The following is a 57,671-nucleotide window of genomic DNA, read 5'->3' as shown; positions in this document are numbered from 1 at the left end:
ATCAATTCGTTGAAGGCTTGTTTTATTGTAATACACCTGAGTTTTATCGTTTATCAGAGTCCACAGGCGTTTCAGACCTTAATGAATCTTGTGTTAGTGCCTTTAGGAAAAGTAGAGGTGATGATAGTTGTAGCTTATTTATTGACGGTAGAGAATTGTCGTCTATTGAAAGTATGACGTTACAGCGTGGTGATCATAAAGATAGTTGGATGCATTGCTGGTTTGCTTTGACTGTACCAGATACTGACGCAGATCTGAAAGAGTTGTTTGATGATATTAATCGCATACGTATTGAATTTGGTTGTAACTATGTATTTATGGAATCAAATAATATTACAGAATTTGTAAGTCGTATATCTACGGTTACAAAAACCAAATTAAAATATGAATTGGTAAGTTACTCTAAAGATTCAAATGATTGGAACGCTATTTGTAAATCGAGTAAATACTCATATCAGCGAGAATATCGTTTTCTTGTTGGAGAGTGTAAACACAATGATATACAGCCAATTAAATTAAAATATGAGCAGGGTTTTGCAGATTTAGTTTATGTAAATAAAAAGCTTGAGTTAACAGAAAATAATAATAAACAGAGTTTATTTTACATGGATCAACATAGTTGTTGCTTAACCTCATAAAAAGAATGGGGTAAGGTCTTTCATTTTGCATTATTTAATTATGTAGATTAGGAATTTTGGATTCTCCAAAAGATAAATAGGAGTGTGCATGAGTCGTCCTTTACGTTTAGGGTTTTCAGGTGCACTTTACTATGTCAGATCACTTGGTAATGCCAGAAAAGTGAAAGTAATAGGGGCAGATCTTGTCTTTCTCTTTTTTGATAATAATACTATTACGATAAAATCTTACACAATCTGGCTACATCCAATTCTCACCGTTGAGTTTTCCCAAATCATTCAGTGCTTTTAGCAAAGCCAAACAGGACGTTTGGCTTAGGCTCGTTCTAGACATGGATGGACAGCAAGAGTCGGTGCGTTATAAAGCGCAGTATGATTTGGATGAGAAAATGATTCGGTGGCCAGTTTCTTTGAGTTCTTTGTAGGTATAGGTCTTTTCTGATAAAAGAAAGTTTGGTCGCTGACAGGGCGAAAGTACTGTTGATAAGGATAAAACTGACTGGGTGAGCGTAGACGAACTATCTCTCGAAATACGAAAAATGAGTAAAATCGGACATCCAAACCTTTTCCCAAAATGAATAACGAACCAAAAACCAGTGCACTGAACAATGTTTCCTTATGCCGTACTTTGTATATCCAAACTATAATTTACAACGTTTTTTAATTTATATTTCGTAGATACTTTATTTTGCAGCCGATCTTTGGCTTTAAAAAAATGTATGACTTTTAATCGTAGATTATACAGCCATCTAAGATAGTTTTTGTAATAAACTTATGTCGAATAAATTTACATATTATTCACTTTTTATTTTTAAATAAAATTAAGTTGTTGATATTTAATTGTTTATATTTTGGCGCGATATTTGCTTTGTTTGTCCTCTCTTAGGTTTTATTAGCCTTAAAAATAAAAAGGATGTCTTATGAAATTAATAAATGTACTTGCATCAGGATTAATGTTTTCTGCTAGTGTTGCTTATGCTGGTGCTATAGACCTCAATACTTGGAATCAAGCAGGTAGTTCAAATGGAAATTGGAATGTTGCTGCTGACGGTACGTCTGTATTACAAACTATTAACGGTAATCCTACTTTCTTTATTAGTGATGACTCTTTTATCAATAATCAATTTACAGGGACATTTGGCGTTGAAACGGAAGATGATGATGACTTTATAGGGTTTGTTTTTGGTTATAATGGTCTCGATGACTTTTACCTTTTTGACTGGAAACAAAGCACACAAGATTATTCCAATAACATTGGTTCAGCAGGATTCACGTTATCAAAAATATCAGCGGGTGCTGATGTGACTAATTTGGATTCTTTATGGGGTCATACTGGTAATGGTATCGATGTTCTTGCTACTGATTATGGTGATGATCGTGGTTGGACTGATAATACAACGTATGATTTTACTTTAAACTATACTGATACCTCGATAGATATTTTTATTAATGGCGGCACATTTAGTGATGAAAATATATTCAGTGTTGCAGGTTTAAACAATGATGCTGGTAACTTTGGTTTCTTTAACTCATCTCAATCCCAAGTTAGATATACAGGATTTGAAGAAGAAGCAACATCGGTTCCTGAATCATCTACTCTAGCTATCTTTTCATTAGGTATCGCAGGGTTATTTTGGCGTCGTAAATAACGAATAAATAACGAATAAATAACTATTAACGTTAGCGGTAGCTTCTAGACTAGTAGCTCTTCTAAAAATGAGCAGTTGGCAGTCGTCAACCGCTCTTGATTCACTCACGATCTCACTGTTCTAGCAACAAAGATAGTGCCTCTCTAAGTTCTTTCTCTCTACTTTTACTTTAAATATATCTTTGCACAGTACTCATGTGGCTTCATATTTTTGATGTTAATCGACATTTTCTATTTATAGATATGATTCAGGTTTTATTCTGCTTGTTAACTTCTTGATTAGTTAATTAAAATTGTTATTGTGATATCAAATTAAAACAGATTAGGTGCTTTATTTATCCATTATAAACAGGGATATTTTCTGTCTAACAATCTGTTTTTTGTTCGCGTCAATATGGAGTGTTGCTAGTGAAGGTCTTTACAATTTCATTTGTTTTTTCAGTGATAACGTTATTTTTGTTGATGGTATTAGATGGCGAACTATCAAACTTATATTGTGTGTGGCCGCTTCATCTCATTGATGCGACAGGTGTATTAGGCAACAATGCTTCAGCGTTTTATTATGATTGGTATGAGGTATCAATGGCATTTTCTTTGCTTGTACAAAGTACTGTCATTTATATGATTACATCAAAACTCATAAACAAAAAGACTATGTAAACGGTACAAGGTGTAAACGGCACAATATGCAAACGATACGTAATGTTAACCTTTTTCTTCAGATAATTTAGTAGAGGGTTTCACTTCGTTACACGTTTTTACTCTCTATTTTCGCCTGTTTAAATGCGCTGTTTTATTGCTTATCCAGAGCAGAGCTTATTTATCATAACATTGCATTACTTCAATAAAGATTCAAACGATTAGATGCTATTTATTACCATACTAGTCACTTATCATTGAGATTACATACTCAGATATTCAATGTTTAAATTCAAACCAGACCAGCTAAAGTTTATATTCTATTGATCTAGCTTCATAAATTCCTATTCTTTGGGAGTAATATTGTTATTAAACATTAATACAATATCATTGGATTTAAGCTCGTGAATAAAAAGCCCGATAGAATAACTGCAATGCAAACTATTATTGATGCTGTAAAAGCTGATTTTCCTCTCTACCAAGAAGATACATTTAAATGCAGTCCCAATAACAGCTGTACGACTTGCACCAAAAAATTAATGGAATTAGTTGATACAGAGGTAGTTTATTGGGAGCATGAAATCAACAGAGGTAATAGTCCAACTTTTGATGAACTTAACCGTTTTGGTAAACTGTGTAAAAATATACGACGCGCTTTAGTGAAAGACAATCGAATTATTTAATCTATTTTTATGGAAATAAGCCCCTGTAAATATTTATCCTACCAAAGCTAACAGTAACTAAAAGCATCTAATAAGTAACCAAAGTCGCTTAATCACTGAATACATGATTATTAATTTCTTTTACCTGCCATGTTAAAACCATCAGAAATTCGCTGAATAAAACTCATTTTTTTAAATAAGTTTGTTGGAGGTATTCTAGCCTTTCTTTATGTACTCCAAACATATAAATTATATGAGTATCGAATTTAATGGTTTTGCTTTTTTTGGTGACACCACTGAGATTAACTTACTTATTATTGTGGATGGTAAACACCTGATTGGTATTGTTACTTTTGAAGCTCTGAGGATTTATATCCTGAAGGTTATGCCCAGAAGCAGAGTCTGATGAAGTACTGCAACAATATTTAAATATTGTTAGTGAGGCAAATACGAAGCGGTAAAATAACGACTAATAAGTGATTGTGTATAGCGGAGACATTCGCTCGTTTTTTACTTAACGTCACGCTTAGATTGGCATAAGAAATACGTTTTTAGTGAATAATCAATGAAGTAACTATTGTTATTTTTAACTTAATGAGGTTTAAATGGAATTAATCGTCGGTAAAGAGTCAACATGGTCACTTAGAGTTTGGATATGTGGCCAATTAGCGAATATAGACTTTAATATTAAGGTCATTGATTTAACAGATTCAGATGATAAAGCACACGTGTTCACCTTTTCGCCATCCGGTTTAGTGCCTGCACTTGTTGATGGTTCATTGGTTGTTCATGACTCTTTAGCGATTGTTGAATATTTGAATGAACAGGCAAACGGTGCACTTTTTCCTGACAGTGTAAATGAAAGGGCGATTGCTAGAAGTTTGTGTAGTGAGTTGCACTCAGGCTTTATGAATTTAAGAGAGCAGTGTTCTTTTACTTTAGAAAATGTAATGCCGTTATCAACCTTGAATGATGGCATTACAAATGAAGTCTCAAGAATAGAAACTATCTTTGAGCAAGCTCAATTGCCCTATATGTTTGACAAAGCTGGCGCAGTTGACGCATTCTATTCAATTTTAGCGTATAGATTAAACGCATACGGAATCGTATTGAACGGTAGAGCAGGTGACTACCAACAAAGTTTGCTTGATTGGCACTTTTTGCAAGATGCTATCAAAGAAGCAAAAGCATGGGAAAGTAAGTAAAAATTTCAATGATACTTAGATTTCAATGAGACTTAGCCTGTCGCTGATTGGTTATTGAGGTGTTATTTTATTGTTGTTGTTGCATTGTCATTAATGGTAAATGGCACTTTATTGTAAAAAGGATAAGCATTATTTATACATTATATTGGGATCGTGGTGGTGCGAATATGGCCACTCATGCGGTATTAGAAGCGTTGGGTGTTCCTTATAAGTTGGTTGAGATTGACTTAACGAAACAAATGCAAAAAACGCCTGAGTATTTAGCCATTAACCCTAATGGTAAGGTGCCGACGTTACAGCATAATGAACAGGTGATTTATGAATCCTCTGCCATCTTGATGTATATATTGGATCAACATCCTGAGTCTGGTTTAGCTCCTGCACTTAATTCACCTAAACGAGGCTACTATTACCAATACTTAATTTGGATGTCTAATACGTTACAGGAAGCCGTTGATCGTTGGGCTCATCCTGGAAATTATATTAGTGACGATGCAGGCTTGGAACAAATTAAAGATAAAGGGAATCAAATATTAGCGCGTTGTTGGGATATTCTTAATACAGACCTCGGTAAAAAAGGCCCATGGCTTTTAGGTGATGAGTTAAGTGGTGCTGATTTTCATCTGTTTATGATCGCTTATTGGAGTCATGAATATGATAGTCGCGCAGAAGATTGGCCACATCTACGATCACATATTCAAGCGATGCTTAAATTAGATTCTATTCAAAACATGATGGCCCAAGAAGGATTAAGTTTCGATTGTTAAATTGAGTTGAAATAATACGGCTATTGCTAATTAATATTGCGATTCTGGAATAGACAATAAAAAGGCCAAACATTAAATGTTTGGCCTTTTTATAGGTAAAGTTTACGTTACCTTTGTTCTGGATAAGTACTGCGATACAAGGTCGCTTTCATTAACCTGCATTGAGGTTAAATATCATTATTAACAGAGACGAAATATCATTATTAACAGAGGCGAAATACGATTTTCGTCGCGCAGTACTCTGGTCATTACACGGTTTTACAATGTTGATGACAGCCCTTATTTTACGTAATACTTGTTATTAATCATTTCTTCTAATATACCTGATTTTTCTTCATAAACAGTGTTAGATAACGATCTTGTGTTTGTGCTGGTAGCATATTCATTACCGTTACAGTAACTATCGCTTTCCCATGTACCGTTAGTCTCAATCGTTACTTCTCCTTGATCATCAACAACAAAATCAAAGACGCCCCAACATAGAGATGCTTCACCAGTAGGTGGTGAAAATATTTGTATATCACCTAAGTAATCAAGTTCAACACGAGCAGGAGAGGCCGCAATATCACTTGAACCACTGAAATGTTTGACTGCGTAACTGTATCGACCTGCATAAGGAAAAGAGCTGATCGTTGTCACTTCTGGGCCGTAACTACTAACATCATCAACATCTAACCATGCATTCCCATCAATTTTGTTACCATAATAAACCAAGAATGAGTCATCTCCTTCAGCTGAGTCTGGTCCAAAAAATTGAGTATCCAAATCATTTGGATTTTCTCCCCAAGTGAGTGTCACCACTGCCGCACCTGGTTCTAATGTAATACATGCATCTTGCACTATATCTTGTTGGTCTGTACTGATAGTTGTTGTTCTACTTAAACCATTCGCTCCGAATGCTGATAAGAAAACAGTCGCATCTGATTTCGCAGAAATGCTAAACGTTCCATCTGTATTAGAATAAGTGATTGCTTGTCCTGAGTAATCAACACCCTGTGTTTGGATTCTGGCATTACTAACAGCACTTCCTAATTGATCTTGTAAGCAGCCACTTATTTGTACTGATTCATAAAGACTATCGGCATTCCATGTCGAGAAGTGCGAAACAGTGCCTTCATAATATGCTTGATCCGCTGATAGGGTGGCTGTTCCTTCTTGATCCCAATAACCTGTTTCTTCATTAAAATGGTATAGAGGAATAGTCGCTGGTGGATTAGTTGAACCTGTCGCTAAAGGGATTCTTATTGTTGCCGTCTGGTTATCTGCTAAATTGTAGCTATTACCTTCGGCATCATTAAAGGTTGCATTGATAGCGCCGAAGCTTTCAATGAGACCAATATCACCTGTTGTTGCATCAATGGTTTCGAAGTTACCTGGCATAAGTTCTGGGTCAGTACTTGGGTCGATAATGGTTAACTCAGCATTGATATTACCAGTAGGGCTATCGCCATTTTCATCTACAAAGGCATTGGCAGGTAAAGAGACAATGCTAAGCCCTGATAGTTCTAAATTAAATGCAGTGCTTGGATCAAACGAACTTTCTAGATTCGAAGGCTGTAAAAATAAATCTATATTTTGATCATCTGATGTAACAATAACGCTGTATTCACCATACCCATCAGCATCACCATTAACAATAATGCGTTGTGCATCTTCTGGTAATGCAATATTCAATTCGCCATTTTCATCTGTTGTGCCAGTATTAGTGAAAGTACTGCCATTAATTGTTGAAGAAATGCTGATTGATGCTCCTTCAATGAGGTCACCAGTAAAGTAATTTTTTGATTGGATATTTAACGTGGCACTTGATTCTGCAGGCTCTACAGTATCATTACTGCTATCACCACAGGCCGAAAGCACTAATGAACATGAAATTAATGCAACTACTTTAGGGTTAAACATAAAAAGTCCTTTTTAATTAGAATTTATAAATATCAATATAATAAACAGGTGTAGGCTGTTATCACGATCACCTTAACTTTCTGTTTATGAATAGATGATTTTTTAAAGAGAAATATTGTATAGTATAATTTTAATAAATACATTAAATTGTCTTTTATTTTCTACATTTAACTTTATGTGGTTGTATTTATTGTATTTTATTGAGGTGTTTCTTTTTTGTTTCTACTTTTGGTTGTTTATTTGATAAATATTTGCTTTTTATGGTGGGTGAATGATTATTTAGTATATTCATCTACGTTGTTAAGTTAATTCACATAGGTAGCCGTTCTACTTTTTAACTTATTTTCTTAACTTTTTTCATTAAGTTATTTATTTTGTTATGGTTAGTTGAACTAGCATTAAACGTTTTATTGTATTCATTACTATAAATAATAAATTTGCGTAAATTATCGTTAGCAATAAACTCGAATTTTTAACTCGCCGATTAGGCGTTATAAAACTAAATTAAATAGGCGATTTTATGCATTACGTGAATAACCCCAATATCATCGATATAGAAGCATCTGGATTTGGTGGAGATAGTTATCCTATCGAAGTTGGTTTAGTGTTAAGTAATGGTGAAAGGTTTTGTCTTTTGATCTTACCCGCTGAAGGTTGGGAGTATTGGAATGAAGAGGCTGAAAAAGTTCATCATATTTCACGAGACATGCTGGAAAATTATGGGAAATCTGTTTCAGAAGTAGCCTGTTTGCTGAATGAAAAGTTAGCGGGTATGACTTTGTATTCCGATGGTTGGGTGGTTGATAAACCCTGGCTGACAAGATTATTTTATGCCTCTGGAGTCGACATGCAATTCACTGTTAGTTCTTTAGAAATGATTCTCTCTGACAAACAAATGAACATTTGGCATAAAACCAAAGATAAAATAATTATGCAATCAAACATACAACGTCATCGCGCTAGCAATGACGCCTGGGTAATACAAGAAACCTACCGACAAACTCATCAGTTATCGAAGGGGCTTTAAAAGAATCTTTAGTGTTTTTAGCGGCTCATTTCTATTTCTGTCTTTTTGATGATTTATAAGTAACTGAATAGATAATCTAATAAGTTAAAAGAATGTGCTTAACTACTTATGATTTCAGTTATTAATGCTTTAATGTATAGAAACTCAGCTTTTAGAAGCTAAGCTTTCAATACTTACACTATCAATACTTAAGCCATTAAGGCTAAAGCTAATATGCAACATCTATCGAGACTCCTTAACCTATCGACAGCTACACTGGTTGCTAGCAAGCTATCGATTCGATTATGGTCTTTTCATCTGTTTTACTTAAAAGGCATTAATTGAAAATAGATTCACCCATCTGATCGATCGCTATTTTAGCTTTTCTGATGGTCATTTCTATACAATCATCTCGGCTTGCAATCACATCTGAACGGATAAAAGCGTGTGATAAAACAACCTCGTTTACTTCCTTTTCTATGATTGCAGAGAGTCGATATTGGCCTCCTTCATTCATTGGATTAGGCGTAATAGCAAATCCTTTATATTCAATACTTTCTTCTGCCGCTTGTTCTGTTGAATGACCTGTATTGCTTGAAAATAACGATGCTAAACCAGAGAAAAAGCCCATTACATTTATTCCTTATGTATATTGATGGTGGATAATTAATTGTATAAGGCATTGTAAATCAAACTGGTTTTTATGTTTGTATTTTTGTTTAATTATTTAACTGACGTGATGAGTGAATGAGTAGATAGCTCCTATTTTATTTAGGAGCAGCCCAAGATCAGTCTTGTGCTTTATCAGTATCCGTAAAGTCAGAAAATGCCTTAATTAATTTTGAAATAGATCAATAGAGTTACCAAGGCCCACGAATAAAGAGTTCTCTGTTCATAAGCTTTAGTAAACCCTAGTGAAATCTTTCATTTATTAAGGTTTCAATACAGTTCCGGGGAATAAGGGATTATTGAGAGGTTGTCCTAATACAGGTAATAAACGTTCGCTAGTATCTTGGTAACCCATATTAAAACGCACTCTATTTATGCAAATTTTTTCAACTTTTTCAGCTAATAAATCAAATTGTTTAAAGCGAATTGCTAATGCTGGAAACTGTGCCTGATAGTGTAATATTCTTTGCGAAAGTAATTGATAGAAATCATGCTCACTGTAACCGAGTTGATCTTCAAGTAAAGGTGATACAAAGCGTAATACAGTAACAAAATGACCAGTATATAAGTCGTGTAATAAATATTGAGCGGGCAGTTTAGTCAGTTGTTGCGCAATATGCGCTGGTAAGTCAGCATGTTCTGGAAAGTCCTCATCTACAATACGTAAATCGCCGTGGAAATCTTTGATCGCTAAACCAACAGGAATATGATATTCCATTAATAACGTTAGGTTTTGGCCATGAGAGACTAATGCAATTCCATATTGGCACATCAGGTGATAAAGCGGGATCACTGTGCTATCAAACAGTTTGGTTAACCAAGCGTTAATATCGAGACCACTTGCTTCAATATATTGTGCTATTAAACTATGACCATTTGCATCATTCTGCATTAAAGCCGCTGCTAATTTGTCTTGTTGATTTTCTGCTAAAATCGCCGCAGGACTTTGCCTTAAAATCACCCCTAACATTTCATTGTAACGATAAGGTGTTTGTTTAATATCGATTTGATTTGGGTTGGTGACATGGATACCCGCCCACTCTTTTAGTACTTTAAAGTTTGATTTTTTAAGAAAACTATCTTGATCACAACGCTGTTGAATAAATTCAGATAATTCTGCACCAGAGGTAATATATTTACCTGGAATACCTCGGTAACAAGAAGTGTTTAAAATAGTGATAGGCAGTTTTACGTCATTTCTTTTAGGTCGCGTTATATTGGATAATGTACGAATTGACTGCTGTGCTTGGTAGTAATCACCTGTTATCCCTAAATCAATAATACTTTTTTCAGCGAATAAAGCTGTAAATTGAGAGGCAATATAATGCTGGAATTGCCAAGGATGAGTTGGAATTATCCAGTATTGTTCTAGTGAAATATGATGTTCTTCTAGTATTTTAAAAAGGTTATCCATCTGCAGTGGCGACATCATTTCTGTCAACATACGAACGAGAGTTTGATAGTGCGTTTCTTTTAGGCTTCTTTCAATACCAATGGTGGTTAATGTTTTTTTAATCGCGATAAAATGCAATTGAAAGTGTTGCCCATACTCAGGTGCATATTGTGCTAATTCAGGTGTTCCCCAGCCTAAACGACCTTTGTTAGCGAGTGCTTTTGGATGACCTTTTAAAACGGCTTGTAATGCAACACCAGATAAATTGAGCAGGGTTGATCCTGTATGTTTTTTAAGAGAGTTCATCGATTGCAAATCGGCATATAACGTTTGTTGAATCTCTTCGACTAAATTACCTAACATTATATTGTCTAATTTAATGTCATTACCAATATCTTTAAGTAGCTCAGCGGTATTGATGTTTTTTTCACCGTTACGAGAGAGCGAGTGATCATCGATAATGATATTGCCCCAAATATGTTCTTTAGCCTGAAATTCCCATGTAATTTTCTCTGTTCTCCATTGATAACAAACCGTCTTTTTTTGTGCCATTGTCACTTGGTTTCTACTATCTGGTGTAGTGCTAACCGTGTCTTTTACATTCAGTTTAAGCAATTCTTCATAATGTAATTCACTGATGATTTTAGCATTTAGTTGGTTATTAACTTCCTGCCATTGTTGCTGATTAATTTCTATCATTCGACACCTTCTTTAGTAAATAAAACACAGGCTTTAAACGGTTAAAGTGTTACAGAGTTAATGTTTAATTAATAAATAATTTACATTTAAACTAATGACAATCATTATCGTTTACAATACCATCTAATCTTAATGATAATTATTATTATTTAAAATGTTTTTTATTTCAATGATTTATTAAATAAATATACATGAATGATGTATGAGCATTTTGTAAATAAGTGGATTTAAACGATTAAGTATTAGTAATATTTTAGATATAACGAAAAAGGATCTTAATGATGCTGTATAGCTATACAGAACGATTAGCATTGACTGGTTTTCTCAATGCATTATTAAATGAGTGGAAGGAGTATGAAAAAAACAAACAAGAAATTACCATCACAAGCTCTGAAGGTACGTTAGTTTTATCTTTATTAAATGACTCTTTAGTGCAGCGATTTAGCTTTAAGTGGCCAGCTAAAATCCGCGATCAAGGCAAAGAAAAAGACATCGATTTTCAACAAGTGGTGGGGTTTATTTGTAACCATCCCAGTATTCAGAATAGTTATAGCCAACATCAAATTAATGCATTTAAAGAACACGTCTTTGCTAGCGAACAACACATGGCAGATGTTATGACTCATCGTCAAAGTGAAACAAGTATCGATGGTTTTATTGCCGCAGAACAAAGTTTAATTGGTGGGCATAATTTACACCCAGCCAGTAAAACACATCAAGGTTGGTCTCAACAACAAGCCCAACAATTTAGTCCTGATTATGCAGGTGAGTTTGCTTTACATTGGTACTTTGTAAAAAAAGAACTCATTGCTGGTGAGAGTGCTTATACACAAAATATCAATACTGAAGACTCCATCAGTGAATTATTACTGCAAAGTTATCAAGACGCTGGTATTAAACTGCCTGTTCCTGTTGGTTTTGTTCCTTACCCTGTTCACCCTCATCAAGCAGAAGTATTGGCTAACAATGACACGATTCAGCAGTATTTTGATCAAGGTTCAATTGTTGATTTGAAGTCACAAGGCAGAAACTGGCGGGCTACTTCATCAACACGTGCATTATGGCAATCACAAAGCCGTTGGATGTTAAAGTTTTCTTTAGCGGTCAAATTAACTAACTCTATTCGCCACTTATCCCCTATTGAACTGTCTCGCGGCGTACTCTTTCAACAAGTCAGTAATGAATTAGCTGGCGCTGAATTTAAACAACGTTTCCCCCAATTCAATGTTCTACAAGAACCAGCATGGTGTGGGTTAAAAGATGTGAGCGGTGAATTGTTATTGGACAGTTTATTTTGTTGGCGTGAAAATCCTTATTTAACCGGTAAAGAAGCCACCGTGACACTGGCAACAATGACCCAAGAAAATCAAGACGGTAAAAGCTCTATTGTTAAATTAGTGTCTAAACTAGCCCAAGATCGTAATATATCGACCTCAATAGCCAGTAAAATGTGGTTTGAACATTTTTTAGAGAATGTCATTAAACCCGTTGCCGTTGCTCGAAGTGATTACGGTTTAGTATTGTTAGCACACCAGCAAAACTTGTTAGTGACATTAGCGGGTCATTTACCCGTAGGTGGCGCTTTTAGAGATTGCCAAGGGACAGGTTATACCGATACTGCATTAAAACGCTTTCCACTACTTGCCGCTAATCCACCTGCTTATTTTGTTGAAAGTGAGGCGGTTAATGAATATTTCAGTTATTACTTAATTCTTAATTCATTAAATAGTGTGGTGGCCGCATTATCAACACAGTTATCTGATAATGACAGCCAAGGATTATTGCGTATTAGCCAACATTTTTTTAGTCAACTTTCGCAACATAGTTTTTGTGACCGATCATTCTATTCCTATTTATTAACCTCAGAACAATTGAAAATTAAAGGTAACTTTTTTTGTTTCTTAGGCATCGATAATGAAACAGAGTTGAAAGATCCCAGTAAGATTTATCAAAGAATAAATAATCCTTATCGTTTATTAAAAGAGGAAGATACGCGATTAACTTACAAACCTGTTCTGTTTAATGCGGAAGATCCTGCAGAGCAAAAAACTGGGTTAAATTTAATATTTAAGCAATCATACAACCAGTTAATCATTGAATCGAATTGGCAACAATGGCGATTAGAATGGCATGTCAGTGGAGAAGGTTGCCATCAATTATGCAAGCCGAATCAAGCACAATCTCAAATGTCATCTTATACAGAAGGCGTTTCTACTGGGTTAGTAACAGACTCTAAAATGTCACCAAAACAATGGTTTAATGTACTTGAGTATTATTTTTCAGGCTTAATTTCACCAACGATTGAAGAGAAGCAAAGCCTTAATCAATGCCTCTTCATTGATCAACAAGTCTGGGAAGATTTGACTGATGTTGAGGTACCAAGTTGGGCGAAAGTATTGTCTGGTCAAGTTATTCTAAAACGTAATCACTTTTTCCAGTTTGCAGGTATTTGGACGAAGAGCCCACCTTCAATACGCTCTGTATTAACAGATAAACAGTTCATTGAAGCTGATAATGGAAGTTATCATCCGATACGACCAGCACAGCCTGAAGGTGTTTGGTACCAACGTTACATTTATCCATTAGAGCGTGTTATTAGCTTCAAATGTATTGATGTTAACCGAGATTTAACCATTTTTAATGATTGGCATAACACTCCGAATATTTCACGTATGTGGGAATTAGCAGGTGATTTAGACACGCACCGCAATTATATCAATAAGCAAACTAATGACGACCATACGATGGCGGTTGTTGGTTATTTTGATGGTGTACCTTTTGGTTATTTTGAAGTGTATTGGGCAGCAGAAGATCGCCTTGGCCCTTATTATGACTATCAACCTTATGACCGTGGCGTACACATGTTAGTAGGTAATAAACTATTCCTAGGGCATAAAAATTTTGTTAATTGGGCCTCTGCAATATTACATGCTTGTTTTGTCGATGAGAATAAAACGCTAAATATAATGGGAGAACCTAGAGCCGATAATCATCATGTTGTTCGTATTACCAAAAATATAGGCATGGTTAAGCTCAAAGAATTTGATTTTCCACATAAACGATCTGCTTTGATGTGTTGTGAGCGCACTCGTTTTTTTAATTCATTCATTTAATAAGGAAAATATAATGGAAAAGCTAACTGATTTGATAGGTGTTGGTGTTGGTCCTTTTAACCTTAGTGTAGCTGCTCTTCTTGAACGGGTACCTCATTTATCGAGTCAGTTCTTCGATAATAAAAAGGAGTTTATTTGGCATGAAGGGTTGATGTTACCTAATACTTATATGCAGACATCCTATTTAAAAGACTTAGTCACGGCGGTTGATCCTGAAAGCCCTTATAGTTTTATGTCTTACTTAGTGAAGAATAAAAAGTTTTATCGTTTCTTAAATACAGAAATGCAAACCATCACACGCGCTGAATTCTCTGACTATTTGTCATGGACAGCAAAGCAGATTGAACAAGTTAAGTTTTCCCATGCAGTTGAAGAGATTAAACACGTTAAAGATCGTTTTGTGGTGACGACAAGCCAAGGTGATTTCGAATCTAAGCATTTATGCTTAGGTACAGGTAAGTCTGCTTATGTCCCTGAATATCTAAAATCGAGCTTGGGGGATAATTGCTTTCATGCAAGTGAAATAGGATTACGTAATATAGATTTAACAGGGAAAAAAGTCATTTTAGTCGGTGGTGGTCAAACGGGTGCTGATATATTTTTAAATGTATTACGCGGCCATTGGGGACAACCTGCACAGTTAGATTGGTTATCTCGTCGTGCTAATTTCCAAGCGTTAGATGAAGCGGCATTTGCCAATGAGTTCTTTGTACCACAATACGTAGAGCAATTTTATCATCTCGATCAAATGGTTAAAAAGCGCGAGGTAGATGCACAAAAGCTGACTAGTGATGGTATTACGACTGAAGCGTTACGTGCAATTTATCAAGAATTATATGATAAGTTTGAAGTACAAAAACAACGTAAATGGGTACGTCTGCTACCACACCGAACCGTGACAGCAATGACTCAACGATTCGATGGTTTTAATATGGATGTTAAGAATAACTTAAGTGGTTTAGAAGAAAGCCATAGTGGAACAGTCGTGATATTAGCCACTGGTTTTGAGACTAAGTTACCGCGTTGTTTAGCGCCGATAATGGACCAACTAAATTTATGTGGAGATGGGTTATTGCAGTTAGATGAACACTTTAAAGTACAATGGCAAGGTAACCCAGAAAATAGTATTTATGCGGTTAATGCGGGGCTAGGGAGTCACGGTATTGCAGACCCACAATTGAGTTTAGCTGCATGGCGTTCAGCTAAAATAATTAACGATTTAGCGGGAGAATGTTGTTTCGATATTAGTGAAAGTAGCAATGTAATGGAATGGGGCAGTGAAGGGGCTACAGCTCCTTTTTCAGTTGCTGAGTTTGTATCGGTTGCTTAACATTAATCATTATAAATGGTTTATTTTCACTGACTGTCATTCTTCAGAATGAGTTGTTAACTACCTCAATATATGATCGAGTTAAGCAGTGAAGTGAGAGAGCTAACTCAGCACTAATCACAATGTAAAGCTAATAAAAAAGCAACTCAATGAGTTGCTTTTTTGTCAGTGTTTTTATGACTAAACTAATTTTTCACTTGGTATTAAAACAAACCAATTGCGTTTGCAAATACCAATAAAATACCAACCGGTGCTACAAAACGTAATAACATTACGACGATTGAAAAAGAAAGATCTGACATTTGGAATTCTTCTTTTAAAATCTCAGGCTTAATGACCCAACCAGCGAAGATTGAGATAAAGATACCACCCAGCGGTAATAAGATATTAGCTGTGATGTAATCTAAGAATTCAAAGATGTCTCCACCCATACCAAATGACAATTTAGTCCATTCTGCGCCTGCAAATGAGTAGATAGTTAATAGACTTAAAATCCAAACCGTTACGCCTGCAATAATAGCAGCTTTAGTACGGCTCATTTTTTGACGTTCCGCTAAGTAAGCGGTTGGAGATTCAAGTAATGCAATCACAGACGTAAACGCTGCAAATACAATCATGATAAAGAATAACGTACCAACAACATCACCAAAAGGCATTGAACCAAATGCAAGTGGAAGCGATTGGAATAATAAACCTGGTCCCGCGCTTGGCTCTAAACCGTTAGCAAATACGATTGGGTAAATCGCTAAACCAGCAATTAATGCAACAACCGTATCAGCAATCGCGATAGTTATAGACGTTTTAACGATCGACACACCCTTCGGTAAGTATGCACCGTAAATCATCATAATACCCATTGCTAAACTCAGCGTGAAAAAGGCATGGCCTAATGCAACTAAAGCACCTTCGATGGTTAGCTGAGAAAAATCAACGTGAAACATAAATGCAAATGCAGAAGCGAAATCACCAACTACTGCTGAATAAAGCATAATGCCTACTAGTAGGATTAATAGCGACGGCATTAGGTAAGTAATGGCAGTTTCTAATCCGTTTTTAACCCCTTTTGAAATTACATAAACAGCAGCAATAAGCGTTAATGAAGACCAAATAAGCAGTTGCGGCACACTAGTGATTAAGTTAGTAAATAAAGCGCCAATCACATCCGCATTCGTTGTTGGATCTGCAGCAGCTGCACTGAACTCGCCTGAGCCTGCAAAGAAAACATAAGCAGCGGCCCATCCTGCGATAACAGCGTAGAAACTGAGTATTAAGAAACCCGCTAACACACCAATAGTACCAATGATTGACCAATGAGAAGAATGGCCTGATTCAGTTGCAACATGCGCAATCGCATTCGCAGGAGTTGAACGTCCTCGTTTACCGATAACAACTTCAGCCATCATCACAGGGATACCAATCAAGAAAATACATAAAAGGTAAACAAATACGAATGCACCGCCTCCATTTTCACCCATGATGTATGGAAACTTCCATATGTTACCAAGACCAACAGCTGCACCTGTAGCTGCTAAAACGTACGCGTATCGACTTGACCATCGATTGGACACATGTGTATCAGTATTCATTTAAATCCTTGAATGTAATTAAACCCATATATTGAAAGCAGAAACGCATGAAAATATAAGTTATTGTAAATAATTGTTTAAGAATAATAAAAGTTAGGCAAAGAGGCTACATAAACCATCATAAAAATGTGTTTATCCTCTTAAAAGGCATTAAATAACCCTTAAATGGGGTATTTTAGTGTATTTTAATGGCATTTTTTAGAAAACAGTAATCAATTAAATATTAATAACATCACTTTCTGTGTTTTTTTGAGGTGTCTCGTTATTGGTAACATAGCGATGGTTATCAATATTAATCACATTATATAAGAAAATTTTATTAGCAATTAAATAAACAGAGACGTCATTGTAGTGTATGTTTCATTGATTAACGTTTTTATGATGACAATGTTATTTGCTAAAAAATTAAAAGCATCATTAAAGGTTGAATATGCCTATTGGTAAGAGGGGTGCTGAACTTGATTATGATATTGAACAAAAGTGAGATAAAAATATGATCAAACTTGATAAGTCTACAACGGCCAGTTTTGATGTTGACCCCCAATGTGGTTTTACACCATTGTGTCCAGATGAATTGCCTATTGTTGAAGGTGATTTCATTGCCGATGAGTTAAATGCTCAAGCTCATTTTGCTCAATATAGAGTAGTGAGTAAAGATTGCCACCCAGCTAAAGCGCCGTGGATTGCAAATTCTCCTGAAGAAATCATGTCACCCGTTGAGGGCGAGTATCCTAACTTGGATATAAAGTGGCCTGCGCATTGTGTTGTAGGCACCAAAGGAAACACATTAATACCTGGTTTACCTCAAGAAAGCAGTTATGATTTTTTGGTGGAAAAAGGCATTGATCCTTTCATGCATCCATACGGCGCTTGTTATCATGATTTGGGGGAACGCGAAGGGACGGGTGTTATTGAATGGCTCTTGAGTAAAAAAATAATAACCGTAATAGTGGGTGGGTTGGCTACTGACTATTGTGTTAAAACCACGGTATTACAATTGTGTAAAGCTGGTTTTCAAGTCATTGTTAATCTCGCAGCTTGCAGAGGCGTAGATAGCGAAACAACTAAAATAGCATGCAAAGAGATGCAAGACGCTGGTGTCATATTGCTCACCAACAGTCAGGAATTGGAGTCTAAATGAGTCATACAAAAGTGGACCGTTGGTTAATTGATAGCCTAATGGACATAGATTTTTATAAAATAAGCATGCTTCAAGCTTTTTACCATGCCGCTGAATTTAGATTAGTGAATGTGCAATGGAAGTTCGCTTGTCGTAATAAAGAAGGTTTAGATTTAACAACGTTAATTCCTGATATTCAACATCAACTTGAGCACCTTTGTACGCTTTCTTTTACCGATGAAGAATTAGATTATCTCGCTAAAATGTCTTTCATTAAGCCTGATTTCATTGAGTTTTTACGTATATTCAAACTGAACATGAAATTTATCCATATACATTCAGATGGAGAAAATATTAACTTACGCTTTGATGGGCCTTTGTTACATGTCAGTTTATTTGAAATTTATGCACTGTCTATAATTAGTGAGTTACATACTTATATTAACTGTGGTGGATTCGATTTATTTGTTGCTCGTGAAAAATTAGCCGCAAAAATAGCGTTGTTCAAAACAGGAGAAGATTTAACAGGCCTTAATTTTATTGATTTTGGTACGCGCCGTCGCGCGAGTAAACAATGGCAAGAGGAAGTCTTAAAAACCCTTAAAACAGAATTGCCAGAATCCTTTCTCGGGACAAGTTGTGTCCACTTTGCAAGAACACTCGATTTACCTGCAATGGGCACAATGGCTCATGAATGGTTCCAAAGTTGGCAGGCTGTTACTCGATTAGCTGAAGCACAAAAAGCCGCATTAGAAGGGTGGGTAAGAGAATACAGAGGGCGTTTAGGGATTGCGTTAACGGATTGTTACTCGATGGATTCATTTATTCGTGATTTCGATGATCCTTATTTTGGCAAGCTTTACGATGGTTTACGTCATGATAGCGGCTGTCCCTTCGTTTGGGGTGAGAAAGCGATTAATTTATATCATCGTATGGGGATTGATCCACTTGAAAAAACGCTGGTATTCAGTGATTCATTAGACTTCCCCCGCATGATCGAAATATGGAAACGCTTTAAAGGACGTATTAAAGTGTCGTTTGGTATTGGTACTAATTTAATGAACGATGTTGGTAATGTACCACTGAGTATCGTCATTAAAATGGTGTCAGTGAACGGTAAACCGGTTGCCAAAATTTCCGATGAACCAGGGAAAAGTATGTGTGAAGATCTTGGTTATCTACAATATTTAGCAAGCCAGTATGGGATTGACCCGACAACGGTGAAAGTAGCTAAATAGTAAAAGACTGTCATAAATTACTTAGCCTACACCGTTCAACGTACACTAATATTTAGCGTTTAATTTATTATCGTTAAATATTAGTGTTAATGCTTATTTTTCTTCTTCTCATTTTTATACATCGTTATACCTCATCACTTTATTACTGCTTTATTCTATTACTTTTAATGCGATCGATATCCTCGGTCAAAAATAAAAACTTAAATACATGGCCTCTATTTGTCATTTTTATCCATAAATTTTATCTATCACTTCTATCTATAACTTCTATCTATAACCCCTCTATATTTAGTATTGAACCGTTGCTAAGGCTTACCTGAATCTTTATTAGAATCGATCCAATATGTTGGTGTTTAGGTCTTTCTGTTTAAAGCCAACCACGATATCCATTATTGATATCGTAGCCAGTAACAACCGTTAACTTCCCTATAAATCATTTTATTTATGAATTATTTATACTTCAAAAAAGGGTTTATGTCATTTAAAAGTAACAATTTAGTACTTAAATTACTCTATTTTATGCCAATAAAAAGTCAATTTGGAAAAGTTCAATAAAATATCTTTAAATCTTAATGACAATTGTTTTCATTTGAAATATTATCTTTCGCAAATGATACTCATTTTTATTTGAGTGTTGGGATATCAATTTAGGGAATACAATGCAAGGGATGGCAGTTTTATCTTGTTGGGTACTAGGGGCATTGCAAGGCGCAATTCTCATACTCGTACCCGAAATGATGCTACAAGGTGAAATTTCAGCTTTTGCGCTAGCTTTACCACTGTCTTTAGGGACGTTTTTTTTTATGTGTTGTTCTGGCTGGTGGGGACATTTATTAGATAAGCGTGCTTCAGCTAATCAATCAATTTTGGTTATTGTTCGTTGGGTGTTATTAGGTTTCTTAGTCTCACAATTAAGCTTTATTGGGTTCCTACAATTTTCTGAGTTTCAAGGGATAAGCTTAGTCATCGCTTTATGTTTAGCACGCGTGCTGCATGGCATGTTTTGTAGTGCCATTATTCCGAGTGCGCAATTAACCTTATCTCATAACGATAAAAAAGGTGAGAAGTTAGTTTGGTCAAGTATTGCGACTAATATAGGTCGATTAACGGCTCCTTTATTAACCTTTGTTCCTATTGATATGAATTATTTTAGTTTATGGTTTATTGCTTCGGTTACCTTGATTGCAGTTGTGATTGCTTGGTTTAGTCAGAAAGACAAAGTTGATACTAGTAATGCTGTTACAGATGAACAGAGTCTTTCTTATCCACTAACAACACAAGAAGTCAGCTTAGATGCGCTAACTCAACATACTTCGTCTGCACCTATACAATCTATAAAAACAGAGTCATTTTCTTTATTGACTAATCCGTTGCTTATCTCCGTTTGTATTGCTGCTGTATTAATTACGTTGTTTTCATCACAACTACAATTTAGTTTAGGCCCAATGTTATTGGCGCAATTTGGCAGTGCTGAGTTGGCTAGTAATATGACTGCCAGTCTTTTATTTGCAGCGAGTGCGAGTGCACTGGTGTCATTATTTATTTTGTATCGTCCTCTTAGTCGTTCACCCATTTTATTTATATTCGTCATTTCTGCCAGCTTTATTGGTGGGAGTCTTTTATTTGTGATGCAGAAGCAATTGATTGTTGCTGTTGTGTTGATTAGTGCTGCGTTATCCATGGCGCCTGCCTGGTATACCGCATTAGCAATTCACGCTAGCAAATATAATAAAGCCCGCACATCTGCTGCGGTATCCCAAGGTCATACTTTGGGGAATGCATTTGGAGGTCTAGCCGGCGGATTACTTTTAATACTAGGCCAACAAGCGTTATTACTGAGTTTTATCTTATTAATGGTATTGATCTTGTGTGCTGGTGGAATGGTTTATCACCGAGGACATAGGGTAAATACGACTAATAAAGTAAGCATTGCAAAACTTAACGTAGATTAAGAGCAAAGCTCCATTTGTTGGTATCTGATCTAATGGTATCAAATTCAATGGCAAGAAACTCAACCTTGATAATAAATATTAAACGAACTTTTATTTTTAATTAAACGGAATTTATCATGAAACTTACAAAATCAAATCACATTAAATTTATATTAAATCCTATTGTCATTGGTATGTTGAGCTTACCATTATTGGCACAGGCACAAGTTGATGACGATGGATATGGGATGGTTGTAACTGCAAACCGAAGTGCACAAAGTATTAGTGATATTGCAGCGACGGTTCTGGTTATCGAAGAAGAGCAAATCGTAGAGCAAGCACAGTCAGGTGTTGAATTTAAAGATTTATTAGCCAACTTGATCCCTAGCTTAGATGTGGGCAGTCAATCTCGTTCAAATGCAGGCCAAAATATGCGTGGTCGTTCAGCATTGGTTATGATCGATGGCATTTCTTTAAACTCTTCTCGTGCAGTTAGTCGTCAATTTGATTCAATTAACCCATTTAACATAGCGCGTATTGAAGTTGTTTCTGGTGCATCTGCTATCTACGGTGGTGGAAGCTTGGGCGGTATTATTAACATTATTACTAAAAAAGGTAGTGATGAGGAAGGCGCTCATTATGAAGCTTGGGTTGGTGCACAATCTGGTTTTAACAGTGGTGAAGATTTGCAGTATCAAGTAGCTCAGGCTTTCTCATTTAAAAAAGAAAAGTTAGATGCTCGTTTGTCCATTTCTTATGAAGAAACGGGTGGTATGTATGATTCGAATGGCGATATGATATTGCAAGATTCGACTCAAACTAGTTCTCAATATGTTTCTCAGCTCGATGTGATGGGAAGTGTTGGGTACGATATTACTGATACAAAGCGCTTGGAATTAACTGCACAATTTTATGATAGTGGTCAAGATAGTGATTACGGCATTGATTATGGCTATGGATATGCTAACTATTTTAACACTGATGAAATCAGCATGGTTAAAGGTTATGAACTTGATGACCAAGCTAAAACGACACGTTATATGTTAGCTGCAAACTACATAGACAGTGAATTTTATAATCAAACTATGAATATACAACTGTATACCCGTTATGAGTCATTACGTTTTAATCCATTTTATGCAGGCACATTAAGTGCGTCTGAACAAAATACAACTGTTGTTGGTTCTAAGTTTGTCTTTACAGCGAAACCAACTGATAAACTTAGTCTTGTTTATGGTGCTGATGCCGAATTTGAACAGTTTGATGCAACGCAGACTTATTACGATACAACAACAGCTGCAATATCAAATGGTTTAGTATTAAATTCGGTTGGGGAAACAGACCGCTATCCAGACATTGATACTCTTTCTCTTGCTGCATTTTTACAAGCTGATTATGATGTAAGTGATGCATTAAATTTACATGCTGGTGTTCGTTACCAATACTCTTATATTACAGTAGAGGACTTTGTAGATAAAGATCAGCAATACGCTACATTGGCCGGTGATACAACTGATTATGATGAAATTGAAGGCGGAAATACAAGTTATAGCAATACTTTATTTAACGTCGGTGCGCTCTATAAGTTAAATAAACACCAACAAGTGTGGATGAACTTTTCTCAAGGGTTTGAAATTCCTGATAGTGCTAAATGGTATGGTCAAGCTGACTACAATGATGACGGCACTGTCGCAAGTAGTACCAATGTTTCAGATAACCCGCTCGAAGGTATAACAACTAATTCTATAGAGCTAGGTTGGCGTTTAAGCAATGAGTCACTTTATACTCAGTTAACGGCTTATTATTCTTTATCGGATAAGAAAATTGAAGCGCAAGATGATTATTCAATTGAAGTTGTTGATGACAAAGTTCGTATTTATGGTTTAGAAGCGCAATTAGATTATTACTTAACAGATGCATTACATGCGGGTGGTAATTTTAACTATATTGTTAGTGAAACTAAATCTGATGGTAAGTGGGGGAACTTAGATGCAACAAGTGCAAGTCCTTCAAAATTAACTGCTTATGTTAGCTGGCAACAAGATTTATATAATACACGCCTTCAAACATCTCAAATGTTTGATTACACCGATGCCGATGATAATGACTTAGAAGGTTATAACACGGTTGATTTATTAGCAGGTGTTCAATTACCTGTAGGGAAACTGCAATTTGGTATTACAAACTTATTAAATACTGAGTATCAAACGTTATGGTCTCAACGTGCTGTTTACTACTATGGTGGTTCAGTTAATGAGAACTTATTTAATTTTGAAGGCCAAGGCCGCACTTACTCCGTTAACTATAATGTGAAATTCTAACGTTGACTGAATTACTAACTGTGAATAAATTAACTTGTCGCTTAGGCGGCAAGTTAATTCTAGATAATATCTCCTGTGAATTTCAAGAAGGAAAAGTGACGGCCTTGATTGGCCCGAACGGCTCTGGCAAAAGTACGTTACTAAAACTGATTGCTGGCTTGGAAAAAATTAACACAGGGGATATTCAATTATCTGGAAAAGGAATAATGCAGTATTCCCGTGCTGACTTAGCACTTAAACTTGCCATGCTGCCACAACGTCATAGTACACCAGTTGGCTTGACGGTTGCTGATTTGGTTGAGTTTGGTCGTCATCCCCACCGACGTTGGTTTGCACCATTAACGAAACAAGATAAAGAAAAAATGCATTGGGCAATGCAAGAAGCCGGTGTACTTGAATTTGCAGATTTAGCGATTGAAACATTATCGGGTGGTGAAGCTCAGTGTTGTTGGTTAGCGATGGTACTCGCTCAAGATACTGATATTGTTTTGTTAGATGAACCGACTTCTTGGTTAGATATTGGACATCAAGTTGAATTGTTGCATATCGTTAAACGCCTTAATGAACAATATGGTAAAACGATTATTTGGGTATTACATGACCTTAACCATGCACAAGAATTTAGTCACCATGCGATTATGTTAGAAAAAGGTAAAGTGGTCGCCGCAGGTGATATCGATTTAGTCTTAACAGCTGATCGTGTTTCTCAAGTTTATAATACGTCGGTCGCGCGTGTTGAAGTGGAAGGGCAAACTTTATTATGGCCACGAACTAATGCGGTTAAATTGAATGATACTAAGTTCATCGCTAATACCGAATCTTCTACTAATATCAAATCAAGTGTGAAGGCTAAGTCAAATGCAAAAAATGAGTCAAATGCAAAGAGGATAGACTGATGTTACGTTGGTTTATGTCTTCTATGCCTATGTCTATGGTTATGGTTATCGCTGTTATTTTTACGTTACCTCATACCGCTTTTAGCCAAGTAGTTAATCAGAGCGCTGACCTACAGAACAGTAAAAAAAATAATGGAATGACTGGCACAACAATAGTTGAAAATATTGATGTGTCAGATGATGCTATTTTACCTTTATCACTCCCCGCTACACTGATTAATACGCCTCGAACGGTTGCCTTAAATTGGTCTGCTGCTGAAATGTTATTGTCTTTAGGCATTAAACCCGTTGCACTGACATCAATTAATGGTTATCGAAAATGGCAATCTAATCATCCTGCGCTTCCTGACGGTGTTGCTGAAGTCGGTAATCGAGCTTTCCCTAGTCTCCCTGCTGTAATAAAACAAAAGCCCGATCTTATTATTGGTTATCCATTCCGCCATGCTCGTTTATTAGATGAATTAAATGCCATCGCTCCAACGTTATTACTTCAACAATTTGCACGTTTTGAGCAAACGGATTACCGCTATATGGATCAAATGCGAAGCAACTATTTACTGCTTGCAGAGCGTGTTGGTAAAACGGCATTAGCCAAACAACAGCTATTGGAAATGGATGCCGAGTTAGCTCGTTTACGTGTGATATTAGCCAGTGAAGATTTGCAAGGTAAGAAAATAGCTTATGGAAAATTTGTTGGTATGGGTTATGGCTTACGTGTTTTTTCTAAACAAAGTTTAGCGGCGTCTATTGCGACACAGCTAGGGCTTGATTATCAATGGGATATTACGTTACCAGGTAAGGATTTTACGCATTTACAATTAGAGCAAATTAAAATGTTACAAGATACGGCACTTATTTTGGTACAAGAAACGGCGGGTAAAGGTGAAAGAATGATGACATCACCATTATGGGCACAGCATCAATTCGTTAAAAATGATGATATTTATACGGTCTCTCCACTATGGAGTTTTGGTGGTCCTGTTTCTGTTGTAAGAATGGCGCGAGCATTTACTCACACGTTGTTGGAGAAAAATCATGCTCGCTAAATACTCAGAATTAATGAAAGGGCGAAGTGCTGCTTGGTCACTTATCTCGTTGCTTATTATTGTTGTCGCTATATTTAGCTGGCAGCATTATCAGCAAACAGTATTGATTAATGATTATGAAATCACTTACTTTTATCAATTGTTACTACCTACTTTATTAATGGCACTGTTATGTGGTGCTTTACTTGCTCAATCTGGGGCAGTAGTTCAAACCGCTTTAGGTAATTCATTTGCTTCACCTTCAACCATTGGTATCAGTGCTGGTGCGTTATTAGGTGCGATGGTTATTAATCTTTTTATTGATGATCCTAGTATCTGGGAAGTGTGGATCGCTGCTTTTGCTTTTGCTTTAGTTATTTCAATGTTGATTTTGTTACTGTCGCAGGTTATCGGTGGTGGTAAATTACAGCTTATCTTAATTGGTATGGCGATGAGTCTTGCGGTGGGGGCTTTGTCATCTGCCATTATGATTTATGCTGAACAACGTATGGATGGTTTATTTCTGTGGGGTAGTGGCAATATTGGCCAAAGCGATGCTCAATTAGTCAGTCTTATTTTTATCCCTTCTTTATTGCTATTGGCATTACCTTTGTTATGCCACCGTCAATTAGATATGTTGAGTTTAGGTGATGATACAGCCAATGTTGTTGGTTTATCTGTTAGACGTTGGCGTGCTGTTTTGTTATTGATTGCCGTATTACAAGCCTCATTAGTCACTGCGATGGTGGGTGTATTAGGTTTTGTTGGTTTAATGGCGCCTCACATTGCTCGTATGCTAGGATTTAATAAATCACGCCAACAGGTTATCTGTGCCAGTATTTTTGGCGCTTTATTAGTGATTGTTGCTGAGCTCTTTTCACGTTCATTACCTGTTTCAGGTTTCCGTTTACCGACCGGTGTACTGACTGTTTTAATCGGCATGCCATTCTTTTTGTACCTGTTAACGCGCAAGAAAGGTGCAATGGGTATGGCGATGCAAGAAAGTGGATTTGGATTAGCGGCATTAATTAAGTTGCCGAAATTCTTTGCTATTGCGATTCCTTCTTTTTTATTGGTTTTAACGGCTCTGTATTTTTGGCCTAGTGAGGTTGGTTTTGAATTCACAGCATGGCGTATGGGTGTTGCTGTGATGGCAGGTATTGGTTTAGGAATGGCGGGTTGTACTTTACAGGCGTTGTTTAGAAACCCAATGGCAAGTCCAGACATCTCTGGTGCAACATCGGCCTCAGTGTTATGTATTATCTTAGCTTTACAGGTTTGGCCTGACGCTTCTCGTGTTGATCTCTTTTTATGGGCGTTAGTGGGCGCGGCTATTGTGGTATGTATTTTATTTATTGCAATGCGCTACCAATTACGAGTCTCTCAACTCGCGCTACTAGGGATTGCTATCTCTGCTTGGTGCGGAACTATTGCATCGATGGTACTGACGTTTGGTTCTGGAGCGGCTTCTGTGACAGTGCTTTGGCTAACAGGAACAACGTATGGTGCAGATGCACAGATAGGTTGGTTACTGATGGCGGTGACAGTACCTTGTTGTTTAGCGTTATTAGCGCTTGCTCGCCAATTAGATTTATTCACCTTAGGTGAAGATTGGGGATTACACCTTGGCCAATCGTTAATGAAACTACGTTTATTAATCATTTTATTAGTGGTCTTGTTAACCGCTGCGGCAGTCGCTGCGGTAGGTGCGATTGCATTTGTTGGGTTACTCTCTCCACATATTTTACGCTTGATGGGACAAACTCGTCATTGGGTATTACTACTTGGCAGTGGTTTAGTCGGCGCTTGGTTATTATTGCTGGCTGATGGATTAGGTAGAACCTTAATTGCGCCCTTTGAGATTGCTAGTGGTATTTTAGTGTCGATTATTGGTGGCTTGTATTTTATTTGTTTAATTTTATTAGGTTATAAAAGGAATTAAAAGTGTCTGCATTAGATCTTATTTATCAACGTAGCTCTTGTCATGTCCATGAAATGGAAGCACCTGCACCCGATAGTGAAAAACTAAAACGTATTTTTCAAGCTATCATGAGTGCCCCTGATCATGGCAATATTAAGCCATGGCACTTAGTGGTGGTTGATACGGAGCATGTTCCAAGTATGTGTGAGTCAATGTGCCGTGCTTGGTTGGATAACGCGGGTCATATTGACCCTGCGCGTATTCGTCGATTAACGAATTATTTAAAAGATGCTCCGATGGTAGTATTGGTTTCTGCAGATATTGTTGAACCTCATGCTGTATCACGTCGAGATCAAGTATTAGCGGCAGCGGCAGGGTGTCAAAATATCTTGTTAGCGGCAGAGCAAGAAGAAGTCGCTGCTATTTGGTATAGCACTGATGCTGCGGAGTTAACGCAAGTTCATGAATTATTTGGTCTGACTAAACAGCAAGAGCCTGTTGCGTTTATTATGTTAGGAACGAAGAAAGAACATCGTATTAAAAAGCGTTCAGATGTCGCGCCACATTGTTATAAATGGCTTGGTGACAACACATTAGCCCCGTTATTCGAATCAACGAATAAACCGTCGTAATTAATAAATGTGGAATATGGATAGGTTTGCTTGTCATCGTATCGAAAGCAGACCGTACTAGAGAGCTTAAATATAGGCTAGATAAATTAGATATGGGGTAGATTAGCTTAAGTGTTAAATACAAAAAGCCGATAAAAAGTATGATTTTTATCGGCTTTTTATTACTCGTTTTACAGTCATTTATTTTTGATTAAATCGACGTAAGGTTGATAACACATCAATCAATAAAGTAATGTTAGACTTATCGTTTTCCTCATTAGCTTCGATATGCTCACCTTGCCAATCAATACTATTAATATTTCCATTGCCTGAAAACTGCGTTATTTTTCTGTCTTCATAGATAACATAGTTATTAATGTCGCCAGATAGCACATACTGACGGTCATTATCTTTTAATAAATATTGGCCACTACTGTATTGATTGCTTTCATTTTCGATACCAAAAACACCTTGCATAAGCGTTGGTACAATATCAGCATGGCTAGTCATTCGGTAGATAGTCCGAGGAGCTTTATTAGGCCAAATCAGCACCATTGGTACATTAGCCCCACTGATTAAAGCATCATTTGTATTTTGCTCTTTAAACGATTGACCGTGCGTGCCTGTAATGACAATCACTGTATTTTCATATTGTTTCTGTTGTTTCAATTTATTGATCAAACGCGCTATCTGATTATCAATTGTGACTACCTGTGATTGATATAAAGATAAATGCTCTGTTTGCTCAGGAATCGACTTCTTACTTGGTTGATTAAATAAATCATTATTTTGTTGTTCTAAATAAATATAACCAAACCAAGGTTTCAATTTAGTTTGAGTCGTTATCCATTCACCCCATTGTTGGACTACTTGGTTGTTATTTTGTGCTTTTGAATAGTAGACATCATTGTTGTTTTTCAGCTGACTAAAACTACTTTGTAAAAATTTAGGGTGTACAAAACCGATACTTGAGAAAAGACCAATAGGACGATTTTCTTCATTAATTTTAGTCATGAAAACAGGTGGAATATGGTTCTCAGTAACTTCGTACCAATAACTATTTGGTAAACCATAAAATAGGCTAAACACGCCTTGTTCATTATTATTAGCGCCGCTGAAATGGTTCTTAAAATTAATGCCTTGTTCAGCTAACGCTTGTAAATTGGGCATATTGTGAGCGTTCAGCATGTCAGATCTTAAGGATTCAATATTAATAATTAATATATTGTTATCTGCACTTGCCATTGGCATTTTTGAATACGTTAGCTTTTCAAGCGGGTAATTCAGTTCTTGCTGATTCGTTCCGGTAGCGCCCAATTCTCTTTTTTGTATAACATCTTCATTTAACCAGCCTTGTTTCTTTAAGAAAGTGCGTGCGGTCATAGGGTAAGAGAGAGGATACAACGATCTCTGATGTGTTATTGGTCGATATTGAGTTGCATCTGCCCAAATAAACACAAGATGACTAGTGACAAAACTAGCAAATAAGAATAAGGCAATCGGTTTGCCTATCTGTTTTGCTTGTATGTTACGGACTTTTTTCCACAGTATTAGTGAGAAAAAGACTTCTAAGGAAAAGGTAATGGGGATCGAGATGTAATGCAGATTAATGGAATAAATTTCTTCAACCTGCTCTGGCTTTTGTAAAAATTGCCAGATCAAGGGGTTAAGATGAAACTCATAAAGCCTGAATATTTGTGTATCCACAATTAAGAAAGTGATCGCCGTGGTGGCGATCAAAATACAAATTAACCGGTACAATAAATTATTCGAGATAATAAACGCTAAAGGAAATATTAGGATGCCAAACACAACGGCGGAAAGAAAACTGAAATGCCCTAATAAACTAACAAACTGATAGGCTATACCTAAGCCAGAGTCTGCTAATCCTGAATACGCAATATAACGTAAGCTAATTAAAGAAATAGCTATAATATTGAAAAACGTAAACCAATGCGCCCACGCTACTTTTTTAGCAACGTTATCGTGAAATTTATGACCCGTTTCAACCATCTGCTTTATTTATCTTTTAAATTAATAGAGGCACTTAATGCTTTTACAAACTTGTCGCTAATCGCTTTACGTTGCGAAGTGGGTACTTGACTATTAATAACATGTGTAATGCTGTTACCAAGGATCATTAAGCTCAAATCAACCGACACCTCATTGTCATGTAATACATCCATTACTTGGTCAAGGATAGTTTCGATTTGTTTGCTAGAGTACTTTGATTGAATTGGCATAATAAACTTCTAATGTAAGGAATAATAATTGCGTTATGATACCGCACTCATATTATTATACCAATCACTTAACAACGCGAATTTTAAAAGTTGATCAGATAATTAACCTAATATTTCCTGTTTCAAGATCCTTTGCTGTGTGTATAATTTGTCAATTAAGTTCTCTCGCTTCCAACAAGGTCATTTTTCTATGAACGTTTCCGCTACTAACATTATTTTACACTCTTTGAATTACAACAGTGAAGGAGTCTTAAAATGTAAAATGCGCGAAGGTGAATTACCAATTTCTCCTTCTATTGAACAACTTGTGATGGACTTGCACCGCAGTTATCAAAGTAAATCTAATAAAGCGTTTGCTTATTTTGCCAACGAAGGCGAAAAATCACAACTATTCCAACGTGCACTAACTGAAGAATTAAATGGTGAGTTAGATTTTGTTGGTTTTTCTCAACAAGCAGCTGGTCGTCTTGTTGATGAGTTAAAAGAGCATGATTTTGCAGAAGAAGGTGTATTACTGATTAGTAAATATACCTGGACAACCAGTGATTATTTATTAATTGCATTATTACAAAATAATCAATCGATCAGTGTGAATGAAAACCTAGAGCTGCAAGTTAGCCAGCACATTGAAACCAGTAAAATTCAATTAGTGGCGCGTATTGATTTAACCTTATTAAAACGTGATCCTGAAGCCAATCGTTACATCTCCTTTATTAAAGGACGTGTCGGACGTAAGGTGTCTGACTTTTTCCTTGATTTCATGGGGGCTAAAGAAGGCTTTGATGCAAAAGTACAAAACGAAGGTTTATTAAAAGCGGTTGAAGAGTTTTGTGAAAAACAGGAACTACCAACAGAACAGAAACAAGCTGTGCGCGAGGTCACTTCTAACTATTGTAAAGAACAATTAAAGGAGGGTGAAGACATTGATTTGTCGACGTTATCAGAAGAGTTTCAAAGTACTTCAAGCTTAGAGGGTAGTTTTTATGACTTTGTAAGTGAAGATTATCAACTAGAAGAAAACTTTCCAGCCGATAGATCGTTGATGCGTAAATTAACTAAGTATGTTGGATCGGGTGGTGGTATGAGTATCAGTTTTGATCAAAAACATTTAGGTTCATCAATCAAATATGATGACGCTTCAGATACGCTAACGATTCAAGGTATTCCACCTAATTTACGTGAGCAGCTTAAACGTGATGCATTAATTGAATCTGGTGAAATTGTGATCACAGAAACAATATCAGATGATGGCAAAGCGCCATTTTAATTAACCGGTTTAATTCATTGCTGTTGTTGAGCTACTTCATTCGCCTGATAAAAGGTTAAGTAAGCAAAACTAAGTAGCTTAACTGCAATAGAGAAGAGATTTAAAATGAAATTATTTGTACGCGATTTAACGGTTATTGATTCAACTTACTTAGATGCAAAGCGTGGTTTTGTAGGGGAAAGTTATCAAGTTGATGTGGTATTAGATGGCGATTTAAATGAACAGTCTATGATTTTAGATTTTTCATTGGTTAAAAAACAAATTAAAGCCATCATCGATTCAGAAGTCGACCATAAACTATTGGTCCCAAAAATAGCCTCTAACTGTACCGTGATATGTGAAGACGATCGCACGCAAGTCGATTATACACTTGATGATAACAGTGTTATTCAACTGAAAAGTCCACATGAAGCTTATTGTTTATTAGAAAGTGAAGATATTACAACCAGTTTATTGGCCAGTTATTTAGAACAAGTCATATTAACAAAATTACCAGAAAACGTAACGGGGTTAACTATTACGTTACACCCAGAAAATATTGCAACACCTTACTATCACTATACACATGGGTTAAAAAAGCATAATGGCAATTGCCAGCGAATTGCACATGGTCATCGTTCTAAAATTGATATTTTTATAAATGGTGAATACAGCGAGTTATGGGTTGAAAAGTGGGCGAAACGTTGGTCTGACATATACTTAGCAAGTACCAGTGATGTCATTGAACGAAGCGAGTTATCATTTATTACCGCTAAATCTTCTGTGCCAGTGCATTGTTCTGCTTATCATGCACCTCAAGGTTACTTTGAGTTATTAATGCCAGCAAGCCGTTGTGAAGTCCTTGATAATGATACAACAGTAGAAGAGTTGGCGCGTTTTATCTGTGAAACCATTAAACAGGAAGAAGGCGATAATTGCGTGACAGTTTATGCATACGAAGGTATTGGTAAAGGTGCAATTGTAGAGCTGTAATCGTTTAGGTCTTCATCATTTAAATATAGAGCCGTGCTTGTTCTATACGGATTTGCTATTATGCTCGCATAAGATATTGCTTTACATGTGAAAATTGAAATTAATACTGAGGTTTTAAAATGCCAGAAGAAACTATTTTTAGAAAAATAATAGATAAAGAGATCCCATCAGATACGCTTTATCAAGATCAATATGTCACTGCCTTTCGTGATATTTCACCACAAGCTCCAGTGCACATTTTAATTATTCCCAATAAACTCATTGCAACCGCCAATGATATTGAAGTTGAGGATGAGTTTTTAATTGGCAAAATGTACACGGTCGCCAAGCAACTCGCTAAGCAAGAAGGCATCGCTGAATCTGGTTATCGTTTGATAATGAATTGCAATGATGATGGTGGACAAGAGGTTTATCATATCCATTTACATTTGTTGGGTGGGAAAGGGCTAGGCAAATTAATTAGTTAAGTTTATTTAATTAGGCGTTTTGAATAAGGCTTATGCCTTTTTTATTTTAATTTTTATAAGTGGAGTATACGATGAAAATACAATCTAGTTTTTGGCTTGCAGTCGCAGCGACTTTAATGTTATCAGCTTGTTCTACCTCGGTTGAACGTTTAGATGCGCAAGAGCAAATCGATTTAAGTGGTGCGTGGAACGATACCGATTCACAGCTTGTTGCTCGTGAAATGATTGAAGATTCTTTATCTCGTGCTTGGATTTCAAAGTTTGTACAGAGCGAAGGTAAAGATCCGGTTGTGATAGTGGGAAGTGTTAAAAACTTAAGCCATGAACATATTAATACTAATACGTTTATTGCCAACATGGAGCGTGAGTTAATTAACTCAGGTGAAGTTCAATTTGTAGCCAGTGCTGCTAATCGTCAAGAAATACGCGATGAACGTGCAGACCAAGATTTAAATGCGAGCGAAGCAACTCGTAAAGAAGCAGGGCAAGAGTATGGCGCAGACTATATGATGCAGGGACAGATTAATACGATTGTTGATGTGGACGGCACAACACAAGTTCGTTATTACCAAGTTAACTTAGAGTTAATTAGCCTTAAAGATAATCGTAAAGTGTGGGTTGGTGAGAAGAAAATCAAAAAACTGATTAAAAACAGTAAACTTCGTCTATAACATATAACTGATATCTGGTGCGTTTAAGCACACGTTAATAGGCTCGAATACGGGCCTATTTTATTTAAAGTGGAATTATTATGCACAAATTGCTTATTGTTCTTTTATTCTCATTAACGGGCTGTGCCGCCCAACAAAATAACAATAAACTGGCTAATGAGCTAAGACAAACAACCCCTGAACATATCCTTTCTATCCTACAAGAGAACAAACCTGATACGAGTGATATTGCTCAGTATTACCTCAACCTAGGTTATCTACAATTATTGTCTGGTGAATTTACATCTGCCATAGAATCGTTATCTACCGCTAATAAAGAGATGCAATTACTGTCTGCTATTTCCATCACGGAAAATGTGGCTGCGGGGACGATTAATGAAACCTTAAGGCGTTATAGCGGTTACCCATTAGACCGTGTCATGGTTCATAATATGTTGGCTTTAAGTTACTTATTCAACCAAGACATTGAAGGTGCACGTGTTGAAATGTTGCAAGCTGATGTTGAAATGAAAAAATTGTCAGAAGGCGAAAGTCTTAGTGGACAGTTGGCAAGTACACATTTGTTATCAGCCATTATATATGAATTATTAGATGAACGATCTGATGCTTTTATTAGTTATCAATTAACAGAAAACATACTTAATAAACGTCAAATCCCCTTACCTGAAGGCTTAAAGTTAGGTTTGCTTCGTGCAAGTAAAAAGATGGGTAATGACCAAGCATACGATCGCTATAGCAAGCTATATCCTCGACTTGCAAAGCAAACTAACTTAGATAAACAAGTGTTTATATTGTATTTTAACGGTGTAGTTGCCAATAAAGAACAACGTAGTATTGTTGTACCAAGCTTTAATGGTAGACAGTTAATTAGAGTATCTGTACCAGGCTATCCAAATACGAGAGTGTTGCAACAACAAGCAAATATCAGTGATGGACTACATCGAGTTAATAGTGCATTAATTGAGAATATTGATGTATTAGCCAAGGAAGATTTAGATAAAGAATATCCTTCTATTCTATTATTAACAACTACGAGAGCTGTCGCCAAATATAAATTAGTGGAAGAAGCACAGAAAAAAGATCCTTTATTAGGTGCATTATTAAACTTTGCCACTTTATTAAGCGAAGTGGCTGACTTGCGAAGTTGGAATATGTTACCTGCGATGGTGCAATTTGGATACTTAGAGACGGATTTTGACAACATTACCCTATCAGCGAATAGCCAAATCGAACAACCAATTAATCTAAATCAAGGTAAGCAACATGTTATTTTAACAACAGGCTTATCTGATAAAATTTTTCATTATCAACAGTAATTATCTGTGTGAATGAAAAAGCATATAACATATCAATCAACAATATTAACGAACCTAAAAATTAAAAGCTAAGGAATAAGTATGAAAAAAATAACATTAGCATTACCTATTTTATTGTCGTTTTTCTTACTAAGTGCATGTGCTGCGCCAACAAATGAAGAAAGGGCTGAAGCAGAACGACCAGAGTGGATTGATCATGCTCACAACCAATATCCCAATAACGTTTATTTAACTGCCGTTGGTGAAGCTTCAAACCGAACGCTTGCATCAAAAAATGCAATTGCAAACTTAGTTGAAATATTTTCTGTTAAAGTTAAAGCAGAAACAAAAACATTAACGGAAGCAGTAAAGCAAGAAAGCGTGCTTGGCGTGACAATGGAAAGTTCAAGCACACTGCTTAGAAATATTGAAACCGAAAGTGAGCAGGCGATTCAAGGCGTAGAAATCAAAGAAAGTTGGTTAAGCCCAACAGGAAAATATTATGCGCTTGCCGTTTTACATCGGATTAGTGCAGCACAAAATTTAACGGAGTCAATTATAGATTTAGACCAACAAACGGCTGAGTTAATTGACTATAGTATTAACGTTGCGCCTAACTCGATTGTCGCTGTTAATGCGTTACGAACCGCGAGAGATATACAAATAACACGTAAAATGGCGGATTTACAACTTAGCTATATTAGTGGCAGTGGTATCCCAGCGGATATTTCAAGTGAAAAAATAGAACAATTAATTAAGCAACAACTGGCATCATTACAAGTCAGTGTTGATTCAACTTCTTCAGCGTCAGATGTCGCATCAGTTAAAGCGGGGTTATCTCGTTTAGGTGTAACCGTCGTAGAGACATCGCCACTAGAAATATCTGCAACGATGGATATGACTCAACCTGCTTATATTGATGCTTGGTATTGGTTACGAGGTAGCTATGAATTAACGATCACTGAAAATGGTCAAGTTATTAGTCGTAAAAGATGGCCTATTAAAGTGTCTGCGAAACAAAAAGAGTTATTAGCGCCTCGATTACAAGATAAAATAAATAGTCGTATGAATGAATATTTACAGCAATTAATTAGCGACTCTCCAACACTTTAATTTGCTGGTATAAGTCATTTAAAATAGGCGTTGCAATGTTATGTTGTTGCGCCTTTTTTATAAGATAGCCATTGATATACTCAATTTCAGTCTTCCTACCGTAAAAAATATCCCTATTCATTGATGAATAATTTTCAGCGGTTGCTGAAATGACATTTGCGACAGTTTGTTGCAAATCGGTTAATTCAAAATTAATTCTCTCAGCTTCTGCAATGCTAAAGGCTTCTAATACTAAAGGTTGTATTAAAGCTTCATATTGGGGGGCTTGTAATTGGCCGTTAGTCACTTGATTAATTGCCGTGAGTGGGTTGATAGCTGCATTAATAATTAATTTTAGCCAACACTTATTAAGGATTGATTCACTCCAAGACACATCCGGCATGGCTTTTTGTAAGGGTGCGATATGTGTACTTAAATTAATGCTGCTAGGATGGTTTTTATTGTCCGTTTGGTAAGCACCAAAATAACTAGGCCCTAAGCCGGTATGAGTAATATTTAACGTTTTGTTTAATAAACTGGCATTGGCGGTTGTTGCGCAAATGATAGGATTATTTGGAAAGTGTTGTTGTACTTCTTCTGCACAGCCGTAACCATTGTGCATGAGTATTATCACTTGATCTGTATTGATATGTGATTGTTGATCGCGCAAAGCAGCAAGTACTTGTGGTGCTTTAACACAGACTAAAAGGGTACTTTGTTGTTCAGCGATACTGGTTGTTAATAATTGATGACTGTGTGAAATATTAAATTGATATTGTTGGCCTTGTAAGTCAGTAAAGTCTAATTGTTGTTTTGGAGGGGTAACACTCGCGCGCGAAACAATATGACATGGATATCCAGACTGATGTAGTTTTGCCAACCATAAGCAACCAATTGCACCTGCACCAATAATCTGAATCATATAACCCTCTGCACATTTATTCACTGACTTATTTGTTCACTTGTTCGTTCATTAGACCGTTTAGTAGGCTGTTTATGTATCATGATTAACAAGTCTCTTCATTATGCAAATTTGTATTATAAGATACAAGCAACAAAGTCAGGCTTATGGATAGATGATTGAAGGGTTTTCTGGTAAATTAATCTGATATTATTTTAAATTGTTTATTAAGGAACAAAAATGCCTTCATTTGATATTGTCTCAGAAATTGATTTAGTTGAAGTTAAAAATGCAGTAGATAACACAAGTCGTGAGTTAGGGACTCGTTATGATTTTCGTGGTGTAAAAGCTTCTATCACGCTTAATAAAGAAGTGGTAAAAATAGAAGCAGAAGCGGATATGCAAATCAATGCATTACGTGACATGTTACGTGCAAATCTTGCAAAACGAGGCGTTGATACACGCGCAATGGATGCAGATAAGTGCGATGCATCAGGTAAGTTTTGGTCTCAAAATGTTAAATTTAAAGTCGGTGTTGATCAACCAACAGCGAAAAAGCTAGTAAAAGAGATCAAAGAAAGCAAAATTAAAGTGCAAGTTGCTATTCAAGGTGATCAACTACGTGTAACCGGTAAAAAACGTGACGACTTGCAACAAGCGATGCGTTTAGTAAAAGAATGTGATTTAGGAATGGGCTTTCAGTTTAATAACTTTAAAGACTAAACCAATTTTTTGTTGCGGATTAAAATGATTTTTTAATTCGCTTCCAGTCATTATCATCATATAAATGTGTAGTGTTGTGCTACACATTTATTTAGAAACGAATCTGTTATTCATCTTCTAATTTTAATTATTGTGTTTAAATATTAAGGTTAGGTATTAAGTTTAATTTCTGCGTTAAATCATCTCTCAATAATCCATTATTGCTTCAATAACTCGCCTTAAACTACGAAAAACTAACTGTGCTGTATTTTTAAAAGAATAGTCAAAAAATATAACTTTATGCCTTTAAATATAATGCCATTTTGATTAACCTGAATTGAGCATGAACCAGAATTGAGATTATTTATCTCGGACTAATGTTACAAATATACTGATCATAAATAGTCGTTAATTGTGACTTAATTAAGTCTTTTCCTAATATAGGATGATCCGTCATTGTTTGTTCAATAAGTTCGATGTTTAACAGCTTTAAAAAGTCATCTGCCAATGGGAAATAGCTGATATGCCAAGGTTCTTGTGCTACACCACCTTGATCATGTTGGTAAGGGCGATAAAAACCAAACTGCTGGATATTATTACCTAACCATTCGGTTAATTCTGAAAAATAGCCACCGTTTAAGTATTCACTTTTTTGTAATTGTAACGATTGGTTTACTGGCAGTAATGTTGGGTCATAAACATCAATGTCCGTTCCCCAATGATGTCGACTAGCAGAGGGTAGGGCAGACCAATGTAATAATTTATAAAGCTTATCTATTTCGCTTATATTTTGAATATCGACAGGTTTTTCGTTTTTATCCAAAATAGCCGTGACACCCGAATACTTATTATTCCAAATGTGCATTTGACGCTCAAAGCTACGAAATGCACTGGCAACATGTAACGTAAAGCCTTGCTGTTTAGCTGCGTGTTGAAGCGCAGTAAAATCAGCAATCACTTGTTTATGTAGCAATCGATTAGGTGCAAACTCAACAAGATGAGTTTGCACCTGACCAGTTAACTGCATCGGTGTCATGGCAATCGAGGTCATGCAAGTAGGTTTTTAAGGGTTAACTTAAAGATATCTACTAGTTCGTCTAATTGCGCGATATTAGTCGATTCATTTACTTTATGTATGGTTGCATTGATTGGACCCAATTCAACCACCTGAGCCCCTGTAGGCGCAATAAAGCGTGCATCAGAAGTGCCACCACTTGTTGAAAGCTCTGTCGTGATGCCATTAGTCGATAAAATTGCTTGTGCGACGGCATCGGTTAACGAACCTGGTTCGGTGATAAAAGGTTGTCCGTTATAAGTCCATTTTATGTCGTATTCAAATTCCGCTTTATTAAGAATGCTTTCAACTTTTTCCGTTAATATATCAGCAGTTAATTCCGTAGAGTAACGGAAGTTACATTGCACGATAGCGTCACCAGGGACAACATTACTTGCACCAGTACCTGAATTGAAATTAGTGATTTGAAAGCTCGTTGCAGGGAAGTATTGATTGCCTTTATCCCATTCAGTTTGAAATAGTTCGGTCAATACTGGAGTCGCAAGATGAATAGGATTATTTACTAGATGAGGGTAAGCAACATGACCCTGTGTACCTTTAAAAATAATATCAGCAGTTAGCGAACCTCGACGACCATTTTTAATGATATCACCAACATGGTTAGTACTTGATGGTTCACCAACAATACAGTAGTCAATTTTTTCATTTCTAGCTTCTAACACATCAATAACACGTGTTGTACCATTAATGAATGGTCCTTCCTCATCACTTGTAATCAATAATGCAATAGAGCCTTTGTGATCTTTGTGTTCTTCAATAAAGGCTTCTAAACCAATCATAAAAGCTGCAATACCACTTTTCATATCGGCAGCGCCGCGACCATATAGCATACCGTCAATAATAGTCGGCTCAAAAGGAGGCGTATCCCATTTGCTTTCTGGCCCTGTTGGTACAACGTCTGTGTGCCCTGCAAAACAGAATAAAGGGGCTTCTGTACCTTTTCTCGCCCATAGATTTAAGGTGTCTTCAAACTCCATGGTTTCACATACAAAACCTAGTTTTTCTAAACGAGCAATAAGCAAGTCTTGGCAACCAGCATCTTCAGGTGTTACTGAACGTCGGCTAATTAAGTCTTGTAATAATGTTACAACAGGCGAGTGAGTCATTGTACTTCCTTATACTGCAAAAAATTGTTGATAGCTTTTAATATTAAACCCGACGATAGCATTACCTTGATGAATAACAACAGGGCGTTTAATTAAAGTAGGGAATTCGATAAATAACGGACGAACAGTCGTTTCATCAAGTGTTTCTTTTTGTTGCTCAGTGAGAGCTCGGTAGCTTGTACTGCGTTTATTGAGCAGTTGATCCCAACTTGATGTAACGTATAACTGTGTCAGTAATTCGTTATCTAAACCATCTTTACGGTAGTCATGAAAAGTAAATGGAATATTATTGTCGTTAAGCCATTTTTGGGCTTTTTTTATCGTATCGCAATTAGGGATACCGTACATGATTGTTGTCATAATATGAGCTTACAAATTGAAATAGAAAGAATAATTAATTGTAGCAAAAAAAAGGGGCAAGAAGAAAAATTTAAGCGTGGTCTCTCAGCTTGGGAGTTATAAAGTAAAAGAGCCGCCTAAGCGACTCTTCAATAACAATACAAGGGTATTATTATTTAACGATTTTAAGAACAATATCTGTAGCCACTTCAACAGTGCCTGACATTTTTTGCAGTTCTTTAATTTCGTCCATATTTGATATAACAACAGGTGTTAAAATCGATTTTGCTTTTTCAGTTAAGAACGCAAGATCAAATTCAATGATGGTATCACCAGCTTTAACTTTTTGACCTTCTTGAGCAATACGAGTGAAACCTTCACCTTTCAACTCAACAGTATCAATACCAAAATGTACAAACAATTCAATACCTGAATCAGATTCTATTGAAAAGGCATGGTTTGTTTCAAAAATTTTGCCTATTTCACCATCACAAGGAGCAACCATTTTGTTGCCTGTTGGACGAATAGCAATACCATCTCCAACAATTTTTTCTGCAAAAACTACGTCTGGCACATCTTCAATTGCAACGATTTCACCAGAAATTGGTGCGATGATATCAATGGTATTTGCTACCGGTGCACTGCCTGTAACTGCTTTTTTTAATGAATCAAAAAAACCCATATTAGTAAACTCCAAGTTTTTAATAGAATAAAATAAACAGGTAATATTAAATTGTTATATTACCTGTTTATCAATTAGTTAACTAATACCTTTAGCATGATTGAAGTCGTTAACTAGCGCTTCGATTTCTGCAGCTGTTGCCACAGAAAGTGCTTTGTCTGCTAATTCTTTCGCATCTGCAAAAGTGGTACTACGAATTATTTTCTTCACCGTTGGAATCGAGATCGCACTCATAGAGAACTCATCTAGCCCCATGCCCAGTAATAGTAATGTAGCATGTTCATCACCTGCTAATTCACCACACATACCTGTCCATTTGCCTGCTGCATGAGAAGCATCAATGACAGATTTGATGATCGTTAATACAGACGGTGTTAAAGGATTATATAGGTCTGAAATTAATTCATTACCACGGTCAACAGCAAGGGTATATTGTGTTAAATCATTAGTACCAATACTAAAGAAGTCTACTTCTTTAATTAAGTGGTGTGCAATTGCAGCCGCTGCTGGTGTTTCAATCATAACACCGATTTCAATCTCTTTGTCGAAAGCAACGTTTTCTTCAGTTAAATCTGCTTTCAATGTCTCTAAAATGTCTTTCAGTTTGCGAATTTCTTCAACTGAAATGATCATTGGGAACATAATACGAATTTTACCAAATGCTGAAGCGCGTAATAGTGCTCGCAATTGAGGATTCATTATTTCAGGACGGTCGAAACAAATACGGATCGCGCGCCATCCTAAAAATGGATTTAATTCTGTTGGTAAGTTTAAGTACGGTAGATCTTTATCACCACCAATATCCATCGTACGGATAATACAAGATTTACCTTCCATCGCTTCAACTACATCTTTATAAGCAAGGAATTGCTCATCTTCTGTAGGTAATTGGTCTCTATCCATAAACAGAAACTCTGTGCGGTATAGACCAACACATTCAGCACCGTTACGTTTAGCACCATCAGTATCTTTAACTGAACCGACGTTTGAACCTATTTCTACTTGATGACCATCTAGCGTTGTTGCAGGAAGGTCTTTTAACTTAGCAAGTTCAGCTTTTTCACTTAAAAAATCATCACGAACTGATTTTGCTTCAGCTAGCTGAATTTTGGTTGGGTTAATAATGATCTTGTTATTCATTGCATCAAGAATAACCATATCACCATTTTTAACACATTTAGTAATATCATTAGTACCAACGATAGCTGGAATTTCTAATGAACGTGCCATGATTGATGTGTGAGAAGTACGACCACCAATATCGGTAATAAAGCCTAGTACTTTATCAAGGTTAATTTGTGCTGTTTCAGAAGGTGTTAAGTCATTTGCAATTAAAATAACTTCTTCTGATATATCGCTTAAATTAACAAGTTCGATGCCCAATACATTTTTTAATAAACGGTTACCGATATCGCGGAAATCAGCAGCACGTTCACGTAAATAAGGATCATCTAATTCTTGCAACATTTGTGCATTTTCTTCTACAACCGCATTGATAGCGAAGTCTGCAGTACACTTGTTGGCTTTCATATAGGTGATGATATCTTCTTCAAGCTCTTCATCTTCAAGCAGCATTATATGCCCTTCGAAGATCGCTTCTTTCTCTTCACCAAATGTCTCAAGAGCTTTTTGCTTGACTATTTCAAGTTGAGCTGAAGTTTTTGCTCTGCCATCAACAAATCGAGTTATTTCATGTTCAATATTGCTTACTTTCTCAGTATTGAGAGAAATTTCGTCTTCTTGTAATAACAACGCTTTTGCAAACGTAATACCAGGGGATGCCAGTATGCCAGATATCATAACCTATCCTTAAACTACTAAATTTAATCTAATAAAAGATACTTGAATTAAACTAATGTTGCCATTAACTCAACTAGCGTATCAACAGCTTTTTGCTCATCAGCGCCTTCGGCTTTGATGTTTACTGAAGTGCCTTGAGTTAAGCCTAAAGTTTGTAGTTTGAAAAGACTTTTAGCGCTTGCAGATTTAGTTCCAACTTCAACTGAGATGTCAGATGCAAATGATTTTGCTTCTTTTACAAATTGAGCAGCAGGACGAGTATGAAGGCCGTTTGGAGCTGTGATAGTTACTGTTTTTTGATACATGGTAACACCTTAAATAAAATTGAATTTTTAATGATAGCGATTTTAATTGATATAGATAAAAATTGCTATTGAGTGACATTGGAATTGTCAAAATGAACAATAATAAACACTAAAAATGAGAGGTAGAAATAACATCTAAATGATAATACTTCTTAACTAAAATATTATGCTTCAACTCAAGTAAATCCGCGTTTAACGTGCCTTTTTTGAAAAGTCCAAAATCATATTTAATGATCCTAAATAAGGAGAGGTAGGTCAACGATTTTCTCCTCTTTGAAGGCTAAAACTACGTATTATTGTTGTTTTTGTTTGTTTTTTGACCTCAGCTGAATTTCGACTTTCATTTCATATAAAAAAAGGTACTAAAAAGTACCTTTTTTAAGCCGTTTTTTAGACGTTATGCGAAGTTTTCACCTTCAAAAACACCCGCAAAAAGCGCGGTTGATAAATAACGCTCACCAGAACTTGGCAAGATAACAACAATATTTTTATCTTTGAATTCAGGTTCTGCAGCTAAACGTGCTGCTGCTACAACTGCTGCACCTGAAGAAATACCCGCTAAAATACCTTCTTCTTCCATTAAGCGACGAGCCATATTAATTGCATCTTCATTGCTAACTGCTTCTGCTCTGTCGATTAGTGATACATCTAAGTTTTTAGGAATGAAGCCTGCACCAATACCTTGGATTTTATGCGGGCCTGGTTTGATTTCATCACCAGCTAATGTTTGAGAAATAACAGGTGAATCTGTTGGTTCTACTGCAACACTAGTAATTGCTTTACCTTTGGTTTCTTTGATGTAACGGCTAACACCAGTAATCGTACCACCAGTACCTACACCAGCAATAAATACGTCTATTTCACCATCAGTATCGTTCCAAATCTCTGGACCAGTCGTTTGTTCGTGAATCTCTGGGTTTGCTGGATTTTCGAATTGACGTAAAACTAAGTATTTACCTGGTGCTGATGCTGCTAATTCTTCAGCTTTGTTGATTGCGCCTTTCATACCCAAAGCACCTTCAGTTAGTACCAAGTTAGCACCTAATGCTTTTAATAATTTACGACGTTCAACACTCATAGTGTTTGGCATCGTTAGAGTGATTTTATAACCTCGAGCTGCGGCAACAAAAGCAAGTGCAATACCAGTATTACCACTGGTTGCTTCAACTAATTCAACATCTTTTGTTAATGTGCCATTTTTCTCAGCTGCATCAATCATGTTTGCACCGATACGGTCTTTAACACTGAAACTTGGATTACGACTTTCAACCTTTACAAATACATTACCAGTTGTCACATTATTTAAACGTACTAATGGCGTATGACCAATGGTTTGTGAATTATCGCTAAAAATCTTACTCATAATATTGTTCCTATCAGTTGGGTGTTTGAATGATTAATGGATAGTAGCATATCCAATGTGTGCAAATGGGGAAGTGAAATTTTGTTATACCATATAGATTTTTGAGCTATGTAGAGTTTGCAGTGTAGTGAGCCTTTAAAATTCAGATTCAAACCCGATTAATGCTTGGCTATTACCATATCCGGGTAAACTTTCATTTGAAAATAACACTTTCACTTTGCTAAACGGGGATGTATGAAAGCTAAAGCCAGCACCTAATGCAATTGTGCTGTTGTAGACATCTAAGACATCAGAGTTTTCGTTGTATTGATAAAGAACATTGTTTTTAGTCATTTCGCTTCGAATACTGTATTCGGAGTCAGTTAATTTACCAAAGACTTCAAATTGAAAATATTTACTATTGGCTGCAACAAAAGGAATGGAAATAATTTCATATTGGTTACTTTTTGCAAATGTACTGTCTTTGATAGACGTATTGAAAGTAACGGTTCGATAAAAACGACTGAAAGCAGAATTAAGATAATGATAAGTTGCTTCTGGGATGTGATAAACCGTCAAAAAAGGATAATCAAAAAAATCGATATCCGTTAGACTATTTTGGTAATCAATTTGTAATTGATTTTTAGGTGAATCTTTAGCAAAGCTTGACGTCATTAACGAGCTTAGTAATATAAAAACAAATAATCGCAATATAAATAAACTCCTTATCAAGTATGACGCTCTATTAATAATAAAATAATTAACTAATAATAGAGCATTTTTCATGTTTTTTATGTGTTTCCGGTTAAAAACTCTAAGTAATGTCCCAGTTTTTGTAATACTTCAATCTTTTCAGGACTATGTTGATGCTCTATCGCTAGCATTTCTAAACGTGCCACATAATTATCTACATGATCCATGAGGTAAGCTTCTCTATGTCTCGCCCATTTTTGTTGCTCTTCAATTGATAACGTCTGTGGGTAGTTTCTTGCTTTGTATCGCCACCATAAATTATCAAAGTTAGGATCATCAAAAGCGACTTGGTAATCTGCAATTTGTTGTGGTGACAAAGTGGTGATCGCTTTTGCTTGGTTTTTGTCGTTAGCAGTGGGGAAACCGCCAGAATATAATTTTTGCTCTGGTTGTTGTTCCTTGTTACTTTTGGATTCACTGTCAAACACTGCAATCAATTTTTCAACCAAATGTTTATTCGCAGAGAATGTGTCCATTGATTGACGACATTGCTTTGCATCAACCCCTAATTCTTTTGCTCTATCAGCACTTAATGTTTTTGCGCTTGCAACGATAGGGCATTTATTAATATGAATTAATTTAATAGGCGGTCTGTTAATACCCTCTGGTAAATTATCCGTTGCGGTATACAAATAAGATTGGATCTCTTCAACACTCAAAGATAAAAGTTGTGTAATATCTTTGTTTAAATCAATCACAATAACCGCGTTATTATTGGTTGGATGTTGTGCGATAGGTAAAATATAAGAGCAACAGCCTTGCATCGCAGAAAACATACCAGATATATGAACTAAAGGTTTAAATGTACCAAGCTTCAATTCGTTTAATACTTTGTTTTTTTGTCTCAAACTATAGCAATAATCATATAGTTTTGGATGTGCTGTTTTAATGAGTTTTGCCATGGCGATAGTGGCATAAACATCGGACATCGCATCATGTGCTTGCTGATGAATAATGTCATTCGCTTTAGTTAATAACTCAAGTTTAAAACTAGGTGCATCATTTTCGTCAAATACCCACTCAATTCCTTCTGGTCTGAGTGCATAACAAGCGCGAACCATGTCAATAATATCCCAACGAGAGCAACCATTTTGCCATTCTCTCTGGTAAGGATCATGAAAATTACGATATAGAGTAAAGCGTGTCACTTCATCATCAAAGCGAATATTGTTATAACCGACAACGCAAGTGTTTTGCTGTTGGAATTGTTGCAATATATTAAATATAAATTGGTTTTCAAATTCACCATGTTGCAACGCATATTGTGGCGTTATACCTGTCACTAAACATGCTTCGGGTGCAGGTAAATAATCGTTGGGTGGTCTGCAGTACCATTGATAAGGTTCAGAAATAATATTTAAATCAAGATCCGTACGAATGCCTGCAAATTGAGAGGGGCGATCCGTTCCTGGGTTTAACCCGAAAGTTTCATAATCGTGCCAAAGAAGGCTTGGTGATTCTTGATTCATATTTTTGTACCTATTGCTTGAGTCGTTATATTGTGGCTAATTTGATCATAAAAAGCGAATCAATTGGTGTAAATGCCTTTGAAATTAAGTAGATTTTTCCAAGTTGTTTTATTAATCGCTTTAAATATCGTTTAAGTCCTCTTTTGACGTTGTTTATTTGCTGTTTGAAATGGAAGTTACAAGATTGTGAAATTAAAACTGTTATTTTTGATAGGTTGTAACAACGGTTGTTTCATTTTTTAACATCAAAAAAGGAAGTCGCAGCGTAAGGGGAGGGATTTATTAAATAGTTTATCTTTCAGTAGGTTTGAAAGCCTTTTAAATCATAAAAGGGCAGTCAAATTAAACAGATTACGTTAACTGTGTTTTTATAAATAATACCAGAATGATCTTTTTTTGTTTTATTGTGAAATATAAATCCATTTTTTGAATAGACAATAACACTTTATGTTTTCTCTGTTATTTAATGTGTTTTATTACAGGTACAACCAATCTTGCACAAGTTAGCCTTCACAAATTCTATTTAATTAAACTTATTGTGAAATAAGTGCAGCTAGGTCTAACACTTTGTTTCGCATGTTAACTTAGTTCGATTTCGTTGTGCTATGAAATTAACTTTACTTTATTTTGTTACTGGCACAAAAAAGCCTGCACAAGGCAGGCTTCACAAATTCTATTTAATTAAACTTATTTAGAAATAAGAGCAACTAAGTCTAGCACTTTGTTTCGGGTGTTAACTTAGTTCGATTTCGTTGTGCTATGAAATTAACTTTACTTTATTTTGTTACTGGCACAAAAAAGCCTGCACAAGGCAGGCTTCACAAATTCTATTTAATTAAATTTATTGTGAAATAAGTGCAACTAACTCTAGCACTTTGTTTCGGGTGTTAACTTAGTTCGATTTCGTTGTGCTATGAAATTAACTTTACTTTAATTTATTTTGTTACTGGCACAAAAAAGCCTGCACAAGGCAGGCTTCACAAATTCTATTTAATTAAACTTATTTAGAAATAAGAGCAACTAAGTCTAGAACTTTGTTTGAGTAACCGATTTCGTTGTCGTACCAAGATACAACTTTAACGAATTTGTCAGTTAGTGATAAACCAGCTTTTGAATCGAATACAGAAGTTTGAGTTTCACCGATGAAATCTTGTGATACTACGTCATCTTCAGTGTAACCAAGAACGCCAGCCATTTCATTTTCAGAAGCGCGTTTCATTTCTGCACAAATTTCTTCGTATGTAGCAGCAGTTTTAAGGTTAACTGTTAAGTCAACAACTGAAACGTCAGCAGTTGGTACACGGAAAGCCATACCAGTTAGTAGACCGTTAAGTGCAGGAATTACTTTACCTACTGCTTTAGCAGCACCAGTTGAAGATGGGATGATGTTTTGAGAAGCACCACGACCACCGCGCCAATCTTTAACAGACGGACCGTCAACAGTTTTTTGTGTAGCAGTAGTTGCATGAACTGTAGTCATTAGACCAGACTCAATGCCCCATTTATCGTTAAGTACTTTAGCGATAGGTGCTAGACAGTTAGTAGTACAAGAAGCGTTAGAAACGATATCTTGACCAGCGTACTCAGAGAAGTTAACGCCGTTAACGAACATTGGAACGTCACCAGAAGGACCAGTAAGAACAACTTTCTTCGCACCAGCAGTGATGTGTTTACGAGCTGTTTCGTCAGTAAGGAAGAATCCAGTTGCTTCAGCTACTACGTCTACATCTACAGCATCCCATTTAAGGTCAGCAGGATCACGTTCAGCAGTTACACGTACAGTTTTACCGTTTACGATTAGGTTACCGTCTTTAACTTCAACAGTACCGTTGAAACGACCGTGCGTTGAGTCATATTTAAGCATGTAAGCCATGTATTCAACGTCGATTAAGTCATTGATTGCAACAACTTCGAAATCAGCACGTTCACATGCTGCACGGAATACGAAACGGCCGATACGACCGAAGCCATTAATACCTACTTTAATTGTCATTTTATTGTTCCTTATGGAGGTTTGATTTTTTAAACTTGTCATCATTATAGACGCCAAATGCGCCTAAGACTTGATGTTAGTCAAGTTATAAGCTCACAAAAAAATTTCTTAATTATTTTCTAAAAAAAGATAATGTTTTTTTGAACTAATATCACAGTAATTAAATTACCAAGGCATATTAAGGGCTATTCTTGATAAAATAAAGAAAAACCATCATTAAACTGCTATTTCTCGTACTATTTTAGCTTTTTACTTAAGTCAATAGCTAACTGTAACTAGTTCCATAACCTTATTTCATAAAATAGATTTTTTTTGTTCATCTTTTGTGAGTTTTTTTATATTTATGAAAGTTATTGTTTATTTTATAACTGTTTTTAGTGTGTGTGATTGTCCTGCTTTAACTAATACACCTTGTTTTGAGGTAATTGCAGACTCTACACATAGCATTGTTTTATAACCGTCATCTGGCATATCAACGAATTTTTTTGCTATTTCTATCCATGGATTCCATACCACAACAGAATCGTTTCCTTCATTATTGATCGTTATTATACGTTGGTTACTTTTGTCATTAACTCTAATTTGTTGTTCATCCGCATCATAGATGGAATCAACTGACTCATTAATATTTAAAATCTGATCGCTATTTTTTCGATGACCGCTATCCAGAGAATCTCTATAGCTAGAAGCAAGTCCTTCAACGGAACATTGACCACTATCTGCAACATGCAAGTAAGTATGTAAAGCACCGCCATAAGTAAGGTCTTGGTGACTTGTATTTTCAGTGACTAAGGTTAATTCAATTTGATCTGATAAAGAGGCGTCAAGCGTCAATGAAAAGTCGTGATCCCAAATCGCTTTGGTTTCTGCGTTAGCAGTTAATGAGAATTCAATATCGACACCGACTTCTGTTTCATTGATGTTAGATAAGGTCCATTGACTAATGCGCGCAAACCCATGTGAAGGTAAATTTTTACTTTTACTTTCTTCTGTATTACCAAACCATGGCCAACAAATAGGGACACCACCTCTAATCGCTTTATTATGGTCGTAAGGTGTCGATTTACTGAGATAGATAAGGGGCGCTTGTTGTTTTGTTTGGAAGTGAACTAAATGAGCGCCATGAAGTGAAAAAGCAGCATCGAAGTTTTTATGATTAATAACCACAAATTCAAAACCATTATCATCTACTTGTATGCAAATGCTTGGGCTTAATGTTTTTGTCGTGGTGAGTCGCAAATGTGAAATCATTTTTATTCCCTATGTCATGAATTGTATTTACTGCTGTTATCTTATTCCACATATTCTACTATATTGTTGATTAAAAATAATAAAATCTAATATTTCTCAATTTCATAGAGTCTATAAAATAAGGTATGACTAATCGTCATGTGATCATAAATAGTGTTTAATTTTATTTAATAAAAAAAATATCTTGTTGCAAAGGCATTTATTGATTAAATCATTGCAAATATTCTCTATTAGTTAAATACTCATTTAATAGATTGTAAAACAGCAATAAATTAACCATATAGATAGGTGTATTATGAGTAGTTCAGCGTTAGATTTATTTATGCAGTTAAAAGGCATTGATCTTAACTTTATTGATGCTTGGGGTAAGCCAACCACCGTTCTTGATGAAAATGTTAAAACGCTTATTAATCATATGGGGTTCGATGCGTCAGATGATGCTGCGTTAACCGACTATTATGAACAGGAAGAATTACAACATTGGTTATCTTTGTTAGCGCCTGTTTCTGTTTTACAACAAGCCTCAGCATATCAACTCGAAGTTCACCTCCCTATCGATTTTGTTACAGACCCGTTGATTTATAGAATAACCACAGAAGATGGTTTGCAAATTGATAAAACGATTACAGCAACTGATTTCCCTCTATTAGGTAGTAAAGATATTTCTGATGTCGAATTTCAATTATATGAAGTGACTATCGAAATACCTTTAAACATTGGTTACCATCAATTAACTTTATTAGAAAAAGGCAATGAAGAGCCATTAGCTGAGATGTCTTTAATTATCACGCCAGATTCTTGTTTTATCCCAACGGCTATTCAAGAGGGTAAAAAACTGTGGGGGACAAGCGTTCAATTATATTGTTTGAAAAGCCAAAATAATTGGGGGATTGGCGATTTCTCTGATTTAAAACAGTTACTGATTAAAACCGCCGAAAATGGTGGTGATTTCATTGGTTTAAATCCAATTCATGCACTCAACCCATCCCAACCACAAAATGCAAGCCCATATAGTCCTTCATCGCGTAAATGGTTAAATATACTGTATACCGATATCACTGCCGTGCCTGAGTTTAAACATTGCGATAGCTTACAAACTCAATTATCAACATCAGAATTCCAACAACAACTATCAAACCTTAGAGAAACACAATGGGTTGATTATAGTAACGTTACTTCAGTAAAATTGAAGGCGTTTAGAGCACTTTTTGATACTTTAATAAATGGAAAAAAAGAAAATCAAACGCGTTTAGCTTCTCTACAGGAGTTTGTTAAACAGAAAGGTGATTCATTAAAACAACAAGCTGCTTATGATGCTTTGCAATTTAAATTTTTAGCTGAAAATGAGCACGCTTGGGGCTGGCCATCATGGCCTGAAAGCTTTCAATCATTCTCTAGCGAAAGTACACAAAATTGGATAACTGAAAATGAACAAGAAGTCTTGTTTTGGAGCTATTGCCAATGGATTACTGATACGCAATTAGCTGAAGCAGATGAACTTGCTCGTTCATTAGGCATGACGTTAGGTATATATAGAGATTTAGCAGTTGGCGTGGGTAAAAGCAGTAGCGAAATTTGGGCAAATCATGATTTGTATTGTGAAAATATCAGTATCGGTGCGCCACCAGATGTTTTAGGACCGCTGGGGCAAAGTTGGGGATTACCTCCACTTTCACCAGATCAACTTTATAAGTCCCGTTATCAACCTTTCATTGAATTATTACAATCCAATATGAGTCATTGTGGTGCCTTACGTATTGACCATGTTATGGCTTTATTACGATTATGGTGGGTGCCGGAAGGTTCAACGGCGGATAGCGGAGCTTATATTTATTACAATGTTTACGATATGCTGAATATATTAGCGTTAGAAAGTACGCGTAATCAATGTTTAGTGATTGGTGAAGACTTAGGCACCGTGCCTGAAGGAATGGATGTCCTATTAAAAGAAGCCGGGGTTTACTCTTATAAAGTGTTTTTCTTCGAGCAAGCACCTGATGGCGGTTTTATTTCTCCTTCACATTATATACAACAAGCAATGGCAACATTATCGACTCATGACATGCCGACCATTAAAGGATATTGGCATTGTGAAGATCTGTATTTAGGCAGAACGTTAGGTTTATACCCAGATGATGAGGTCTTTAATCGATTACTAGCAGATCGAGTTGAAAGCAAACAACAGATTCTAAATAGTTTACATGGGCATAACAGCGTACCAGATGATCTTTATCAGGATGCGAACACCACTGGAATGGATAAGGCTTTAAGTTTTGACTTACAAAAGCATCTTGCGACCGGCAGTGCTTCGTTATTGAGTTTGCAACTTGAAGATTTCTTAGAAATGGACCAACCCGTTAATGTGCCAGGCACCAGCGATGAGTATAGAAATTGGCAACGTAAGTTAACGCATAATCTAGATGCTATTTTTGCTGATCACGACATTCTAGATTTAATGAAAGCGTTAACAGAAGCACGTTCAAAATAATGTAAATTCAGGCTAAATAAACTTCGAATTAGGTATGTAATATGACTAAAAAACTAACGACAAAGAAAGTAGCTACCAAACAAAAATCTGTGAATAAGACAACAGCAAAGAAAGTAGTTACTCCTGAAGTAGGGACAGAAATCAAAACGATACCATTAAAATCAACATTACTTAATCAATTAGAAAAAGTAACATTAGCTAACCCTTTTGAGCAGTTAGGGTTAATCAAAAATGCTAATGGAGTCGGTTTTTTATTACGAGTTTGGTTGCCAGAAGCTAAAGCTGTCTCTTTCTCTGCGCTTGATGGATCACATCTTTCTGGTGAGTTAACTAACATTTATGATGCTGGATTGTTTGAAGTTAATTTACCGTCTGTCAGTGAGAAGTTTATTTATCAGTTACATGCTGAATACATTAATGATGTACATGAATTTATAGATCCTTATCAGTTTCATGATATTGCATTTGAAGGGTTATCGACGTTACATGAAGCACCACAAAATGTGTATCACACACTTGGCGCACAATTAAAAACAATCACCAATAGTGACGTTAAAATTAGTGGCGTACGTTTTATTGTTTACGCACCCAATGCAAGCAGTGTTAGCTTGATTTCTGCTCATAATCATTGGAATGGTCAAGTTCATCCGATGCAACGAAGTTGGTGTGGTCACTGGGTGATCTTTATTCCTGGTTTATCCACTGGTTGTGCTTATAAGTTTGAATTAAAAGATGCAATGGGCAATCGTTTACCGCATAAAGCCGACCCAGTAGGATTTCAAGCTGAGTTATATCCATCACATTCATCAATCGTGGTTGACCATGATGCTTATCAGTGGAATGACCAAGTCTGGCAAGATACAAATACTGGAGACAAACGCTTTACCGCGATGAGTATTTATGAAGTTCACTTAGGCTCATGGAAACGTAAAAATGAGAACGGTGTAGAGCGAATGCTTAGCTACCGTGAGCTTGCTGAAGAGTTGTTACCTTATTTAGTTGAAATGGGCTACACACACTTAGAAGTCTTGCCTATTTCAGAATTTCCCTTTAATGGGTCTTGGGGTTATCAACCCGTTGGGTTATTTGCAGCGACCAGCCGTTTTGGCGATGCTGATGACTTAAAATACTTTATTGACCAATGCCATCAAGCAGGTATTGGTATTATTGTTGATTGGGTTCCCGCACATTTCCCTGCCGACCCACATGGGTTAGCACGCTTTGATGGCACACCTTTGTATGAATATGAAGATCCTAAGCGCGGTTGGCATCCTGATTGGAATTCTTATATCTATGATTTCGGTCGTGACAATGTCCGTCAATTCCTCGTGGCGAGTGCACTTATTTGGTTAGATAAATTCCACGTCGATGGATTGCGAGTCGATGCAGTTGCTTCGATGCTGTACTGGGATTACTCACGTGAAGAAGGTGAGTGGGTGCCTAATGTGGACGGGGGAAATCATAATTATGAAGCGATTAGTTTATTAAAATGGTTTAACGAAGAAGTGTATGGCCAATTCCCTAATGCCATGACGATTGCTGAAGAGTCAACCGCATTTAGTGGCGTTTCAAAACCGACTTTTGAAGGCGGTTTAGGTTTTGGCTTTAAATGGAACATGGGTTGGATGCATGACACGCTAAGCTATATTCAACAAGACCCTATGTACCGTAAATACCATCATCACGAAATGACCTTTGCGATGGTTTATCACTATAACGAACACTTTGTTTTGCCTATTTCACATGACGAAGTGGTGCACGGCAAAAAAAGTCTGTTGAATAAAATGCCTGGCGATGAATGGCAGGCTGCTGCAAATCTGCGTGCTTATATGGGATATATGTATGCGCATCCCGGTAAAAAATTAAACTTTATGGGCGGTGAATTCGGGCAAAGCCGTGAGTGGAACCATAATCAAAGTTTAGATTGGGATTTATTAGCGTTTGATAAACATAAAGGGCAACAACAACTTATTTCTGATTTAAATCATTTTTATAAAAATAACAGCGCCATGTACGAGTCTGATTATGAACCACAAGGTTTTGAATGGTTAGATCACAGTGATGGTGTCAACAGCATCATTTCGTTTATTCGCTATAATTTAGATAAAAGCGAATATGTTATCTGTCTTTCCAATTTTACACCTGTGCCACGTGAAAAGTATCGTGTCGCCGTTGAAGAAGCTGGTCAGTATGAAGTCGTTATCAATACTGATAGTGAATATTATTGGGGAAGCAACTATTCTATGGGCGATGTCATGGGCGTGTTTGTGAGTGAAGCTTACCCTTGGCAAGGAAAAGATCATTCAATCGTTGTTAATTTACCTCCATTATCATCAGTTTACTTGAGGAAAAAGGGAGTCTAAGTGTCAAAACAAGATATCGAATTAGACCTAACGACAATAGATGCTAAGCATCTGTTTGCTGCTTCTACAGGAAAAAAACTTCCTTTAGGTGCGACTTTAGATCAACAAGGCTGTAACTTTTCAGTACATAGTCAAGATGGTAAAAGCGTTGAGTTATGTCTGTTTGATAAGCATGACAATCAAATAGACAGCTATTTTCTAACGTCTTCTCATTCACATCTTTGGCATGTGTATTTACAAGGTGTGGAAGCTGGACAAAAATACGGTTACCGAGTTGATGGTGAATACCAACCTAAAAAAGGGCTGTTATTTAATAAAAAACATTTATTAATTGATCCTTATGCAAAACGACTTAGCAAGATACAACATAGTTTTGTGCAAGCTCAGAGTGATGTAGATGATTTATATGTTGCCAAATCAGTTGTCGTTGATGACAGTTTTGAATGGCAAGGCAGTGAAAAACCTAATATAGATGATCAAGATCGTATCCTATATGAAGTGCATACCAAAGGTTTCACTCAAACCAATCCAAATATCCCTTTACCAATGCGTGGTAAATACTTAGGTCTGTCGCATCCTGAAAGTATTAAACATTATCAATCATTAGGTGTCACGAGTTTACAGATAATGCCTGTTTTTAGTTTTGTCAGTGAGTCTCGTTTAAGTGGTTTAGGGTTAACTAATTATTGGGGATATAACCCGATTAATTTTTTTGCACCTGAAACGCGTTACGCTCAATATGATGCGATTTCTGAGTTTAAAACCATGGTGCGAGAGTTACACGCTGCTAATATCGAAGTGATTTTAGACGTCGTTTTTAATCATACCGCCGAATCAGGAAATGATGGTTTAGTCCTAAGTTTTAAAGGATTTGATAATAGGCAGTATTATACTTTTGAAGGCAATAAGCAGGGAATTGATTTTCAACGTTATAGTAATCATTCCGGCTGTGGTAATACGGTTAATTTAGATTTCTCTTGGTCACTAAAAATAACACTAGATGCGTTACGTTATTGGGTGACTGAAATGCAAGTTGATGGTTTTAGATTTGACCTTGCAGTGACGTTAGCGCGTGAAGCACAAGGGTTTACAGAAAGAAGTGCCTTTTTTAAAGCCTTACTGCAAGATCCTATTTTAAGCGATGTTGTGTTAATCGCTGAACCTTGGGATATTGGACCTGGCGGATATCGTTTAGGGGCTTTCCCTGAACAGTGGAAAGAATGTAATGATCGTTATCGTGACACAATGCGTTCTTTTTGGCGTGGTGATACGGGCAAAGTGTCTGAAGTGGCTACGCGCTTGTTAGGTTCTCATGACTTTTTTCCATTAGATCATCGAAGTAATACTACGAGTGTTAATTATATTTGTTATCACGATGGTTTTACTTTGGATGACATGGTGTCTTTTCAAGATCGCCATAACCAAGCTAATGGGGAAGATAATCGTGATGGTCATGGACATAACCTTTCTGCCAATTATGGTTGTGAAGGGCCGACTAAAGACAAACGTATTAATGGTTTAAGACAACAGCAAAAGCGTAACATGATTGCGACTTTGTTTTTGTCTCAAGGTACACCGCATTTTTTAGCGGGCGATGAAATGGGCAACCATCAATCGGGTAACAATAATGCGTATTGCCAAGATAACCAAATTAGTTGGATTAATTGGGATCGATCAGAAGCGGACTTAGCACTGTTTGAATTCACCTCTAAATTAATTGAGTTACGTAAACAGTCACGTTTATTTGGTGATTTATTACTTGATGACAACGATGTGAATAGCGATAAAGTGACCTGGTATCATCCTGATGGTTATTTAATGGAAGAGGTTGATTGGCATGCCTCTAATTCACAAGCTATTGCAGTTGAGTTAAGTGAAGTGGATCCTGAAGGTGAACATTGGTATTTGATTTTGAATGCATCGAGTTATCAAATTGCTTGTGAGTTACCTACATTAACGGATAACAAAGATTGGTTTATGGCATTGGATACCAGTTGTGCGACGGGAGACTTAGTTAAAAGTACAAATAAAGTAGAGATACCTGTTCATGCTAAAGCCCATTCAATTTTATTATTTAAAGCGGTTAACCATAAATAATAGTTTGGGAACTTTTATAGGTGCGTATGATTGTTTATGATTTTCATCTGTCATGTTTACATATAATTTATTATGTAATGCTTAATAAAAAAGCGACTTAGCAATAGGTGGCTTTTGTTTTTTTAGAATTAGCATAAGCTAATTATTGCTAACATTAAGATAGTGACGGGTGATGTCATGCGTAATGGCGAATGCACTTATAGTAAGTCGTTATGGGGAACTATTCTCATTAATTGCTCTTATTAGTTACTATTACTCGTTAAAGATAAAAGTAAAAAGTAGACCAACAGCAAAAAATCATTGCTCAACAAAAACATCACTAGATAATTTCAAACAAATAAATATACTTCATCACATTCAAATTAAAGTAGTAAAAGGCAAAAACAGTGGCAAATATAAATGAGTATGCAAAAAATATCACTCCAGCGCTTTATCAGAAGCTAGCAACTGCTGTTGAAACAGGTAAATGGTTAGACGGTGCACCGTTAAGTGAAGAACAAAAAGCACATTCTCTGCAGCTAGTGATGGCTTATCAAAAAGAATTTAATATAGAACCTGATCATTTTACTATTGCTCAAAATGGTGAAATTTACATGGAATCTAAAAAGATATTAAAGCAGCAGTTTGCAAATCCTGATGATAACGATGAATTGCACCTCATTAACTTATAACTATTGTTCG

47 protein-coding genes (1 of these 47 only partly in view) are annotated in these 57,671 nt (G+C 36.2%); 29 read left to right on the top strand and 18 right to left on the bottom strand.

The features are described from left to right. The 7 genes from Q0794_RS08360 to Q0794_RS08330 all read left to right on the top strand — a co-directional run. On the top strand, positions 1 to 638 hold the 3' portion of the coding sequence (locus Q0794_RS08360; protein ID WP_298941279.1) for a hypothetical protein. The gene continues 43 nt to the left of window position 1, outside the view; 638 of the gene's 681 nt are visible here — the last part of the coding sequence; its start codon lies beyond the left edge, outside the window; it ends in the stop codon at positions 636 to 638. Between the two features lie 88 nt (positions 639 to 726). Then, complete coding sequence (locus tag Q0794_RS08355) at positions 727 to 927, top strand: hypothetical protein (protein WP_298941278.1); 201 nt, start codon at positions 727 to 729, stop codon at positions 925 to 927. 628 nt (positions 928 to 1,555) lie between these two features. Beyond that, a complete protein-coding gene (locus tag Q0794_RS08350) occupies positions 1,556 to 2,284 on the top strand; it encodes a PEP-CTERM sorting domain-containing protein (RefSeq protein ID WP_298941277.1) in 729 nt (242 codons plus the stop codon). Between the two features lie 407 nt (positions 2,285 to 2,691). Further along, positions 2,692 to 2,943 carry a hypothetical protein gene (locus Q0794_RS08345; RefSeq protein ID WP_298941276.1) on the top strand — a complete coding sequence of 84 codons (252 nt, stop codon included), beginning with the start codon at positions 2,692 to 2,694 and terminating at the stop codon, positions 2,941 to 2,943. A gap of 383 nt (positions 2,944 to 3,326) precedes the next feature. Next, positions 3,327 to 3,605 carry a hypothetical protein gene (locus tag Q0794_RS08340; protein ID WP_298941275.1) on the top strand — a complete coding sequence of 93 codons (279 nt, stop codon included), beginning with the start codon at positions 3,327 to 3,329 and terminating at the stop codon, positions 3,603 to 3,605. A 584-nt stretch (positions 3,606 to 4,189) separates the two neighbouring features. Beyond that, complete coding sequence (locus Q0794_RS08335; protein WP_298941274.1) at positions 4,190 to 4,789, top strand: glutathione S-transferase N-terminal domain-containing protein; 600 nt, start codon at positions 4,190 to 4,192, stop codon at positions 4,787 to 4,789. Positions 4,790 to 4,848: 59 nt separating this feature from the next. Further along, positions 4,849 to 5,556: a glutathione S-transferase family protein gene (locus Q0794_RS08330; protein ID WP_298941273.1), complete on the top strand. Its 708-nt coding sequence runs from the start codon at positions 4,849 to 4,851 to the stop codon at positions 5,554 to 5,556. A 279-nt stretch (positions 5,557 to 5,835) separates the two neighbouring features. On the opposite strand, the gene Q0794_RS08325 is transcribed toward Q0794_RS08330, so the two are convergent. Next, positions 5,836 to 7,458: a hypothetical protein gene (locus Q0794_RS08325; protein WP_298941272.1), complete on the bottom strand. Its 1,623-nt coding sequence runs from the start codon at positions 7,456 to 7,458 to the stop codon at positions 5,836 to 5,838. Between the two features lie 520 nt (positions 7,459 to 7,978). Between Q0794_RS08325 and Q0794_RS08320 the strand changes: the two genes are divergently transcribed. Continuing rightward, positions 7,979 to 8,485 carry a hypothetical protein gene (locus Q0794_RS08320; protein ID WP_298941271.1) on the top strand — a complete coding sequence of 169 codons (507 nt, stop codon included), beginning with the start codon at positions 7,979 to 7,981 and terminating at the stop codon, positions 8,483 to 8,485. A 316-nt stretch (positions 8,486 to 8,801) separates the two neighbouring features. Here the strand turns inward: Q0794_RS08320 and Q0794_RS08315 are convergent, their stop codons facing one another. Beyond that, positions 8,802 to 9,095: an HlyU family transcriptional regulator gene (locus Q0794_RS08315; protein ID WP_298941270.1), complete on the bottom strand. Its 294-nt coding sequence runs from the start codon at positions 9,093 to 9,095 to the stop codon at positions 8,802 to 8,804. Between the two features lie 300 nt (positions 9,096 to 9,395). Next, entirely contained in the window at positions 9,396 to 11,225 is a 1,830-nt protein-coding gene (locus Q0794_RS08310) for an IucA/IucC family protein (protein WP_298941269.1), read from the bottom strand. Positions 11,226 to 11,503: 278 nt separating this feature from the next. On the opposite strand from Q0794_RS08310, the gene Q0794_RS08305 reads away from it, so the two are divergent. Then, the gene (locus tag Q0794_RS08305; protein WP_298941268.1) at positions 11,504 to 14,338 is read left to right on the top strand and encodes a GNAT family N-acetyltransferase; all 2,835 of its coding nucleotides are present in this window, start codon (positions 11,504 to 11,506) and stop codon (positions 14,336 to 14,338) included. Positions 14,339 to 14,351: 13 nt separating this feature from the next. Then, positions 14,352 to 15,668 carry a SidA/IucD/PvdA family monooxygenase gene (locus Q0794_RS08300; protein ID WP_298941267.1) on the top strand — a complete coding sequence of 439 codons (1,317 nt, stop codon included), beginning with the start codon at positions 14,352 to 14,354 and terminating at the stop codon, positions 15,666 to 15,668. A gap of 203 nt (positions 15,669 to 15,871) precedes the next feature. Here Q0794_RS08300 and Q0794_RS08295 read toward each other — a convergent pair whose 3' ends face one another. Then, the gene (locus Q0794_RS08295; RefSeq protein ID WP_298941266.1) at positions 15,872 to 17,254 is read right to left on the bottom strand and encodes a sodium-dependent transporter; all 1,383 of its coding nucleotides are present in this window, start codon (positions 17,252 to 17,254) and stop codon (positions 15,872 to 15,874) included. A 493-nt stretch (positions 17,255 to 17,747) separates the two neighbouring features. On the opposite strand from Q0794_RS08295, the gene Q0794_RS08290 reads away from it, so the two are divergent. The 8 genes from Q0794_RS08290 (at position 17,748) to Q0794_RS08255 (ending at position 28,338) form a co-directional block, all read left to right on the top strand. After that, positions 17,748 to 18,395: an isochorismatase family protein gene (locus Q0794_RS08290; protein WP_298941265.1), complete on the top strand. Its 648-nt coding sequence runs from the start codon at positions 17,748 to 17,750 to the stop codon at positions 18,393 to 18,395. Continuing rightward, positions 18,392 to 19,612: a nicotinate phosphoribosyltransferase gene (pncB, locus tag Q0794_RS08285; protein ID WP_298941264.1), complete on the top strand. Its 1,221-nt coding sequence runs from the start codon at positions 18,392 to 18,394 to the stop codon at positions 19,610 to 19,612. Before Q0794_RS08290 ends, pncB begins: the two co-directional genes overlap by 4 nt. A gap of 668 nt (positions 19,613 to 20,280) precedes the next feature. After that, on the top strand, positions 20,281 to 21,564 hold the full coding sequence (locus Q0794_RS08280) for a permease (RefSeq protein WP_298941263.1): 1,284 nt from the start codon (positions 20,281 to 20,283) through the stop codon (positions 21,562 to 21,564). Positions 21,565 to 21,680: 116 nt separating this feature from the next. Beyond that, a complete protein-coding gene (locus tag Q0794_RS08275; protein ID WP_298941262.1) occupies positions 21,681 to 23,864 on the top strand; it encodes a TonB-dependent receptor in 2,184 nt (727 codons plus the stop codon). 20 nt (positions 23,865 to 23,884) lie between these two features. Continuing rightward, positions 23,885 to 24,760, top strand: a complete 876-nt coding sequence (locus tag Q0794_RS08270; RefSeq protein WP_298941261.1) for an ABC transporter ATP-binding protein — start codon at positions 23,885 to 23,887, stop codon at positions 24,758 to 24,760. Beyond that, a complete protein-coding gene (locus Q0794_RS08265) occupies positions 24,760 to 25,806 on the top strand; it encodes an iron-siderophore ABC transporter substrate-binding protein (RefSeq protein ID WP_298941260.1) in 1,047 nt (348 codons plus the stop codon). Before Q0794_RS08270 ends, Q0794_RS08265 begins: the two co-directional genes overlap by 1 nt. Next, the gene (locus Q0794_RS08260; RefSeq protein WP_298941259.1) at positions 25,796 to 27,727 is read left to right on the top strand and encodes an iron ABC transporter permease; all 1,932 of its coding nucleotides are present in this window, start codon (positions 25,796 to 25,798) and stop codon (positions 27,725 to 27,727) included. The genes Q0794_RS08265 and Q0794_RS08260 overlap by 11 nt, the downstream gene beginning before the upstream one ends. 2 nt (positions 27,728 to 27,729) lie before the next feature. Then, complete coding sequence (locus Q0794_RS08255) at positions 27,730 to 28,338, top strand: nitroreductase (protein WP_298941258.1); 609 nt, start codon at positions 27,730 to 27,732, stop codon at positions 28,336 to 28,338. 180 nt (positions 28,339 to 28,518) lie between these two features. On the opposite strand, the gene Q0794_RS08250 is transcribed toward Q0794_RS08255, so the two are convergent. Together Q0794_RS08250 and Q0794_RS08245 are read right to left on the bottom strand one after the other, a co-directional pair. After that, on the bottom strand, positions 28,519 to 30,330 hold the full coding sequence (locus Q0794_RS08250; RefSeq protein WP_298941257.1) for a DUF3413 domain-containing protein: 1,812 nt from the start codon (positions 30,328 to 30,330) through the stop codon (positions 28,519 to 28,521). A gap of 5 nt (positions 30,331 to 30,335) precedes the next feature. Next, positions 30,336 to 30,560 (bottom strand): DUF1414 domain-containing protein, encoded by a 225-nt coding sequence (locus Q0794_RS08245; RefSeq protein WP_298941256.1) that lies wholly within the window; start codon positions 30,558 to 30,560, stop codon positions 30,336 to 30,338. Positions 30,561 to 30,750: 190 nt separating this feature from the next. On the opposite strand from Q0794_RS08245, the gene yejK reads away from it, so the two are divergent. The 6 genes from yejK to Q0794_RS08215 all read left to right on the top strand — a co-directional run bounded on the left by yejK (position 30,751) and on the right by Q0794_RS08215 (position 36,345). Continuing rightward, positions 30,751 to 31,827, top strand: a complete 1,077-nt coding sequence (gene yejK, locus Q0794_RS08240) for a nucleoid-associated protein YejK (protein ID WP_298941255.1) — start codon at positions 30,751 to 30,753, stop codon at positions 31,825 to 31,827. A 105-nt stretch (positions 31,828 to 31,932) separates the two neighbouring features. Then, positions 31,933 to 32,799 carry a 6-carboxytetrahydropterin synthase gene (locus Q0794_RS08235; RefSeq protein WP_298941254.1) on the top strand — a complete coding sequence of 289 codons (867 nt, stop codon included), beginning with the start codon at positions 31,933 to 31,935 and terminating at the stop codon, positions 32,797 to 32,799. 119 nt (positions 32,800 to 32,918) lie between these two features. Then, positions 32,919 to 33,266, top strand: coding sequence for an HIT domain-containing protein (locus Q0794_RS08230; protein ID WP_298941253.1), 348 nt, complete (start codon positions 32,919 to 32,921; stop codon positions 33,264 to 33,266). A gap of 71 nt (positions 33,267 to 33,337) precedes the next feature. Then, positions 33,338 to 33,937 carry a penicillin-binding protein activator LpoB gene (locus tag Q0794_RS08225; RefSeq protein ID WP_298941252.1) on the top strand — a complete coding sequence of 200 codons (600 nt, stop codon included), beginning with the start codon at positions 33,338 to 33,340 and terminating at the stop codon, positions 33,935 to 33,937. A gap of 80 nt (positions 33,938 to 34,017) precedes the next feature. Further along, complete coding sequence (locus Q0794_RS08220; protein ID WP_298941251.1) at positions 34,018 to 35,253, top strand: hypothetical protein; 1,236 nt, start codon at positions 34,018 to 34,020, stop codon at positions 35,251 to 35,253. Between the two features lie 81 nt (positions 35,254 to 35,334). Next, positions 35,335 to 36,345, top strand: a complete 1,011-nt coding sequence (locus tag Q0794_RS08215) for an LPP20 family lipoprotein (RefSeq protein WP_298941250.1) — start codon at positions 35,335 to 35,337, stop codon at positions 36,343 to 36,345. On the opposite strand, the gene Q0794_RS08210 is transcribed toward Q0794_RS08215, so the two are convergent. After that, on the bottom strand, positions 36,323 to 37,246 hold the full coding sequence (locus tag Q0794_RS08210) for a 2-dehydropantoate 2-reductase (protein ID WP_298941249.1): 924 nt from the start codon (positions 37,244 to 37,246) through the stop codon (positions 36,323 to 36,325). The two genes, Q0794_RS08215 and Q0794_RS08210, sit on opposite strands and share 23 nt — an antisense overlap. Positions 37,247 to 37,465: 219 nt before the next feature. Between Q0794_RS08210 and Q0794_RS08205 the strand changes: the two genes are divergently transcribed. Then, positions 37,466 to 37,948 (top strand): YajQ family cyclic di-GMP-binding protein, encoded by a 483-nt coding sequence (locus tag Q0794_RS08205; RefSeq protein WP_298941248.1) that lies wholly within the window; start codon positions 37,466 to 37,468, stop codon positions 37,946 to 37,948. A 343-nt stretch (positions 37,949 to 38,291) separates the two neighbouring features. Here the strand turns inward: Q0794_RS08205 and Q0794_RS08200 are convergent, their stop codons facing one another. From Q0794_RS08200 to Q0794_RS08150, 11 genes are all read right to left on the bottom strand, one after another. Next, entirely contained in the window at positions 38,292 to 38,978 is a 687-nt protein-coding gene (locus Q0794_RS08200; RefSeq protein WP_298941247.1) for a M15 family metallopeptidase, read from the bottom strand. After that, complete coding sequence (gene dapE, locus Q0794_RS08195; RefSeq protein ID WP_298941246.1) at positions 38,975 to 40,108, bottom strand: succinyl-diaminopimelate desuccinylase; 1,134 nt, start codon at positions 40,106 to 40,108, stop codon at positions 38,975 to 38,977. The genes Q0794_RS08200 and dapE overlap by 4 nt, the downstream gene beginning before the upstream one ends. Before the next feature lie 9 nt (positions 40,109 to 40,117). Then, a complete protein-coding gene (locus Q0794_RS08190) occupies positions 40,118 to 40,468 on the bottom strand; it encodes an ArsC family reductase (RefSeq protein WP_298941245.1) in 351 nt (116 codons plus the stop codon). Positions 40,469 to 40,619: 151 nt separating this feature from the next. Beyond that, on the bottom strand, positions 40,620 to 41,129 hold the full coding sequence (crr, locus tag Q0794_RS08185) for a PTS glucose transporter subunit IIA (RefSeq protein WP_298941244.1): 510 nt from the start codon (positions 41,127 to 41,129) through the stop codon (positions 40,620 to 40,622). A 78-nt stretch (positions 41,130 to 41,207) separates the two neighbouring features. Continuing rightward, on the bottom strand, positions 41,208 to 42,929 hold the full coding sequence (gene ptsI, locus Q0794_RS08180) for a phosphoenolpyruvate-protein phosphotransferase PtsI (RefSeq protein WP_298941243.1): 1,722 nt from the start codon (positions 42,927 to 42,929) through the stop codon (positions 41,208 to 41,210). Positions 42,930 to 42,976: 47 nt separating this feature from the next. Beyond that, positions 42,977 to 43,234 carry an HPr family phosphocarrier protein gene (locus tag Q0794_RS08175; RefSeq protein WP_025564234.1) on the bottom strand — a complete coding sequence of 86 codons (258 nt, stop codon included), beginning with the start codon at positions 43,232 to 43,234 and terminating at the stop codon, positions 42,977 to 42,979. Positions 43,235 to 43,631: 397 nt separating this feature from the next. Continuing rightward, on the bottom strand, positions 43,632 to 44,597 hold the full coding sequence (gene cysK, locus Q0794_RS08170) for a cysteine synthase A (protein WP_298941242.1): 966 nt from the start codon (positions 44,595 to 44,597) through the stop codon (positions 43,632 to 43,634). 135 nt (positions 44,598 to 44,732) lie between these two features. Next, on the bottom strand, positions 44,733 to 45,287 hold the full coding sequence (locus Q0794_RS08165; RefSeq protein ID WP_298941241.1) for a hypothetical protein: 555 nt from the start codon (positions 45,285 to 45,287) through the stop codon (positions 44,733 to 44,735). Positions 45,288 to 45,367: 80 nt separating this feature from the next. Beyond that, positions 45,368 to 46,798: an exodeoxyribonuclease I gene (gene sbcB / locus Q0794_RS08160; protein WP_298941240.1), complete on the bottom strand. Its 1,431-nt coding sequence runs from the start codon at positions 46,796 to 46,798 to the stop codon at positions 45,368 to 45,370. A 1,000-nt stretch (positions 46,799 to 47,798) separates the two neighbouring features. Next, positions 47,799 to 48,791: a type I glyceraldehyde-3-phosphate dehydrogenase gene (gene gap / locus Q0794_RS08155; protein ID WP_160062163.1), complete on the bottom strand. Its 993-nt coding sequence runs from the start codon at positions 48,789 to 48,791 to the stop codon at positions 47,799 to 47,801. 357 nt (positions 48,792 to 49,148) lie between these two features. Continuing rightward, positions 49,149 to 50,042 carry a D-hexose-6-phosphate mutarotase gene (locus tag Q0794_RS08150; RefSeq protein WP_298941239.1) on the bottom strand — a complete coding sequence of 298 codons (894 nt, stop codon included), beginning with the start codon at positions 50,040 to 50,042 and terminating at the stop codon, positions 49,149 to 49,151. Positions 50,043 to 50,337: 295 nt separating this feature from the next. Between Q0794_RS08150 and malQ the strand changes: the two genes are divergently transcribed. From malQ to Q0794_RS08130, 4 genes are all read left to right on the top strand, one after another. Then, positions 50,338 to 52,530, top strand: coding sequence for a 4-alpha-glucanotransferase (malQ, locus tag Q0794_RS08145; protein WP_298941238.1), 2,193 nt, complete (start codon positions 50,338 to 50,340; stop codon positions 52,528 to 52,530). A 41-nt stretch (positions 52,531 to 52,571) separates the two neighbouring features. Continuing rightward, positions 52,572 to 54,893, top strand: a complete 2,322-nt coding sequence (gene glgB / locus Q0794_RS08140) for a 1,4-alpha-glucan branching protein GlgB (protein ID WP_298941237.1) — start codon at positions 52,572 to 52,574, stop codon at positions 54,891 to 54,893. Beyond that, a complete protein-coding gene (gene glgX, locus Q0794_RS08135; protein ID WP_298941236.1) occupies positions 54,894 to 56,990 on the top strand; it encodes a glycogen debranching protein GlgX in 2,097 nt (698 codons plus the stop codon). Positions 56,991 to 57,376: 386 nt separating this feature from the next. Next, positions 57,377 to 57,661 carry a DUF1315 family protein gene (locus Q0794_RS08130; RefSeq protein ID WP_298941235.1) on the top strand — a complete coding sequence of 95 codons (285 nt, stop codon included), beginning with the start codon at positions 57,377 to 57,379 and terminating at the stop codon, positions 57,659 to 57,661. Positions 57,662 to 57,671: the final 10 nt, after the last annotated feature.

The sequence above is a fragment of the uncultured Psychromonas sp. genome (assembly GCF_947489755.1).
In the GTDB taxonomy this organism is placed as follows: Bacteria; Pseudomonadota; Gammaproteobacteria; order Enterobacterales; family Psychromonadaceae; genus Psychromonas.
Note: the sequence above shows the minus strand (reverse complement) of the source record. Positions and strands in the feature narration are given on the sequence as shown.

Excerpts from the sequence above, each read along its gene's own strand:
- Q0794_RS08355 (WP_298941278.1), top strand. The coding sequence starts at position 727 with ATGAGTCGTCCTTTACGTTTAGGGTTTTCAGGTGCACTTTACTATGTC.
- Q0794_RS08350 (WP_298941277.1), top strand. The coding sequence starts at position 1,556 with ATGAAATTAATAAATGTACTTGCATCAGGATTAATGTTTTCTGCTAGT.
- Q0794_RS08335 (WP_298941274.1), top strand. The coding sequence starts at position 4,190 with ATGGAATTAATCGTCGGTAAAGAGTCAACATGGTCACTTAGAGTTTGG.
- Q0794_RS08325 (WP_298941272.1), bottom strand. The coding sequence starts at position 7,458 with ATGTTTAACCCTAAAGTAGTTGCATTAATTTCATGTTCATTAGTGCTT.
- Q0794_RS08320 (WP_298941271.1), top strand. The coding sequence starts at position 7,979 with ATGCATTACGTGAATAACCCCAATATCATCGATATAGAAGCATCTGGA.
- Q0794_RS08315 (WP_298941270.1), bottom strand. The coding sequence starts at position 9,095 with ATGGGCTTTTTCTCTGGTTTAGCATCGTTATTTTCAAGCAATACAGGT.
- Q0794_RS08310 (WP_298941269.1), bottom strand. The coding sequence starts at position 11,225 with ATGATAGAAATTAATCAGCAACAATGGCAGGAAGTTAATAACCAACTA.
- Q0794_RS08305 (WP_298941268.1), top strand. The coding sequence starts at position 11,504 with ATGATGCTGTATAGCTATACAGAACGATTAGCATTGACTGGTTTTCTC.
- Q0794_RS08300 (WP_298941267.1), top strand. The coding sequence starts at position 14,352 with ATGGAAAAGCTAACTGATTTGATAGGTGTTGGTGTTGGTCCTTTTAAC.
- Q0794_RS08295 (WP_298941266.1), bottom strand. The coding sequence starts at position 17,254 with ATGAATACTGATACACATGTGTCCAATCGATGGTCAAGTCGATACGCG.
- Q0794_RS08290 (WP_298941265.1), top strand. The coding sequence starts at position 17,748 with ATGATCAAACTTGATAAGTCTACAACGGCCAGTTTTGATGTTGACCCC.
- pncB (WP_298941264.1), top strand. The coding sequence starts at position 18,392 with ATGAGTCATACAAAAGTGGACCGTTGGTTAATTGATAGCCTAATGGAC.
- Q0794_RS08280 (WP_298941263.1), top strand. The coding sequence starts at position 20,281 with ATGGCAGTTTTATCTTGTTGGGTACTAGGGGCATTGCAAGGCGCAATT.
- Q0794_RS08275 (WP_298941262.1), top strand. The coding sequence starts at position 21,681 with ATGAAACTTACAAAATCAAATCACATTAAATTTATATTAAATCCTATT.
- Q0794_RS08265 (WP_298941260.1), top strand. The coding sequence starts at position 24,760 with ATGTTACGTTGGTTTATGTCTTCTATGCCTATGTCTATGGTTATGGTT.
- Q0794_RS08260 (WP_298941259.1), top strand. The coding sequence starts at position 25,796 with ATGCTCGCTAAATACTCAGAATTAATGAAAGGGCGAAGTGCTGCTTGG.
- Q0794_RS08250 (WP_298941257.1), bottom strand. The coding sequence starts at position 30,330 with ATGGTTGAAACGGGTCATAAATTTCACGATAACGTTGCTAAAAAAGTA.
- Q0794_RS08245 (WP_298941256.1), bottom strand. The coding sequence starts at position 30,560 with ATGCCAATTCAATCAAAGTACTCTAGCAAACAAATCGAAACTATCCTT.
- yejK (WP_298941255.1), top strand. The coding sequence starts at position 30,751 with ATGAACGTTTCCGCTACTAACATTATTTTACACTCTTTGAATTACAAC.
- Q0794_RS08235 (WP_298941254.1), top strand. The coding sequence starts at position 31,933 with ATGAAATTATTTGTACGCGATTTAACGGTTATTGATTCAACTTACTTA.
- Q0794_RS08230 (WP_298941253.1), top strand. The coding sequence starts at position 32,919 with ATGCCAGAAGAAACTATTTTTAGAAAAATAATAGATAAAGAGATCCCA.
- Q0794_RS08225 (WP_298941252.1), top strand. The coding sequence starts at position 33,338 with ATGAAAATACAATCTAGTTTTTGGCTTGCAGTCGCAGCGACTTTAATG.
- Q0794_RS08220 (WP_298941251.1), top strand. The coding sequence starts at position 34,018 with ATGCACAAATTGCTTATTGTTCTTTTATTCTCATTAACGGGCTGTGCC.
- Q0794_RS08215 (WP_298941250.1), top strand. The coding sequence starts at position 35,335 with ATGAAAAAAATAACATTAGCATTACCTATTTTATTGTCGTTTTTCTTA.
- Q0794_RS08210 (WP_298941249.1), bottom strand. The coding sequence starts at position 37,246 with ATGATTCAGATTATTGGTGCAGGTGCAATTGGTTGCTTATGGTTGGCA.
- Q0794_RS08205 (WP_298941248.1), top strand. The coding sequence starts at position 37,466 with ATGCCTTCATTTGATATTGTCTCAGAAATTGATTTAGTTGAAGTTAAA.
- Q0794_RS08200 (WP_298941247.1), bottom strand. The coding sequence starts at position 38,978 with ATGACCTCGATTGCCATGACACCGATGCAGTTAACTGGTCAGGTGCAA.
- dapE (WP_298941246.1), bottom strand. The coding sequence starts at position 40,108 with ATGACTCACTCGCCTGTTGTAACATTATTACAAGACTTAATTAGCCGA.
- Q0794_RS08190 (WP_298941245.1), bottom strand. The coding sequence starts at position 40,468 with ATGACAACAATCATGTACGGTATCCCTAATTGCGATACGATAAAAAAA.
- crr (WP_298941244.1), bottom strand. The coding sequence starts at position 41,129 with ATGGGTTTTTTTGATTCATTAAAAAAAGCAGTTACAGGCAGTGCACCG.
- ptsI (WP_298941243.1), bottom strand. The coding sequence starts at position 42,929 with ATGATATCTGGCATACTGGCATCCCCTGGTATTACGTTTGCAAAAGCG.
- Q0794_RS08175 (WP_025564234.1), bottom strand. The coding sequence starts at position 43,234 with ATGTATCAAAAAACAGTAACTATCACAGCTCCAAACGGCCTTCATACT.
- cysK (WP_298941242.1), bottom strand. The coding sequence starts at position 44,597 with ATGAGTAAGATTTTTAGCGATAATTCACAAACCATTGGTCATACGCCA.
- sbcB (WP_298941240.1), bottom strand. The coding sequence starts at position 46,798 with ATGAATCAAGAATCACCAAGCCTTCTTTGGCACGATTATGAAACTTTC.
- gap (WP_160062163.1), bottom strand. The coding sequence starts at position 48,791 with ATGACAATTAAAGTAGGTATTAATGGCTTCGGTCGTATCGGCCGTTTC.
- Q0794_RS08150 (WP_298941239.1), bottom strand. The coding sequence starts at position 50,042 with ATGATTTCACATTTGCGACTCACCACGACAAAAACATTAAGCCCAAGC.
- malQ (WP_298941238.1), top strand. The coding sequence starts at position 50,338 with ATGAGTAGTTCAGCGTTAGATTTATTTATGCAGTTAAAAGGCATTGAT.
- glgB (WP_298941237.1), top strand. The coding sequence starts at position 52,572 with ATGACTAAAAAACTAACGACAAAGAAAGTAGCTACCAAACAAAAATCT.